The sequence below is a fragment of the Neobacillus sp. YIM B06451 genome, assembly GCF_032667185.1.
GTDB lineage: Bacteria > Bacillota > Bacilli > Bacillales > Cytobacillaceae > Bacillus_D.
The window spans coordinates 1-49,367 of the sequence record NZ_JAVFKJ010000024.1 but is presented as its reverse complement, the minus strand read 5'-3'; the positions used below and the strand labels follow the sequence as shown (position 1 = coordinate 49,367).

The 49,367-nt window shown below is 45.3% G+C and carries 48 protein-coding genes, 2 tRNA genes and 3 riboswitches; of the genes, 9 read left to right on the top strand and 41 right to left on the bottom strand.

Annotation, left to right across the window (positions count from 1 at the left end; translation table 11 throughout):
- Positions 1 to 385 precede the first annotated feature (385 nt).
- From RB160_RS23430 to RB160_RS23410, 5 genes are all read right to left on the bottom strand, one after another.
- The gene (locus RB160_RS23430) at positions 386 to 1,717 is read right to left on the bottom strand and encodes an NCS2 family permease (RefSeq protein ID WP_316572870.1); all 1,332 of its coding nucleotides are present in this window, start codon (positions 1,715 to 1,717) and stop codon (positions 386 to 388) included.
- 130 nt (positions 1,718 to 1,847) lie between these two features.
- Positions 1,848 to 1,949, bottom strand: a riboswitch (purine riboswitch).
- Positions 1,950 to 2,049: 100 nt separating this feature from the next.
- Positions 2,050 to 3,603: a glutamine-hydrolyzing GMP synthase gene (gene guaA, locus RB160_RS23425; RefSeq protein WP_316572869.1), complete on the bottom strand. Its 1,554-nt coding sequence runs from the start codon at positions 3,601 to 3,603 to the stop codon at positions 2,050 to 2,052.
- Positions 3,604 to 3,723: 120 nt separating this feature from the next.
- Positions 3,724 to 3,825, bottom strand: a riboswitch (purine riboswitch).
- A gap of 41 nt (positions 3,826 to 3,866) precedes the next feature.
- Positions 3,867 to 6,086 carry a transglutaminase TgpA family protein gene (locus RB160_RS23420; protein ID WP_316572868.1) on the bottom strand — a complete coding sequence of 740 codons (2,220 nt, stop codon included), beginning with the start codon at positions 6,084 to 6,086 and terminating at the stop codon, positions 3,867 to 3,869.
- Positions 6,083 to 7,303, bottom strand: coding sequence for a DUF58 domain-containing protein (locus RB160_RS23415; protein ID WP_316572867.1), 1,221 nt, complete (start codon positions 7,301 to 7,303; stop codon positions 6,083 to 6,085). Before RB160_RS23415 ends, RB160_RS23420 begins: the two co-directional genes overlap by 4 nt.
- Entirely contained in the window at positions 7,304 to 8,260 is a 957-nt protein-coding gene (locus RB160_RS23410; RefSeq protein WP_316572866.1) for an AAA family ATPase, read from the bottom strand.
- Positions 8,261 to 8,458: 198 nt separating this feature from the next.
- Between RB160_RS23410 and RB160_RS23405 the strand changes: the two genes are divergently transcribed.
- Positions 8,459 to 8,929 carry a GNAT family N-acetyltransferase gene (locus RB160_RS23405; RefSeq protein WP_316572865.1) on the top strand — a complete coding sequence of 157 codons (471 nt, stop codon included), beginning with the start codon at positions 8,459 to 8,461 and terminating at the stop codon, positions 8,927 to 8,929.
- Positions 8,930 to 9,008: 79 nt separating this feature from the next.
- Positions 9,009 to 9,320 carry a hypothetical protein gene (locus tag RB160_RS23400; protein WP_316572864.1) on the top strand — a complete coding sequence of 104 codons (312 nt, stop codon included), beginning with the start codon at positions 9,009 to 9,011 and terminating at the stop codon, positions 9,318 to 9,320.
- A 73-nt stretch (positions 9,321 to 9,393) separates the two neighbouring features.
- Here RB160_RS23400 and RB160_RS23395 read toward each other — a convergent pair whose 3' ends face one another.
- The 18 genes from RB160_RS23395 to RB160_RS23310 all read right to left on the bottom strand — a co-directional run bounded on the left by RB160_RS23395 (position 9,394) and on the right by RB160_RS23310 (position 24,725).
- Positions 9,394 to 10,767, bottom strand: a complete 1,374-nt coding sequence (locus RB160_RS23395) for a vWA domain-containing protein (protein WP_316572863.1) — start codon at positions 10,765 to 10,767, stop codon at positions 9,394 to 9,396.
- A gap of 41 nt (positions 10,768 to 10,808) precedes the next feature.
- Positions 10,809 to 11,393 carry a hypothetical protein gene (locus RB160_RS23390; RefSeq protein WP_316572862.1) on the bottom strand — a complete coding sequence of 195 codons (585 nt, stop codon included), beginning with the start codon at positions 11,391 to 11,393 and terminating at the stop codon, positions 10,809 to 10,811.
- A 42-nt stretch (positions 11,394 to 11,435) separates the two neighbouring features.
- On the bottom strand, positions 11,436 to 11,900 hold the full coding sequence (locus RB160_RS23385) for a DUF4234 domain-containing protein (protein WP_316572861.1): 465 nt from the start codon (positions 11,898 to 11,900) through the stop codon (positions 11,436 to 11,438).
- Entirely contained in the window at positions 11,891 to 12,268 is a 378-nt protein-coding gene (locus tag RB160_RS23380) for a hypothetical protein (protein ID WP_316572860.1), read from the bottom strand. Before RB160_RS23380 ends, RB160_RS23385 begins: the two co-directional genes overlap by 10 nt.
- 44 nt (positions 12,269 to 12,312) lie before the next feature.
- Positions 12,313 to 13,548: an ICP22 family protein gene (locus tag RB160_RS23375; protein ID WP_316572859.1), complete on the bottom strand. Its 1,236-nt coding sequence runs from the start codon at positions 13,546 to 13,548 to the stop codon at positions 12,313 to 12,315.
- 171 nt (positions 13,549 to 13,719) lie between these two features.
- Positions 13,720 to 14,409: a Tad domain-containing protein gene (locus tag RB160_RS23370; RefSeq protein WP_316572858.1), complete on the bottom strand. Its 690-nt coding sequence runs from the start codon at positions 14,407 to 14,409 to the stop codon at positions 13,720 to 13,722.
- Positions 14,406 to 14,855 (bottom strand): TadE/TadG family type IV pilus assembly protein, encoded by a 450-nt coding sequence (locus RB160_RS23365; RefSeq protein WP_316572857.1) that lies wholly within the window; start codon positions 14,853 to 14,855, stop codon positions 14,406 to 14,408. Before RB160_RS23365 ends, RB160_RS23370 begins: the two co-directional genes overlap by 4 nt.
- The gene (locus RB160_RS23360; protein ID WP_316572856.1) at positions 14,836 to 15,534 is read right to left on the bottom strand and encodes a hypothetical protein; all 699 of its coding nucleotides are present in this window, start codon (positions 15,532 to 15,534) and stop codon (positions 14,836 to 14,838) included. The genes RB160_RS23365 and RB160_RS23360 overlap by 20 nt, the downstream gene beginning before the upstream one ends.
- Positions 15,531 to 15,653, bottom strand: coding sequence for a hypothetical protein (locus RB160_RS23355; protein WP_316572855.1), 123 nt, complete (start codon positions 15,651 to 15,653; stop codon positions 15,531 to 15,533). The genes RB160_RS23360 and RB160_RS23355 overlap by 4 nt, the downstream gene beginning before the upstream one ends.
- A gap of 84 nt (positions 15,654 to 15,737) precedes the next feature.
- Positions 15,738 to 16,550, bottom strand: a complete 813-nt coding sequence (locus RB160_RS23350) for a hypothetical protein (protein ID WP_316572854.1) — start codon at positions 16,548 to 16,550, stop codon at positions 15,738 to 15,740.
- Entirely contained in the window at positions 16,469 to 16,927 is a 459-nt protein-coding gene (locus RB160_RS23345; protein ID WP_316572853.1) for a hypothetical protein, read from the bottom strand. The genes RB160_RS23350 and RB160_RS23345 overlap by 82 nt, the downstream gene beginning before the upstream one ends.
- 567 nt (positions 16,928 to 17,494) lie before the next feature.
- Entirely contained in the window at positions 17,495 to 18,880 is a 1,386-nt protein-coding gene (locus RB160_RS23340) for a VWA domain-containing protein (protein ID WP_316572852.1), read from the bottom strand.
- Positions 18,881 to 18,946: 66 nt separating this feature from the next.
- Complete coding sequence (locus tag RB160_RS23335) at positions 18,947 to 19,168, bottom strand: hypothetical protein (protein WP_316572851.1); 222 nt, start codon at positions 19,166 to 19,168, stop codon at positions 18,947 to 18,949.
- Between the two features lie 19 nt (positions 19,169 to 19,187).
- Complete coding sequence (locus RB160_RS23330; RefSeq protein WP_316572850.1) at positions 19,188 to 20,129, bottom strand: type II secretion system F family protein; 942 nt, start codon at positions 20,127 to 20,129, stop codon at positions 19,188 to 19,190.
- A gap of 3 nt (positions 20,130 to 20,132) precedes the next feature.
- The gene (locus RB160_RS23325) at positions 20,133 to 21,062 is read right to left on the bottom strand and encodes a type II secretion system F family protein (RefSeq protein WP_316572849.1); all 930 of its coding nucleotides are present in this window, start codon (positions 21,060 to 21,062) and stop codon (positions 20,133 to 20,135) included.
- The gene (locus RB160_RS23320) at positions 21,034 to 22,410 is read right to left on the bottom strand and encodes a TadA family conjugal transfer-associated ATPase (RefSeq protein ID WP_316572848.1); all 1,377 of its coding nucleotides are present in this window, start codon (positions 22,408 to 22,410) and stop codon (positions 21,034 to 21,036) included. Before RB160_RS23320 ends, RB160_RS23325 begins: the two co-directional genes overlap by 29 nt.
- 300 nt (positions 22,411 to 22,710) lie before the next feature.
- Positions 22,711 to 23,856 (bottom strand): CpaE/TadZ family protein, encoded by a 1,146-nt coding sequence (locus RB160_RS23315; RefSeq protein WP_316572847.1) that lies wholly within the window; start codon positions 23,854 to 23,856, stop codon positions 22,711 to 22,713.
- A 56-nt stretch (positions 23,857 to 23,912) separates the two neighbouring features.
- Entirely contained in the window at positions 23,913 to 24,725 is an 813-nt protein-coding gene (locus RB160_RS23310) for an SAF domain-containing protein (RefSeq protein ID WP_316572846.1), read from the bottom strand.
- Between the two features lie 688 nt (positions 24,726 to 25,413).
- Between RB160_RS23310 and RB160_RS23305 the strand changes: the two genes are divergently transcribed.
- Positions 25,414 to 25,623 carry a hypothetical protein gene (locus tag RB160_RS23305; protein ID WP_316572845.1) on the top strand — a complete coding sequence of 70 codons (210 nt, stop codon included), beginning with the start codon at positions 25,414 to 25,416 and terminating at the stop codon, positions 25,621 to 25,623.
- 116 nt (positions 25,624 to 25,739) lie between these two features.
- Here the strand turns inward: RB160_RS23305 and RB160_RS23300 are convergent, their stop codons facing one another.
- The 7 genes from RB160_RS23300 to RB160_RS23270 all read right to left on the bottom strand — a co-directional run bounded on the left by RB160_RS23300 (position 25,740) and on the right by RB160_RS23270 (position 33,990).
- Positions 25,740 to 26,714: a LacI family DNA-binding transcriptional regulator gene (locus RB160_RS23300; RefSeq protein ID WP_316572844.1), complete on the bottom strand. Its 975-nt coding sequence runs from the start codon at positions 26,712 to 26,714 to the stop codon at positions 25,740 to 25,742.
- A 134-nt stretch (positions 26,715 to 26,848) separates the two neighbouring features.
- On the bottom strand, positions 26,849 to 27,808 hold the full coding sequence (locus RB160_RS23295) for an ABC transporter permease (protein ID WP_316572843.1): 960 nt from the start codon (positions 27,806 to 27,808) through the stop codon (positions 26,849 to 26,851).
- Positions 27,808 to 28,959: an ABC transporter permease gene (locus RB160_RS23290; RefSeq protein ID WP_316572842.1), complete on the bottom strand. Its 1,152-nt coding sequence runs from the start codon at positions 28,957 to 28,959 to the stop codon at positions 27,808 to 27,810. Before RB160_RS23290 ends, RB160_RS23295 begins: the two co-directional genes overlap by 1 nt.
- Positions 28,952 to 30,484: an ABC transporter ATP-binding protein gene (locus RB160_RS23285; RefSeq protein WP_316572841.1), complete on the bottom strand. Its 1,533-nt coding sequence runs from the start codon at positions 30,482 to 30,484 to the stop codon at positions 28,952 to 28,954. The genes RB160_RS23290 and RB160_RS23285 overlap by 8 nt, the downstream gene beginning before the upstream one ends.
- Positions 30,485 to 30,591: 107 nt before the next feature.
- Entirely contained in the window at positions 30,592 to 31,743 is a 1,152-nt protein-coding gene (locus tag RB160_RS23280; protein ID WP_316572840.1) for a BMP family lipoprotein, read from the bottom strand.
- 132 nt (positions 31,744 to 31,875) lie between these two features.
- Positions 31,876 to 31,977, bottom strand: a riboswitch (purine riboswitch).
- Between the two features lie 86 nt (positions 31,978 to 32,063).
- Positions 32,064 to 33,332: a mechanosensitive ion channel family protein gene (locus tag RB160_RS23275; RefSeq protein ID WP_316572839.1), complete on the bottom strand. Its 1,269-nt coding sequence runs from the start codon at positions 33,330 to 33,332 to the stop codon at positions 32,064 to 32,066.
- Between the two features lie 247 nt (positions 33,333 to 33,579).
- Positions 33,580 to 33,990, bottom strand: a complete 411-nt coding sequence (locus RB160_RS23270; protein ID WP_316572838.1) for a YhcN/YlaJ family sporulation lipoprotein — start codon at positions 33,988 to 33,990, stop codon at positions 33,580 to 33,582.
- Positions 33,991 to 34,378: 388 nt separating this feature from the next.
- On the opposite strand from RB160_RS23270, the gene RB160_RS23265 reads away from it, so the two are divergent.
- Genes RB160_RS23265 through RB160_RS23255 form a run of 3 tightly spaced genes read left to right on the top strand, consistent with a single transcriptional unit; the run spans position 34,379 to position 38,447 of the window.
- Positions 34,379 to 36,751: a beta-glucosidase gene (locus RB160_RS23265; protein WP_316572837.1), complete on the top strand. Its 2,373-nt coding sequence runs from the start codon at positions 34,379 to 34,381 to the stop codon at positions 36,749 to 36,751.
- A gap of 36 nt (positions 36,752 to 36,787) precedes the next feature.
- On the top strand, positions 36,788 to 36,925 hold the full coding sequence (locus tag RB160_RS23260; protein WP_316572836.1) for a hypothetical protein: 138 nt from the start codon (positions 36,788 to 36,790) through the stop codon (positions 36,923 to 36,925).
- 16 nt (positions 36,926 to 36,941) lie between these two features.
- Positions 36,942 to 38,447, top strand: coding sequence for a right-handed parallel beta-helix repeat-containing protein (locus tag RB160_RS23255; protein ID WP_316572873.1), 1,506 nt, complete (start codon positions 36,942 to 36,944; stop codon positions 38,445 to 38,447).
- Between the two features lie 399 nt (positions 38,448 to 38,846).
- Here the strand turns inward: RB160_RS23255 and groL are convergent, their stop codons facing one another.
- Positions 38,847 to 40,475 carry a chaperonin GroEL gene (groL, locus tag RB160_RS23250; protein ID WP_316572835.1) on the bottom strand — a complete coding sequence of 543 codons (1,629 nt, stop codon included), beginning with the start codon at positions 40,473 to 40,475 and terminating at the stop codon, positions 38,847 to 38,849.
- 57 nt (positions 40,476 to 40,532) lie between these two features.
- Positions 40,533 to 40,820 carry a co-chaperone GroES gene (groES, locus tag RB160_RS23245; RefSeq protein ID WP_115454113.1) on the bottom strand — a complete coding sequence of 96 codons (288 nt, stop codon included), beginning with the start codon at positions 40,818 to 40,820 and terminating at the stop codon, positions 40,533 to 40,535.
- Between the two features lie 255 nt (positions 40,821 to 41,075).
- Between groES and RB160_RS23240 the strand changes: the two genes are divergently transcribed.
- On the top strand, positions 41,076 to 41,810 hold the full coding sequence (locus RB160_RS23240; protein WP_316572834.1) for a CPBP family intramembrane glutamic endopeptidase: 735 nt from the start codon (positions 41,076 to 41,078) through the stop codon (positions 41,808 to 41,810).
- The gene (locus tag RB160_RS23235) at positions 41,807 to 42,007 is read left to right on the top strand and encodes a YdiK family protein (protein WP_316572833.1); all 201 of its coding nucleotides are present in this window, start codon (positions 41,807 to 41,809) and stop codon (positions 42,005 to 42,007) included. The genes RB160_RS23240 and RB160_RS23235 overlap by 4 nt, the downstream gene beginning before the upstream one ends.
- A 13-nt stretch (positions 42,008 to 42,020) precedes the next feature.
- Here RB160_RS23235 and RB160_RS23230 read toward each other — a convergent pair whose 3' ends face one another.
- The 3 genes from RB160_RS23230 to RB160_RS23220 all read right to left on the bottom strand — a co-directional run bounded on the left by RB160_RS23230 (position 42,021) and on the right by RB160_RS23220 (position 43,559).
- The gene (locus RB160_RS23230; protein WP_316572872.1) at positions 42,021 to 42,695 is read right to left on the bottom strand and encodes a redox-sensing transcriptional repressor Rex; all 675 of its coding nucleotides are present in this window, start codon (positions 42,693 to 42,695) and stop codon (positions 42,021 to 42,023) included.
- A 61-nt stretch (positions 42,696 to 42,756) separates the two neighbouring features.
- Entirely contained in the window at positions 42,757 to 43,251 is a 495-nt protein-coding gene (moaC, locus tag RB160_RS23225; RefSeq protein ID WP_316572832.1) for a cyclic pyranopterin monophosphate synthase MoaC, read from the bottom strand.
- Between the two features lie 110 nt (positions 43,252 to 43,361).
- Positions 43,362 to 43,559: a hypothetical protein gene (locus RB160_RS23220; RefSeq protein WP_316572831.1), complete on the bottom strand. Its 198-nt coding sequence runs from the start codon at positions 43,557 to 43,559 to the stop codon at positions 43,362 to 43,364.
- Between the two features lie 52 nt (positions 43,560 to 43,611).
- On the opposite strand from RB160_RS23220, the gene RB160_RS23215 reads away from it, so the two are divergent.
- Complete coding sequence (locus tag RB160_RS23215) at positions 43,612 to 45,525, top strand: ABC-F family ATP-binding cassette domain-containing protein (RefSeq protein WP_316572830.1); 1,914 nt, start codon at positions 43,612 to 43,614, stop codon at positions 45,523 to 45,525.
- Positions 45,526 to 45,742: 217 nt separating this feature from the next.
- Here RB160_RS23215 and tsaD read toward each other — a convergent pair whose 3' ends face one another.
- The 6 genes from tsaD to RB160_RS23185 all read right to left on the bottom strand — a co-directional run bounded on the left by tsaD (position 45,743) and on the right by RB160_RS23185 (position 49,277).
- Positions 45,743 to 46,765, bottom strand: coding sequence for a tRNA (adenosine(37)-N6)-threonylcarbamoyltransferase complex transferase subunit TsaD (gene tsaD, locus RB160_RS23210; RefSeq protein ID WP_316572829.1), 1,023 nt, complete (start codon positions 46,763 to 46,765; stop codon positions 45,743 to 45,745).
- Positions 46,762 to 47,232, bottom strand: a complete 471-nt coding sequence (rimI, locus tag RB160_RS23205) for a ribosomal protein S18-alanine N-acetyltransferase (protein ID WP_316572828.1) — start codon at positions 47,230 to 47,232, stop codon at positions 46,762 to 46,764. The genes tsaD and rimI overlap by 4 nt, the downstream gene beginning before the upstream one ends.
- Complete coding sequence (tsaB, locus tag RB160_RS23200) at positions 47,225 to 47,926, bottom strand: tRNA (adenosine(37)-N6)-threonylcarbamoyltransferase complex dimerization subunit type 1 TsaB (RefSeq protein ID WP_316572827.1); 702 nt, start codon at positions 47,924 to 47,926, stop codon at positions 47,225 to 47,227. The genes rimI and tsaB overlap by 8 nt, the downstream gene beginning before the upstream one ends.
- Entirely contained in the window at positions 47,907 to 48,383 is a 477-nt protein-coding gene (gene tsaE, locus RB160_RS23195; protein ID WP_396954771.1) for a tRNA (adenosine(37)-N6)-threonylcarbamoyltransferase complex ATPase subunit type 1 TsaE, read from the bottom strand. The genes tsaB and tsaE overlap by 20 nt, the downstream gene beginning before the upstream one ends.
- 740 nt (positions 48,384 to 49,123) lie before the next feature.
- Positions 49,124 to 49,200 (bottom strand) — tRNA-Asp (locus RB160_RS23190).
- A 3-nt stretch (positions 49,201 to 49,203) separates the two neighbouring features.
- A tRNA-Met gene (locus RB160_RS23185) sits at positions 49,204 to 49,277 on the bottom strand.
- Positions 49,278 to 49,367: the final 90 nt, after the last annotated feature.

Below are 49,367 nucleotides of genomic sequence, written 5' to 3'. Positions count from 1 at the left end.
TATTGTTTGTTGACGCTTGTTTGTTTAGTTTTCAAGGAACAATGTCGATTAAAACAACTATTCTAGTATAACATTTTCAAATTGCTTTGTCAACAACTTTTTTTCAAAACCTTATCAGCTTTGAAGTTTGCTGATTAAGCAACTTTCTTAGTATACCTGGCAACCATCCGACTGTCAACCATTTATTTTTTACAAAACAGTAAACAGCGATAGCCGCTTCGGTGTTTTATAATAATATCACCGTACTTTGCATTCGTCAACAAAGTTTATGTTTCCAATTTATTCCTGATAATTTTTCAACAGCACTGTTTCTCCGCTTTCTTCTATTGTATATCAGTGCATTCAAAAAGGATTGGCCGCACGGGCCAATCCTTTTCTAGAGTCCCTATTCTGTAAGGAACATAAAATATAGAAGGAAGATGACGAAAAACACGTACATGACTGGATGTATGTCTTTTCTTTTGCCTGCAACAAGCATTGTAATCGGGTAGAAGATAAATCCTGCCGCGATTCCTGTTGCAATGCTATAGGATAGCGGCATTGTAATGATTGTCAGGAACGAAGGAACAGCGATTTCAAACCGTTTCCAATCAATATTCCCAATGGATGAAACCATCAGGACGCCGACAATGATCAATGCTGGAGCTGTTACCGGCGCTGTTACGATCGATAGCAGTGGATAAAAGAAGAGCGCCAGGATAAAGCACCCCGCAGTAATTAGTGCTGCAAATCCGGACCTGGCACCTGCTGCAACCCCGGCACTCGATTCGATGTAGGACGTTGTGGTTGATGTACCAAAGATAGATCCAACCATTGATGCAATCGAGTCAGCAAACAGAGCGCGGCCAGCGCGGGGAAGCTTGTTCTCTTTCATCAGACCGGCCTGGTTGGCGACAGCCACAAGCGTACCAGCGTTATCAAAGAAATCAACGAAAAGGAAAGTCAGGATTATACCGAGCATTGCGGCTGTATAAAACGAACTATCATTAAAGGAAGTGAACAAAGCGCCGAATGTTGGCGAAATGTCCGGGACCGCATCGACAATTTTCGAAGGAGGGTCGATAAGATTAAATGCAATACCTACAATAACGGTAACGATCATTCCATAAAAGACCGCCCCATTAATACCTCTAATCATCATCACAACAGTAATTAATAGGCCGAAGATTGCCAAAAGCGTCTCAGGATTTCCCAAGTGGCCAAGGCCAACGAGTGTTGCATCATTTTTAACAATGATTTTTGCATTTATTAAACCAACAAAGGTGATGAACAATCCGATACCGGCACCAACCGCGTATTTGAGTTCAACTGGTATGGCATTGATGAGTTTTTCACGCCACCCAGAAATGGTCAGCAATAGGAAAAAAACACTTGAAATGAATACAGCGGCCAGCGCGTGCTGCCACGAAGCTCCGTGCCCGAGGACTACCGAATAGGCAAAAAACGCATTAAGGCCCATCCCCGGCGCGAGAGCTATCGGGTATTTTCCGATCAAACCCATGATAATCGAACCTACAGCAGCTGCAAGGGCAGTTGCAACAAATACTGCTCCATGGTTCATTCGGACTTCATCAGGAAGCCCATCAACATTTTGGAGTGTTAATATCAGTGGGTTGACTACAAGAATGTAAGCCATTGCCAGGAATGTGGTTAATCCGCCGATAATTTCGCGGCGATAATTCGTTCCAAGCTCCTCAAACATAAAATACTTCTTCATATAAATCCCCCTAGATAATTGGTTTGGCTTTTCGCAAGCTCTCTCTAAATCCAGGAACACAAAAGCGCCCCGGCACAAGTTGCCGGAGCGCTGACATGAAGCATGCATGAATAAACGGACGGAAAAAGCCCTTTATTCTTACACACTTCGTAGTCAAGCTATTTACGGCAGCTCGGTAGAAACTTCTGGGCCATATCCCCAGTATTATACGAAGCAAAAGAAAATATACATAATCATTACGTTGTCATTTTAACAGCTGCAAATCCCAACGTCAACACAAAACACGAACATTCGACAAAAATTTTGGCGCTTCGTTCGACCAATTCACCCTTTTATTCCCACTCGATTGTAGCAGGCGGCTTGGATGTAATGTCATACACGACGCGGTTCACATGAGGGACCTCATTTACGATCCTTGTTGAAATGGTCTCAAGTACATCCCATGGTATACGTGCCCAATCCGAAGTCATCCCGTCAATGGAAGTAACGGCCCGAATGCCGATTGTGTAGTCGTATGTCCTTGTATCTCCCATAACCCCGACGCTGCGGATATTCGGAAGGACAGTGAAGTATTGCCAGATTTCGCGCTCGAGTCCGGCATTTCGAATTTCCTCACGCAAAATCGCATCGGATTCACGAACAATTTCCAGCTTGTCCTCTGTAATTTCGCCAAGGACACGGATGCCGAGTCCCGGGCCAGGGAACGGCTGCCTCCAGACAATTTCATCCGGTATGCCAAGCTCGGTGCCCAATGCGCGCACTTCATCCTTAAAGAGGGTACTTAGCGGCTCAATAAGCTTAAACTGCATATCCTCCGGAAGGCCTCCGACATTATGGTGCGATTTGATTGTTTGGGCAGTTGCTGTACCACTTTCGATGATATCCGTATAAAGGGTTCCTTGTGCAAGGAATTCAATGCCTTCAAGTTTATGCGATTCATCATCGAACACATAGATGAATTCATTGCCGATAATTTTTCGCTTTTGCTCGGGATCTGAAACGCCACTGAGCTTCTCCATGAACCGATCACGCGCGTCCACTTTAATAACATTCATATGGAAACCGTCGGCAAAAGTTTTGACAACCTGCTCGGCCTCGCCTTTTCTCAGCAAGCCATGGTCAACAAAAATACAGGTAAGCTGGTCTCCAATCGCTTTATGGATAAGAACTGCGACTACCGAAGAATCAACACCGCCGCTCAGTGCGCAAAGGACTTTTTTGTCGCCTACTGTCTGGCGAATTTTTTCCATTTCGATTTCAATGAAGTTTTCCATCGACCAGTTGCCGCTGCAGCCGCAAACTCCGAGGACAAAGTTCTTTAGCAATTCATTCCCATGGACCGAATGGCGTACTTCCGGATGGAATTGAACACCATATAATTTTCTGCTTTCATCACTCATGGAGGAAATTGGGCATGAAGGACTGTCTGCATCCGCCGTGAAACCAGCCGGAACAGCAGTAACGAGGTCGCCATGGCTCATCCAGACGACCTGGCTTTCAGGCAATCCTTTGAACAAAGCTGTTTCATTTAGGACAGCGATTGCCGCCTTGCCATACTCTCGGTTTTTGGCCTTTTCGACTTTTCCGCCGAAATGGACGGCCATCAGCTGCATGCCATAGCAAATTCCGAGTACAGGAAGGCCGAGTTCAAATATTCTCTCATCACAGCGGAACGAATTTTCATCGTACACACTGTTCGGGCCTCCGGAGAAAATAATCCCCTTCGGATTCATCGCCTTGATTTCTTCCGCTGTAATGGTATGCGGATGCAGTTCACTGTACACGCCAAATTCCCGGATCCTTCTCGTAATCAATTGGTTGTACTGGCTCCCGAAATCGAGAACCACAATCAATTCCTGTTCATGAAGTTCTGTTTTACCAGACAAGTTCTCCACCTCTTTCTCATCTATTAGTATATACATAAAACTTTTTCGCAATAAAAAAAATCGGACTTGCCCCTTTTCCACAAAAAAGAAGGCAGAATTCCGATTTTTAAGCAAAACAACTCCCGAAATTGCTGCCTTCATAGTCGGGCCATTTACGGCGGCCCGGTAGAAACTTTCGATCCATATTATCGAGGATATATGAAGGGTTTGTACAGATTCGTTATTTTATTATCTTTAGATTTTACCTGTACGCAATTTACTGGTCAAGAGATTGTTTTTTTAATTAAATTTTCCCACAATTGTTTTGTTTCTTGCCACGTTCCTTCAGGCATTTCCCTTCTGTAAAGGAAATGTTCGTACTTTGATGTAAGCTTCCCCATTTCCTTTGTCGAGAAGAAGGAATCTACATAGCCCGCGTAATTCCTAAGCGTCTGTCCGTCCTTCCTCGGCAGGCCGTACCGCTGAAGCTGTTTCAAAAGAGTTAGATATGCTTTTCCGAATTGCTCATCTTTGCGGGTGAGCTTGTATCTGTATATTAAATAATACGGAAGCCACCTTCCACGCTTGCTGTATGCGGCCCAAATCAAGGCAACTAAGGCTAAGACGCCAACGGCAAACTTTTTCCATTCATTTTTGAAAAATAGTTTAATTTCCTTCAAAACATTTGTTTCCGTTTTTTGCTGGTTCGGGATTGGGTCAATCTCTTCCAGTTTATTTGGGCGATCCGGCTGGTTCGGGTCATTTTGCTGAGAACCAGGTGTAACCGGATTGTTTGAAGGGTTGTTTGTCGTTTCATAATCGATTTGAATATTATTTGAAAACCCTTTTGTTGGCTCAAACGGAATCCATCCCAAATTCGGGAAGAACACTTCGACCCAGGAATGGGCATTGTTGTTGGTTACTTCATAAAGCTTTTTCTTTGAGTCCCCATCACCGACTGACTTCAGCTCCCCGTGCGTATACCCCTTTACCCACCGGGCCGGAATGTCTAGGCTCCTGAGCATGACGACCATTGAAGTCGAAAAATTATCGCAGTATCCCGTTTTTGTATCGAACAGGAACTGGTCGACATAGTCTTCATTATTGCCCGGTACCGCAACATTTTTCTGGTCGTACGTAAATTCGCTGCGGTCGAAATAATTCTCGATGGCCCTTGCTTTGTCATACCAATTTGTCTTTTCTCCAGCTATCTCATTAGCAAGTTCCTTTACCCGTAACGGCAGCGATTCCGGCAGCTGTGTATAACGCTTAATGAATTCCTCATCGACTCCGCCATAATCCGATCCGTCCGCCCATCTCAATTCATCCAATTTAAATGCGGGCTCATCATAAATAAAACTATAATTTTCAAGGATGGCCGGCTCGTTCCACGGTTCCATCGCCTGGATTTTTTCTGTAGCGGTATTGAGGCGGAAGGTCACCTGTCCTTTCGCCATTATTTTTTTGATTCCTAGAGGATAAACTAAGTGAGGGTATTTTAAATACGTAAAAACTCTCTCAGTATATTCCTCTTTCTTCACACTTTCCGGATACCCCTCGAGGGGAACTGGGTCATCGTATGTAAAGCCGATGCCCCCATTTACGATTTGGGACAGAATCCATCCTTTCCCTGTATAAACGTCCTTCGTTTCCACACGCCAATAATGGCGTCTTTCAGCATCCGCCCGGAAGACAACCGTATTATCCGGCAAAAAAGGGCCTCCGAGTCGGGAATCATTCTCCCCGTACCCGATTCGCGAAACGCCGCCTGTCCCGCTTCCGGCATTTTCATTCAACGATTTTAAGAATGGCACAGGATCAGGCCAGACCGGGGCCGCTTTTGGAGCGGCAAATCCTACCGCTGTGCTGAAAGCGATCATCCCCGCCAGCGCAACCGCCCATTTCCGGGTATGCCTATTTCCTTGTCTGGACTGTTCACTGCCTATAAGCCGGAAAAATGTCAGCATCCCCATAACGGCGAATCCGGCAATCACTGTCCTGACAATTGCCCCATCCCCTTTATATGTCGTGAACGTATCCAGGACTGTGATATAGATAATTGTCATCAAAAAAAACACAAAAATCCGGCGCTTGTTCAACAGCCAATATTGAATAAGGTAAACCATGAGCCACAGAAGGATGAAGAATAAAATGGTCCGGAAGACATTGGTCAGCTGCTGGTAATCCTGGCTAAAAAGAAGTCCAACATTCACCTTTATATCAGCGGCCAAATCCCCCAGCCAACCAACACTGAAAAAACTGCCGTCAAAATAAAACCTATAAATGGCATATAGGATATAAAAGCCTTTAATAAAAAATTGCAGTATTCTCCCAAGCTGGAAGATTGATGATGCAAACGCGATGACCAGGAAAATAATGAAGACTTCCATATTATCCGTATCCGTCAGTTCATCAAGCGGCCTGAGCCATTCCCAAATGAGCAGGAAACCAAATCCGTAGAGGAGCAATGCGCTCAAGTCAAGTTTAGCCCTCTTTTCATTCATCGCAGGCTCACCTCCGAGAATGCCGAATCAAATTGATTCTCATGCACAAGTATGATCCTTACACCGCGGGTGATCCCCATTGCTTTCAACGCCAGTTCCTCATTCGTCGGGGATTCTTTTTCATCTTTAATCAAAAACACCGTGACCATCCCCTTCTTATGGCCAAGCATGCCGGCTTTCTCTATCAGTGCCCTAGTGAGGTGTGAGGTTACAATCATCATCGTCATATTCTGGCCCGAAAAAAATGTTTCCGCCTCGAGAACGGTATCAATCGCAACTGGACAGGCCGGCTGCACTTTTGCCAGATGGTAAAAGATTTGCTGAAGCTGAGTTTCCCCTCCCCTGACCGGGAACGCTATCCTTTCTTTGCTGACCGAAAGCAACCCCGCCTGCGCCCCTTTTTTCAAAATGGCCCTGGAAATGGAAGCTGTAAAGGCAACGATTCCTTCAAAACGGCGGTCCGGGACACAATCCATAACAATAAGCACGTCGTGTGACTGCTTTTGCTCAAATTCCTTTGTCATGATTTCATTCCGTTTTGCCGAAGCTTTCCAATTAATCCATGAAAAGCGGTCGCCCGGCTGATAATCCCTGACTCCGATTGCCATCGTCGTATCCCGTTGGACCCTTTCTCTAGAGGCGGCGGCTCCCTGGTCATAGTGATTTTCAAAAGGGCGGTATACTAACTCCGTGTATGCCGGATAAACAAGTATTTTGTCTTCCGAATCGGAGTTTTGTTCCTTTTCAATCAGGCCAAGCAAGTCCCCGGTTTTGAGCTTTATTGCTTGGAACGCATGCTCGCCGCGGGGCAATTCATCAATTGTATAGTCAAATACGATTTCCTTGGAAAGTCCCGGAAAAAGCAAAGCTTTGGTTTTCTCTTTTGGGACGGCATGCCTCAGCGAACCGCCAATCTGTTCCTCTGCAAGCAGGTAGAAGAGCGGGAATGCCCTTTCCCTTTTTAAAATGGTACGTACTTTCAACGGCTCGCCCGCAACAAATTCCAGCTTTGGCAATCGCCTTTCCGCTTTAATGCCATCCTGGACCGGATAAAAAGCTACAGCTAGCGAATAGGCGGCGAAAGGAAGAAAACTGTAGAAAAGAAACCAGCTGACAAATCCCCCCTGAAACATTGCGTAGCTGAACGCAATGGCGATAAGAAGGATTAGGATAACCAGCTTCCACATATGTTTAATTGCGCGAAATTTTTCCTTCATTTACTTCACAAGCCTTTGAACCGGCACCGGCACCCTTGCGACAATCCGGCTGATGATTTCCTCAGCAGTTATGCCTTCGAATTTCGCTTCAGATTTAAGGATGATCCTATGGGAAAGGACATACGGAGCCAGATATTGGATATCATCCGGAAGGACAAAGTCACGTCCGCATATAAAGGCGTATGCCTGTGCTGCCTTCATGAGGCCGATGGAGCCGCGCGGGCTTGCCCCAAGATAAACGTTTTCGTGGATTCTTGTCCGATTGGCAATATCCACGATATACCGCTTGATTGTATCCTCAACAAACACATTCTTAATTTCGTATTGGAGCGCCCTTAGTTCTTCAAGGCTGACAACTGGCTCCAGTTCTTCGATTGGAGGGGTTTTTTGCGCACGGTTGAGGACTTCCATTTCTTCATGAATTTCCGGATACCCCATTTTCATTTTAAGCAGGAACCGGTCAAGCTGTGCTTCCGGGAGCGGATAGGTTCCTTCATATTCAATCGGATTCTGGGTCGCCATAACGAAAAATGGTTTCTCAAGCCGATGGGTAACACCGTCGATGGTGACGCTGCTTTCCTCCATTCCTTCTAGTAGGGCGGACTGGGTTTTCGGCGATGTCCGGTTAATTTCATCCGCGAGGATAATATTGCCCATAATCGGACCCGGCCGGAATTGGAATTCCAGTTCTTTCGGATTATAGATCGATACGCCCGTCACGTCCGATGGCAGCAAGTCAGGAGTGAATTGAATCCTCCTGAATGTGGCTCCAACCGATTTTGCTAATGCCCGGACCATCATCGTTTTCCCTACCCCCGGCACATCCTCTAGCAGGACATGGCCCTCTGCAAGCAAAGCAACAAGGCTTAATTCGGCGACCTTCCTTTTCCCAGTCATGACTTTCTCAATATTTGCTAATATTCTTTCAATATTAAGGTTCATAATATCACGCGACATTTTCTTCCTCCCGCTTTCATAGATTGAAGTTTCTCAAGACCTATAGTAAGTTTAACATATAAAAACAATTCTATATATTCTGTCAAATACCTGTATTCTAACTAAATATGTTAGAAACCCCGTCATTATTTGACGAAAATGAATGGTAAAAAGTTTCAAATTATTTAAAAAAAGTTAAAGAATTGGGAGATAAATAGCATGGACCTAATAATTAATAAAATGAGTGAGGAGTATGCCTCCCAAATTGCAAGCTGGAAGTATGAACCTCCGTATGATTTTTACAACAGTTCTGCTTCTTCTGAAGGAATAGAGGAGTTAATGGAACTCCCTTATTACGCTGTATTGAACTCGAATGGCGAACTGATTGGATTTTTCTGTATAGGAGAGTCGGCACAGGTGCCAGCGGGGGCAGAAATGGGAGCTTATTCCGACGGCTTCATTGATATTGGACTCGGAATGAAACCTGAGTTGACTGGAAATGGGTTCGGCTTCGCCTTCTTTACACGTATCCTTGGCTATTTACAAGTTAAGCTTCACGGGGTACTCTTCCGACTAACAGTGGCGGCTTTTAATGAAAGGGCTGTCCGCCTTTACCGGAATGTGGGGTTCGAGGAATCGATGCGTTTTTACAGGGGAGCCATTGAATTCATTGTCATGGAAAGAGCTTAAGAAAGTCGGGTATTATGAATCTTTTTAAAGAATTGATTCGTAAAGAATAGTTAAACAAATGGAAAGAGGGGAAACAAAAGTGAGCACTTCAACCATCTTAAAATGGGTCACTGGCGGCCTTGAGGCGCTGTTGGGAATTCCTTTCCTCGGTGGCATTATCATTGTTTCAACGTCCTGGACGCCTTTATTTCTGATGGCCATCCTGCATATTGTCACGATTGTGTTTGCGGTCAGGGAAGATGAAAGCAAGACAGGGAATATTATTGGTTTTATTACTTCGGTGATTGGATGGATTCCGTTTGTCGGCATGGTCATGCATATGATTTCCGCCGTCGTCATTTTGCTTGATGCCTACAGGGCTAGTACGAGAACCAACCATCAGCATTATTAAAATAAACCAGGCTGCCCGGCAATCCCCTGACAGCCTGGTTCGTTTATTTTTTATGTTCTGGGTGCCCATCCCTTTAATTCTGCGAGACATTTTCCCCATAAATACTATCGATTTGCTTTAAAGTCGTATCCAAATCCTGTTTGGTGGACTGAATGAGTGTTTTCTCCAATTCATCTACAAGCTCAATCTCCTTGTTGAAAAATACCTTTGCCCGCTCAAAGATTCGATAACTTTGACTATTTGTAATTTTACCTTGCAAATCCAGTTCTACGAGAGAAAACTGGACTAAATACTGTTCTTGGCGGATTTTTGCTCTCCATTCATTCGTAAGTCCATAAATATCGAGCATTTGATTATTCGATTTGGTCAGCGCATTTAGCGATTCTTTACTCTTCCAATTAATCCAATCCAATGACTCTTGAATTGATTTTTGGAACTCATTCTGAAGCTGGTCCTGGTTTTGAACATTCTTATATACACCGCCAGCTGCTTTTGCAATGCTCTGCAGCTGATGGGCATCTTTTGCATTCACGTCGAACCCGATGATATTCACTACCGGGTCAATTCCAGAAGCCTTCAGGCTTTCCGCGGCTGTAACCGGGTTCCCTCCGCAAGTTTCAATTCCGTCACTGACAACATAAATGATGTTTTTATTCTCTTTGCCTTTGTAGGCTGCAAGGTCATTTTGGGCCGCCTTGATTGCCCCGGCAAGAGGCGTCCACCCAGCTGGCTTGAATTTTCCAAGCGCTGTGTCAAGTTCGGATGCATTGAAGGATTGCGGGCTGTAAACCAGCTCATTGGAATCACAGGAAAGCTGTTTATCTTTTTCGGCCCCTGTTCCTTTATGCCCATACACACGGAGGCTGATATTGGCTTCCTTCGGCAGGGATGCGGCGAACTTACGGATTGCTTCCTTGGCCAGCTCCATCCGGGTTTTTGATCCCATTTTATTTGCCATGCTTCCGCTGGAATCGAGAATAATTTCAACATTATATACCCTTTTTTCACCCGCAGCACCCTGGGAAGCCGGCATCGCACCAACCTGCAGGGCCTTTAACACTTCCCTCGGATCGTTATAATCCCTCTTGTAAAGGGAATACAGATACTTGATGAGCTTATCGTATTGTTCCATATCCGCATTTTCAGGGAGATTCGGAACTGTACTTAATTCAGATTTAATCTCCTGATCCAAGTCCTGGGCTTTTTTGGCAGAAAATTTCCCAGCAGGATACTTGAGGGCTTCTTCAAGATTGGCAGGTAGTTCGGGAACATCTGAACCAAACTCACTATCCTTTACATCTGGCTGCTTGGGGGTTTCTTTTTCCTCCGCTTTTACCGTCTGTTCTTCCTTGGCCGGTTTTTTGGCTTCTTTCTTATCCTGCTGGCAGCCAGTTAATACTATGAAACAAAACATAAAAGCAGCTAACTTAAAGTAGTGTTTATTCATTAAATCTCCCCAACAAACGAATAAACCTTCGAGGGCAGAATCTACCTGTCGAAGGCTTCGTATTTTTTTTCGATGGCCACAAGCTGGAAGCGGGCGTGAATGATGCCCACGACGATGAGCATAACTGCGAATCCGACCGGGCCGGCGATATGCACGCCAATAGTCTGGGTAGAAATATAGCCAATCATTGCCCCTACACCGCTTCCGACAGTTCCAATCAAGATAAGCCCTTTACCAAATTTAGTCTTGGGAGAATGGATTTCATCCAATAATGTTTCGGCAAATTTATGGCTTAATACAATTACGGTCAGCATTAGTAACAGCAATAGTATGCCGGGAAGGAGTTTGCCGTAGGCCCTGGCGATAGTCAACGCAAAGAAGAGCATCATGGAATCGGTGAATAACAGCACCATTCCCAACCGCCAATTGAGATAATATTGGAGTTTCTTCACTTTCGTAACTACAGAGGCGGCAACCATCACCAATCCGGCGATGATGCCGACTATTACAGCAGTATCACTTTTATCCGGATAGAACATAAAGGAAAAAATACTGATGAGAGGAAATATTGCAAATGGGATGACATTGTTCGCAAGCGGGTCCTCCCGGTACGGTCCTAAATTCATTTCGGCACCTCCAGAAATAGTCACGATTGTAATAGTTTATCATCATTCCATCTTGTTGATTTTATGCTGCAAGTACCAAATGGTGAGAAAAAAGGTCAAGATGCCATTAATTGATTCATCCTCCATCTTTTCCATCAGCACTTCTCTTATTCTAAAAGAATACCAGATAATGCACGAAACCCCAAAGACAGTAATTAAGTTATCGATATACTCATAAAGCATGATGGCAATTTCATTAAGGAAAAACGGTCCAATCATAAAAACCAGCGCGGAAACAGAATACAAAATTAATACGAGCCATGGAGCCCATTTATGTATGATTTTTTTTCCCGCAAGCCTATTCACCTCGTCCCCCCTGTTAAGCAGCCAGTAAGGGAAATAAATTCCTATGGTTAAGAAGCTTAAGAGAACAGTCAGCCATACTGGAGTCATGCGGATACGCGGCCTTAAGAAACTCCCTTGATAAAGCTCCTCATCTTCCACCGCTGGATAGGTATTTAATGCCATGCAGTGGCCCCCTCTCGTTTTCTCTTTCTACTTTTAAAAAACAAGGCACCCAGGTTGCAGAACATAATGGCCAATACGAGAGAGAGGCCAAAGATGTCGGGGGTGAAAATCATATCCCCCGCCACGAGAAGGACCATGAAAAAATAATTGAATAAACAGACCACAGCTCCCGTAATCGTGGCTGCCATATAAGGGCCCGAGTCCCAAGCCCAGGCACTGAGCAGCCCGGCGGCCATATAAGTAGCCGCCAGGCAAATCACTACCCCAAAAAGATTATTTAAAATCGGAAGATAAAACGCAACCAAGCCAAAACCGGCTGAAAGGAATATTCCAGTACAAATCGCGACAAACAACCTTGATAAACCCATGATAGACCTCCTGAACTGGATTGGGTGTTGGAGCAGGGCTGCAATTAACCACCAAACCAGCCCTTGACCATTGACCAGCCTTTTTTCGCCAGGGAAACCCCTGCGTCTAATCCTTTTTTCAAATTTGTACGGACAAAGTCTTTGACTTTCCTGCCCACATTGGTTTCAAGCGCAATTCCTATGGCGACACCTGCTACGGCACCAACAATCGTTCCGACAATGGGCACCGCAGATCCTGCCACCGCACCAGCTGCCATAGCTCCGAGGGCGGAACCCGCTGCGGCAGCACCAACGCTGAAGGCAGTTTCCGTAATGGCTGTTGCTGCAAAATCGGTATTCCCAAAGCCATGCTGCTTATAGGCACCATAGATGGCAAAACCACCATTGATGGCCCATCCGCCCGCTTTTGAAAGGGTATGCTTAAAAGCAGCCCCCGGGTTTACATAATGGTTTTTTACCGGAAGCACCCTTAATTCTTTCTTACCCGGCAGCAGATTAAATGTCTTTTTGACAGAGGCATCCTTCACCTTCTTGCCTTTTCGGCCTATATCCATCAGGAAATTCTGTACAGGCACGGTCGCTTTTTTATACCAGGGAGCATTGGCCGGAACCGTCAGTTTGTTCGTTCCGGTTACGAGATAGTTTGTCGTTTGTCCTGTCGCGCCGTCTATAACTCTCAGCAAACGATGGCCATTTTTATAAGCTAAAAAGCTGGTTGCCGATGTGAAACCGATTCCGCCAATTTTACCGGCATAAAATTGCCAGCCCTCTAGTTTGCTCTGTTGGTAGGGGCTGTTGGGGCCAAATTCGGGTATTCCAGGAGCCCCTGGTTCCTGGCCGGGAGCCCAAGGCCCGTTCCCTTCAGGACCATCGCCATTTTGCCCAGACGTCCACGGGCCTGTATTTCCACCCGGAGTCCCGTTAGGATTGTTCGGATCCACTCCACCCGGTCCTGTTCCTCCAGGATTGGCTGAATCTTGGCCATTCGGCCCTGTGCCACCAGGATTTGCAGGGTCTCCATTGTCCCCTGCCCCATTGCCGCCTCCCTTGGGATCGGGAGTTTTCGAGTCTATATCGTCCCAACCGCTTCCTCCAGGATGTTCACCTGGATTACCTTCCCATGTTTCCCCTTCCCACGGGTTCCCTTCCCAGGGGGTACCTTCCCACGGGTTCCCTTTCCAAGGCTTCACTTCAGCAAAAGTAGCCACTGGCATCATTCCAATAGCCAAAATTAAGGAAATGGACAATACAGCAGCAATCCTTCTCAGGCGTTTGTGCACACCACAACCTCCAATCCTTCTCTAAATATTATTTTACTGGGCTAAAATAGTCGGGCTGTCCATATATGCAGGAGAAAGCTTGATACCGGGGAAATCAAGCTTCCTCTCTTCTTCTTGCGTTAAATTTGATTCACGTTATTATTCCGAATTCATCTTGCCTCTCCACACCTTTTAATGAATTGGGGTTTCATAACCGTCGTATCCAGGGAATTTTTCGAGAAATTTCACTTCTGGGCCGGCAGATTCCTGGAAAAGCTTTTCCTTTAAATCACCGAAAAACTTCCCATATGCTGTCCCTTCCACGGTATTGGACGCTTTTACATGAATCTGATTATTTTTTATGAACAGCTTAGCCTCCGATGTATTTCCCCCATTGGCCACTATAGTTTCTCTAACAGCATCTTCCATTTCACTTAAGGCATATGGCAGTTCTGCTTCTATTTTTGGTTTCAAGAAAATTCTTCCTTGTGGCTTTTCCAGTTCCTCTGTTACAACCTGGTCTATCGCTTCAAGACGGATTTCATTTCCGCTGAATTTTGAAAAGCGTGGGTTACTATTCAAATCTAGTATTCTTTTATCCACTTTTTCTTCGATGGATTCTAAAATAACTGGCACAGGCAAAGGCACAGGGGCAGGCACATCCGAATGGTCCTTGATCTTTTCCCAAACCCTGTTGTAGAGAACAGAGGTTGCTGCGAGGCTTGCCTGCTGTGCAGTCGTGTTTGCCTGTTCCTTTACGGCGAACACCTGGGCGAGGTTGAAGACAAAGACGAACATGATCATCAGGATTCCAATCATCCCAATCAGGAAAAGGGCTGTATTGCCGTCCTCCTGCTTGAGCAGTTCTTTTACCCTACTCATTTAATCACCCGGCCTGTGGCTTCAGTTGTATAGGTGACCGAAGGAATCGTGCCGCCAAACAGCTTCTTCGGAAGGAACACGAGCTTGATGTCGACATTCACCTTGGCTGTAAATTTCGGATCATAGTCTCCCGTTCCTTCAATTGGCGCTCCCGAAAGGCTTAAATACCCGCTTGCCGTCGAAACGATGTTTTCGGCGGCTTTGCTCGCTTCCACTGCATCCTCTGTAATGGAATAGACTTTTGCCGCTTCATTGACAGCCGATTGGGCAACTACCACCCCATGAACACCGACAATCATCTGCCACATAACGGATAGGACGATAATGACAATCGGCAAGATCCCGAGGAACTCAATGGTCGACGATCCCCTATCTTCTTTCAGTATGCTGGCTGCCCGGCTTGAATAAATCGAGTCTCTGATGATGCTAGTGAACTTCAGGAGCAAGTTGATGCCCCTCCTTCCAGGACAGATAGTAGTAAGCTATCCAAATGCTGAGGAATGGAAAAAAAACGAGGTTCAACAGCATTTGCACAGTGATCTGGGCGAGCAGCGAGGCCGTGACGGAATAAATCACATACATGCCAATCCATCCAATGATGATTTCCACTAGAGAAATCAACAAAATAATGGAAAGCAGCGAGAAGAATTTCTTCTTCGCAAAAGCGAAAGAGGGCTTTATTGATTTCCAGATTGACTTGCCACTCATAACAGCTTCATAAGGTGCTGTAAAAAAGAAAACCAGCAGGATGAGGCCCGGAATGATAAAGAAAATAGTTCCTACCGTTGCCGCTAAAGAAACCGCGATAGCAAACAAGAAAATGGAAAAGGCGGTAGTGAAGAATACATAATAGATATTCCTATACTTATATTCTCCCTCCTCAGCATAGCTCTTCACCATCTCGATGAACGGAACTTGAGCAATCATCAGGACTGACAAAGTGAGGAAGATGTAATAAAAATCGGCAATCGCAGAGGTAAATTCGTCAAACACAAAAAAGTAAACAATATTATTCAAATACCAAATGCCCAGCAATAGCGGCAAGACGATGGTAAGGGAGAGCAGCAGCACTCCCTCGAACCTTCCTGTATATAACCTGAACGCATCTTTGAATGAAAGAATCATCTTAAATCCTTCTCCTCAACTGCCGCTTTCTTGTCTTTAAACTTCTTGCCATTCAGCTTCTTCTGAAGCCTCCGGTTTTCTTTATAAATTTCTTCTTGTTCGAACGATCGCAGACACATGTATGCATAACCTTTCTAGGAACCTTTTTATTTTTTTCTGCAAAATCAAGTAACATAAATTCTGGCGTTGTTGCTCAATAGAAGTCAGGAAAACCAGGATTTCAATTTCCTCCATCCATTTTTTGCTTTATTCGCCAGATTCCCAGGAGCATTTTTGATTGTATTCCAGTGTTTCACTACATTCCCTCCTGCCCATAGGGCAGCCCCGGCAGAAATTAATGCACCCCCAACGACCTGTCCGCCAGGAAACACGGCAATACCTGTCCCTACAGTCTTCAGAAATTCACCTGAACTCTGGTTCAAACTGGAACCCGCCGTTAGTTTTTCTGCTGAATTTTTCGCTTTTTGTAAATCCCAAATGTTTTTTCCTGTATCGATTCCAGAAAATCCTGCACTTACAGCAGAAGAGACAACATTTAACTTTCCTAAAGGCGCTAGATTCTTAAATTGAGCTGCTCGATTAAAAGCTTGTTGTCCTGCCGTTAGGATTTGACCTCTTATTGCTGCTAGGTTGGTGTCTTTGAATTTATTAATAACATCCTGGGGGTTCGCTAATCCCAGCGCAACTTTGTTAAGCTCAACTCCATAGGCGGTATTTGCATTACTTAAGTTAGTTTTGTAATCCAAGAAAGTCTTTGGCACATCGAGTCCAGCAGGTCCCGCTTCGAGAAAGTCTATATCTTTAGCGGAAAATTTATAAGAGGATTTTAATAGTTCCAGATAAAAATCCTTTGATTGGGGACTTGATTTCTTTAAATTGGAAAAATCGATTTGTTGTTCCTTCATAAGTAAATAAGAGCCAGAGCCGACGTCTTTTATGCCGAATTTGAACCAGTCATACCCACTGTAAGGGCCTTCACCATTCTTGCCTGAAGGATTTGGCAGTGTATATGGCATGAATCCGGCATTATTCCTATCCACAAAAGGAATAGGGGCATTCCCTGTGTTGGCCCCTCCGGGATTGTTAGGAGACACATTCCAGCTGTTTCCGGACCATCCGCCGCCAGTTCCCGGAATATTGCCTTGCCATCCATTTGCGTTCCAACCATTAGATGTCCAACCGTTGGCGGTCCATCCGTTTGCATTCCAGCCATTGGCTGTCCAACTGGCAGCAGTCCATCCATTTGCGTTCCAACCATTAGCTGCCCAGCTGTCAGCAGTCCATCCATTTGCGTTCCAGCCATTAGCCGCCCAGCTGTCAGCAGTCCACCCATTTGCGTTCCAGCCGTTAGCTGTCCAGCTGTCGCTATTCCATCCATTTCCATTCCAACCATTAGCTGTCCAGCCCTCTGCAGACCATGGGTCAAGATACCATGGGGTGCTGGACCAATCTGTACCAGCCCAAGGGTTCCCAGGATCTGTAGGATTTCCTGTCCATGAATTCCCTTTTGTACCTTGCCCCTCCCACGGGTTACCCTCCCATTTCAGTTCGCTTCCACTCCAGGGATTTCCCTTCCATGGGTCCCCTGTCCAAGGATTCCCGCTCCACGGTTTGATGGTGGCCGCTAGGATTGGAACGGAAAACGATTGAAAGATCACGATAGCTATCGCAAAAATGGCAGCCAGTTTACCTATTAGCTTTTTTTGCACTGTCCTCCCCACTTTCACCACATGTGCAGTAAATTACTTAGAAGTCCTCACTTTGTGTTTTTTCTTAAAAAGAACAATCAGTTGATTTCTAACTGCAAACCTCAAAAACATACCCCAACAGGCTTCCTTCCCGATCATTTTCTTAGTAGAACTGTAACTTGAATCGTCCACGGGGGAGGAAGGCAGAAAAGGATTGGAAAGGAACGATGTGGACCACGCCAGTCAATCTGGTATGCTGCCACATCGAAATCCTAATTTTGAGTGCTAGAATTATATTTTTCATTAATCTGCTTCTTCAGCTCTTCTATACTCTTAAGGTTAAGCTCCTTGAGAGTCTCATTGATTTCATCCTGAGCATTTTGAACGAGTTCATCGTGCTTAAAACTAATTCCTCTCAGTTTTTCCATCTGGTTGTGAGTAATTTTCTTTTCATCCTTAAGAATATAAAGCAAATGGTTCACGTTCAGCCTTTGGGTATCCTGTTTGTAGCCCCAATCGTTGGAAAAGCCTAAAATATCGAAATTGTTGTCTACCCTTTGAGCATCTGCATCCCTTATTGAATCGTTTTTCCATTCCTCCCATTTTTCGAGGACTTCCTGTGCACGTTCAAACTCTTGCTCCAGTTGCTCCTGGCTATTGACCGTCGTATATATGCCATTGGCGCTTTTCGCTACATCTTTCAGCTGCTGTTGAGCTTTTTGATCAGCTTCAAATCCGATGACGTTGATGATGGGGGAGATATTGGAATCCGCGAAGGATTTGGCAACTGCCACAGGGTCGCCATCACACGTTTCAATGCCGTCTGAAACCAAATAAATCAAATTTGTGTTTATTTTGCCATCGAATTTTCCAAAGGCTTTCTTAGATGATTCCAGGGACTCTGCTACGGGTGTCCAGCCGCTAGGCTTGAATTTGTCCAACGCAGCCGTAAAACTTCCTGCATCGTACTTTGAAAACCCATAGACCTGTTCTATCGCTCCGCAAGAAGCCGCTTTATCCGAATCTTTTCCCGTGCCTTTATGCCCGTATACCCTCAGTGAAACATTGGCTTCCTCAGGCAGGCTTGAAAGGAAATTTGTGATCGCTTCCTTAGCGAGTTCCATCCGGGTCTTCCCGCCAATCTTTTGTGCCATACTGCCACTTGAATCCAAGATTACTTCTACATTGTAGTTTTCTTTAAATTGATACTTGGAATTCGGCATATCTGGATTCCCGGATGCCGAAAATTCCCATTTGCTGATTAAATCCTGTGGATTGTCAAAGTCTTCAGCTACCAAGGAATAAACATACTGAAAATATTTTTGATAATCTTCCTCCGTTGCTTCTTCTTTAAGAGGAGGAAGATCTTTAATTTCTTTAATTACCTCAGCTTCAACCTCATCCGACAGGACTTCCTTCGTGGCAAATTTGCCTGCTGGCTGATGAATCAGCTCGGCAGTCGTTTCTGGAACCTTGGGCAAGTCCGCAAAAAATGAGTCTGCTTCCTTCCCTACTGCTTCATCTTTATCCTGTTTGCTGGCCGACTTTGCCTTTTGCTCGGCAGGCTTTTCATTTTTTGTTACGTTATCTTCTTTATCAACACATCCAGTTAATGATATAGATGCGGCGAAGAGAATTAGCATCAACAACTTTTTCACTATTTAGAACTCCTTTTGGGAACTGATCAAGGTTAATTGTAGGTGAATGACTCTTTCCCCAGTGGCTTATTTTCCGCCGCCAATTTGGTCAATCATGCCTGTGAATTTCTTGAGTACAGATTTTCCGAATTCTTTATCTTCTCCAAATGCCGTTGAAATAAGCCCGACTACGATTACGACAACTGCTGCAATTCCAATCCATTCCAATGTCTGGGAACCACGCTCATTACGCACCATGCTTTCAAGCTTCGTTGATGCCGCTACGTACCATTGTGTAAGTTTTTTCATTTTCATTACCTCCATATAATTAAAAATTAAATAATTTAAAAATACTGTTTTCTCCATAAATCAAGTTCAAAAGCATTAGGCCAGCAATCATTAAGATGGAGACAGGGGCTACAACAAATGTGGTAACCAAGGTTACTTTCGGGGATGCTTTGGCAGCAAGCTCCTTCACTTGCTCTTCTCGCAGCTGCCTCATGTCCTCCGCTTGAACCTTAAAGGTCGTCGCAATAGGCACTCCTAGTTTCAGGCCCTGTAAAAGCGACTTAATCAGTCCCTGAAATTCTTGATTATCGTTTCTTTGAAGCAGATTGCGGTAGGCGGTTTCCCTTGGAACACCAAGATCGATTTCATAGTTGAACCGCGAAAACTCTTCCCTTAACGGTCCGTCGAAGAAGCGGATCACCTCCCTTAATGCTTGATCCAGGCTGACGCCCGCCTGAAGGCTGGTACTAATGGTATCCAGGAAATCCGGCAAATCCCTCCGGAGCGCTTCCTGCCTCTTTTTAGCCTGCTGGCGAATGATAAGGATCGGCAAGAAATACCCAATAAGCGGATTGAAAATAACTGCATACTGCGAAAACGGAAGTCCGATAATTAAGGAAATCATGCCGGCAAAAAAACCAACAACGAGCAGGAATAACTTCAAGCCTTGAAAGCGTTCGACTGTAAGCTGATACGGATTGCCTGACTTACGGATCCACTCCGCCACATCGGCATTCTCGCTGAAAAAGTTGATTCGCTGACCGAGGTCCGAAAATTCATCGGCGTATTTCGTCATCTTCTGAAACCAGACTGCCCGCCTGCTTTTCTTCTTCGCCTTCTTTTCGAAGGCATCTGTGTAGGTGACGTTCGAAATGTGTTCGATCAGCACTCTTTTCTCCCGGATGTACAATGAGTAGTGGCGGAGAGAGAGCCCAAACATGAGCCAAAACAGAATGACAGCTAATATGATGTATGCATCCATAATTTACACCTTAATGTTCGTGATTTTTCTGATCAGGACAAAGGAGATCAGAAGCCCTGCAAGAAAGAGGACCAAAATGATCAATCCCGGCCCGGTCCAAAGGGGATCCGTGAAGCCTTCAATGATGTTATTCATCATGAGCAGGATAAAAATGGGCATCGCCGGGATAATGAGCGAGATGTAGCGCTGCTCCGAGGTCATTGTTTTGATGGTCTGTGCCAGTACTTTCCGATCTTCAAGCGTGTGTCCCATTGATTCAAGTGTCGCTGCCAGATTTCCGCCTGTCTTTTTCTGAATCAGGATGGTGGCGATGAAAAGCTGGAATTCCCTTGACTTATTCCGCTTTTGGACACTCCTTAATGCGGTTTCAATCGGAACGCCCAGTTTAAGCTCGTTCACAATCCTACTAAATTCCGGTCCGGCAGGCGCCGGTACTTCCCTGGCGACTATTTCGAGCCCCTGGTTGATAGTGAGGCCTGACCTCGCTGCATTGCCGAGCAAACGGCATATTTCCGCAAGCTGCTCGTTGAAGCGCTCTTCATATTTATTTTTCCGAATGAAAAACAGCAAGTAATGAGCAATGTATAAAATCAACAGCGAAACAAGCATACTGACAAACGGCGGGACACGAAAAATGTTGAAAAGCAAAACAAACAGGGCAAGGAAACCTAAGATGTGAATACCGACATACTCTGATGGGAGCAGGGCCACATTGGCGTTCTGCAGTTTATGTGCAAGCGGCTCTGCCGATTTGGATTGGTCGAACTTGTCGCCGAGAACACTGATTTTACTTTTCCTTCTTTCTTCAGGAAACCACTGATTAACCCGGTGTTTCCACTCCCTTTGCTGAGAGCGGTAGCCTAGAAAGAAGTAGCCCCCCCATAATCCAAGCAGGACGGCAAGACTATAAAGTATAGCTATGCTTGTGGTCAATGCCTGCACCTCCTTTCGGATCGAACATGCTGTCATCAAGATTGATTCCATATACACGCAGCTTATCGAGGCATCTTGGGCGAATCCCGGTAGCTGTATGGATTCCGAGCACTTTGCCCCCTTCCCCAATTCCTGTTCTCCTAAATTCAAAAATTGGGCTGACCTCGATTTTTCCCGCCTCATTTACAAAGACTTCCGCGATATTCGTAATTCTCCGGGAACCATCGCTCAAGCGTTCTGCTTGGATGATGAAATCAAGCGCACCGACGATGTATTCACGAATGATATGTATTGGCAGATCCATCCCGGCCATGACGACCATCCCCTCGACACGGTTGATGGCATCCTGTGGCGAGTTGGCATGGACAGTAGTCAGGGAACCTTCATGTCCAGTGTTCATTGCCTGAAGCATGTCAAAGGCTTCTGCGCCGCGGACCTCCCCGACGATGATACGATCCGGTCTCATCCGCAAAGCATTTTTGACCAGTTGGCGAATCGTCACTTCACCGGTGCCCTCTACGTTCGGAGGGCGGGCCTCCATCCCTACCACGCTTGCGCGATTAAGCCGAAGCTCCGCGGAATCTTCAATCGTGATCACACGTTCATGAACAGGAATGGCTTTTGCCACTGCATTGAGCAGGGTGGTTTTCCCGCTGCCTGTTCCTCCTGAAATCAAAATGCTCATTTTCGCTTCCACAATGGCCTGCATGAAAATAGACATTTCTTCAGTAAATGATCCGAAATCCATTAAATCCTTCATTTCAAAAGGCGTTTTTCGAAATTTCCGGATAGATATGAGCGTACCGTTCAGGCTGATGGGAGGGATGACCGCATTGACACGGCTTCCATCTGGCAGCCGTGCGTCAACCATCGGAGAGCTTTCATCGACACGGCGTCCAAGCGGAGCAACCACCCGATCAATAATATGCCGAACATGAGATTCATCACGAAAGGATACATCCGACATCTCGAGCCGCCCATTCCTCTCAATGAAAACTTCCTTAGGGCCATTCACCAGAATTTCAGTAATGCTGTCGTCATTCAAAAGAGCTTCAAGCGGGCCAAAGCCGACGCTTTCATCAATCAGGCGCGACAGCAGTGTATCCTTTTCATGGCGGGGGATGACGACCTTTTCCTCAGCCATGAACTGGTTAATCAGCCGTTCAATCTGAAGGCGTTTTTCCCCTTCGGTCAAGCTTGTTAAATGTTCGAGGTTTGTTTCAGTCAAAAGCCTCGTCTTGTAATGCTCTACCAATTCGTCGATATAAGGATTCACATAGGATTCTACGACTTCCGGTACTGCCTCAAGCCTTGGCTTGGCTGTAGATTTTCTTTGGAAAAGCGACATCATCTCACCTCCTTAANTGTTTCAGTCAAAAGCCTCGTCTTGTAATGCTCTACCAATTCGTCGATATAAGGATTCACATAGGATTCTACGACTTCCGGTACTGCCTCAAGCCTTGGCTTGGCTGTAGATTTTCTTTGGAAAAGCGACATCATCTCACCTCCTTAACAAAATGCGGAAGCGCCTTGGGCAGCCCCGACCAGCATAAGACGGGGCCCGCAGGACGGGCCTGCCCTCCGGAGGGAACCGGCTTATGACCTCGAGGGGCTAGGCGCTGTAGCTGGATTAAAAAGTCATATTCCTTTATTTCAACATGGAAACGACCCATTTTTGTACATCCTTTGCTGCTGGTATCAGCTTCTTCTCTTTTGGTTCCTTCCGGACAGGTCTCCCTTGATTCACGGCAGCTTGCACACCCTTATGATCGCGTCGGACCTCTGCCCGAACGGGATATTTCACAAACCTTTCGATGTCTTTCTTGGATAGCTCGTTTTCCTTCCCTGTTTCATTAAGGATAATTTCCAGCCGATCCTCGGTGATGATGCCGAGACGCTGGAACAATTCCTCGACGTGCTTAAGCACCTTGATGGAAGGGGTATTCAAATTCATGACATAAAAGATTTTATCCGCTTCTGTCAACACGGCATAGCTTCGTTCATCCATAGCCGACGGGATGTCGACAATAATAAAGTCGTAACTTCTACGGCAGGCCCTAAGCAGGCGGATAATATATTCTTCATCTACGGACTCTGCCAGTTCTGCATCTTTAGGGCTAATCAAAATTTCCAACTTAGAGAAGCCTTCTTTCTCCGAGACATTCCGGATATGGTGTTCGTTGATCTCGTGAATGACCGGCTTCAGGTCAATGAGTGAGCGATTGCTGTCGATTCCCAAAAAGGTCTCTGCCCCGCCGTATTGCAAGTTCAAATCAATATAAATGACTTGGGCGGTTGATTCAAATTTCAATGTCTGAGCAAACGCGGTGCTGAGGAAGGTTTTGCCGCTTCCCCCTTTTCCGCTGTAAAAGGCCAGCACCTGTCCTCTCCCCCGTTTAAAGCTTCCCGCAGAAGCAGCAGCTTCTGTCTTCGTCCTTGTCTGGGCTGCAAGGCCCCGAACCCGGTCTGTCAGGACATTGATTTCGTCTGGAATAACAAGGTAATCCATGGCGCCTGCCCTTGTGACATCACGCAGCAATTGAAAATCCTGCAAGTCATGTATGAATAAAATGGACACCGCCGGAAATTCCTTTATTAAGGAGTGAATTAAGTCCACTGGCGACTCAAAGCTATTTTTTAACACAATCGCTATGTGCGGTTCATGCCTTTTCAGCTCCGCCAGGTAATTCTGCGCTTCGATAAAGACAACTTCAAATTCCGTCAACGCTTCTTTCACCGTACTGTATAAGCCATTCTCTTCACCGATAATGAACAGCTTTGTCTCTTTACTCATACCGTCTCCTCCGTCACATGCTTATCTATGAATATAGAACCCTATCTTAATTCCCCTTAAGTTCCGGGAGGCTTCTCGCCAGTTGCGGGTTTTTCCTGGGAAGGAGGCTGATTCGCGGCAGGCTGGGCTGGATTGGCTGCAGGCTTCTCCTGCTGAGCGGGAGGCTTCTGCTGTACCGCCGGCGGTTTAGCCGGCACCTGAATCGTATCTTTGCCATCCGTCGGTTTTTCCCCTTGTGTTCCACCTTGGTTCATTTCTTCCTTGCCTACGTTCGCTTTGATGATTCGTACGCTATCCGAATAATTCTGCATATGTATCAGCTCAGGTGCTTTTTCAAGTGGCACTTCGACCTGTACCCCTTGGAACTCATTCTTCCGCTTCGCTACACGAGCGACTTTGACATCCTTCATGAAAATTTCCGTCTTCTCCTCACTATCAAACGTATGAGAAACAACGATGTCTACCCGATCCAAAGCCTCAAGAGGCTCATCAAAAAAGACCCTATCCGAACTCATGAGAGTTATTAATCTATTATTCTCTTCCACAACTGCCGAGGATTGCTTCAGGACGTTTTTCGTAATGATGTCTCCTTTGGACAAGGGCACCACAGAAACTTTATTTTGTAATTCCTTAACATCTACAACATGATAGCTTCGAAGGTACTTCTGTGGGATTTCTTCCTTCTTAATGTTGTTTGGCGTAATGAGCGTTCTTGAGCTAATATCTTCTCTCGCCACGAATACCTCGGCCATGGTTCCAAGGTCCGAATTGAGCGCCTGGACCTTCTTCAAAACAAGGAATCCAGCAATCAAGGCCAATAATAAGGCTAAAACAAAAAATATAATGGCTCTTCTCTTAGACTCTAACATTCTGCATCTTCTCTCCTACCCCAGGTTCTTTTTTCTTATATTAATTAAAATTGGATATATTTACCTCTCTCATTTACCGCTATTTCATTGCAGGCAAACATAATTTCAACTGTTTTTTTAATTTCCACTACTAATTTAGTATCATCTGTTCACAAAGCTGTCAATTTTATCCCCTTTCCGTTAAATAACGCCTATGATTATTTGACTATATAAAAAAACATCCCCTACGGAAAAACAGGAAAATAGCCCTAAATCTGAAAGTTTTTTTATCTGGATTAGGACAAGCGAAATTCACAAAATTCACTCCTTTAGTCCCGTTTAACGTAAAAATTGTAAAGTTTTTTAGAACTTTGTAATTATTTTTCTAATAATTGTTAACTGGAAAATTCAGCGGATTTTGTTTAATAATTTTGTATTACGGGTATTAATTCATTCATTTCAAAGGACGATATCTCCGATTCTCTATATCTTAAATAGATTGCAAAATTGGGCACTGATTTTCATAATGGAAATTTACAATGATGCCGATGGGTTGTGCGCTCCACCGGAATATCATCATTAGTCTGGCAGTAAAGATGCGAAAGTTGAGCCATTTATAAAATTTGGGTTGTTAGTCCTAATGGGAACGCCTTGTCCACCCGGCCAATTTCCGCATACTCTATAGGAAATTGAAGAAAGGGGGAAGAACATGTCCAGGTTTACTTGTAGAGATTTCCGCAGGGAACACCGTTTCTTCTGCAACGAGTTTGCTCCGATTTTGGCCGAGGCTGAAACAGAAAACAAGCGTGAACACGGCAACCCTATTAAGAATCGGGAATTCTCCAAATGCTGCCGCCAAAGCAATGAACGCGGCATTCGCGAACATCACCGCCGACACCATCACCACCACTGCAGCTGAGGCTCGAGCTGACTAGAGCCAATCCACCTGCCACACCTCACTTTCACCGTATATAAAAATAAAAGCCGGCTTCTTTTCCAATTAGGAAGAGAATACCGGCTTCTTTTTAACTCGCTCTATGTTGATTGCCTTTCAATCAGCTGGACAGGCAATTTATAAAAGTGCTCCATGTCAGGCTGCTGTTCGATTATTTTTACAAGAGTGGCCGCCGCCAACTCACCAAGCTCATAAATCGGCTGGGCGACCGTTGTCAGTTCAGGTGTCGTTGACTCTGAGAGCATAATACCGTCAAACCCCACAACCGCAATATCTTCAGGAACCTTTTTGCCAAGTTTGTGGATTGCCTTAATCGCTCCTATCGCGCTCAGGTCATTCCCCGCAAAGATTGCATCAATTTCCGGGTGCATCATTAGGAGCCGGAGCGTCGATTCGATGGACGTTTTCATATCATAATTGCCCTCTGCGATATAGCTCTCCTCAAACCACGGCTCATGCCCCACCTCTTCAAGATACCCGGCGCAGCGTTCAACTGCATTGGGAATATGCATCGGCCCGCGCAAATGGGCAACCCGCTTCCGCCCTTTTTTCTTCAAAAAGCTGACAGCCATGTTGGCGCCTTCCTTATTTTCGACCATAATGCTCGGCAGTTCTTTGCTGATTTCCCGGTCAATGCTAACCAGCGGGATATTGTACTTTTTCACCTGGGTGGCGCTAAGCGTATTGGATACGACAATCATCCCATCAATGTATTTTTGCATCATCATTTCAAGGTAGCTCTGCTCTTTCTCCTTCCTTTCATCCGTATTGCACAAGATCACCGTGTAGCCGAGCCGGGACAGTGTATCCTCAACCGCCCGCGCGAGTTCCGGGAAGAAGGGGTTCACAATATCCGGGACAAGGAGGCCAATTGTTTTGGACGTTTTTTTAAAAAGGCTCCGCGCTACCGCATTCGGCCGGTAATCCAGCTCGTCAATCGCCTTTTGCACCCTTTTCCGGGCATCCTCGCTCACATATCCTTTATCATTCAGCACCCGGGACACAGTCGCAACCGACACTCCCGCATGTTTCGCAACTTCTTTAATAGACGCCATTTTATCACTTCCATTTTTGTGTAACCGATTACACAAAGTTTACATTTACTTAGAAATGAAGTCAATTCAATACTATCAGGACAAAAAGGCCTCCGCCACTCTGAATGAATGGAGGCAGGCCTTTTACGTTTTATCTATCTCTTTCCTTTGTCATAAATTTCACCTAATGCTCTCGGAGCGCGATTTGATTTTGAGAAAAAGATTAATAACAATAACGTTAATACATACGGTAAAATCATGAACAAATCGGTATAACTGCTTGGCAATGCCATTGACTGGGCAATAAAGGATCCCCCGGATTTTGCAAAACCAAATAAAAGGCAAGCGGCTAATGTAGGGAGAATCCTCCAATTGCCGAAAATTAAAGCAGCAATCGCCAAGAATCCATAACCCATATAAATATTGGATGAAAAATTGGCCGAAATTGAATAAGCGAAACACATACCGCCCAGCCCTGATAATAGACCGGATATTAGAACCGCGGAAAACCTGATTCTCGCTACATCAACACCCGCCGCATCTACCGCATGAGGATTTTCCCCGCTCGCTCTTAGGCGCATGCCGAATTTTGTTTTATATAAAAGATACCATGCAAAAAAGGCGATTACGATGATAATCACTTGGAACGGATACACATTCGTAAAGAAAGCGCCAATCACTGGTATATCGGCTAAACCTTCAATCGTAAACCGCTCGGATACACCTAATCGAAACTTATCTGAAGCAGATCCGAATACAAGGGCATTTATTTGTGTCGTTAAGAAAGTCGTTAGTGCCAACGCCAAAATATTAATCACAACGCCACTAATTACTTGATTTGCCTTAAATTTAATACTTAGTACAGCATGAATAACGGAAAACATCATCCCGCCTATCATCGAAAACACAAGTGCGACGTAAACGAGGCCTTCAATATTTGTGCCAGATGCATTCGCGATTAAAACAGCTGACAGCGCTCCGATGAATGCCCCGAAACCCTGAAAACCTTCAAGCGCCAGATTGGTAACACCGCTCTTTTCACTATATATTCCGCCTATTGCAATGATAAAAAGAGGCAGAGCAAAGGATAATCCATCAATAATTATTGTATTCATTAGGATTCAATCTCCTTTCGTTCTACTTCTTTTTCCTTTAGGCGCCTTACTTTCTGCTTCAAGTATTCGCCACAAGCACTTACCAATAGGATTAATCCGATGATAACAGAAGCAATTTCTTGTCTAATTCCAGACTGTGAACTCATATATGTGCTTCCCTGATCAATAACGGATACTAAAAAGGATGAAAAAATAACACCAATTGGATGGGAGTTTCCTAATAGTGATACCGCGATGGAATCAAAACCGATACTTGATAAAACTTTTGGCTGTATGGAAGAAAAATAACCTAAATAATACGTCACACCCGCAAGGCCAGCCAAACCTCCCGACATACCCATCGCTAGGACTGTATTTCTTCCAACATTCATGCCTGCATATTTTGCTGCATTACGGTTGGATCCTACCGCTTTAATTTCAAACCCAACTACTGTTTTGTCCATGACAAATTTTAATAAAATAGCTGTAATGATTGCTAAAATAAATCCTAATGGAATATCCATTTTCAAGTTGGCCAGCTCGACATTTACTAACGTTAACCTTGCTGCCTCCCCAATATATTTTGATTGCCTTGAAACAGGATCAATATAATACATGTGAATAAAAAAGCTTATGACATATTGGGCAATATAATTTAACATAATCGTCGATACGACTTCATGAATGTTGAATCTATATTTTAGCCACCCTACTAATCCTCCCATTAGTCCACCGGCGATAAATCCGATTAGCAAAACAAGCGGCTTTGCAATTATTGCATCCAAACCACTGTAACCAACTAGAATTGTCGCCAAAAAACCAGAGACGAGCATTTGCCCGGAAACCCCAATATTAAATAAACCCGCTTTTAAAGCAACCGCAACTGCAAGGCTAGCAAAGACTAGTGGTGTCATCGCATTTAGCAAGCTTAAAAAATCAGTTGCGATGCCCTTATAGCCAGCGTAGGAAGGTTTCGGTAATATGCCGGATCCTTGGAGTAAGTTGTAAAAAGCCTGCATGGGATTTTTGCCCATTAAAAGGATAACAAGTGCCGCAGCAATAAAACTTATTAGGATGGAGACAACTGGAATCGAGATAGGCTGCCATTTCTCATTACTTAATGGCCGAATAAGACTATATCGTAAGTTTTTTCTATTACTATCTTTACTCATGCTTCGCCCCCATCATATATTCACCAATTTCATTCGCCGTTACTGATCCACTGCCGGCAATTTTTTGAAGTTGGCCATTATATATAACTCCAATCGTATCCGCTACATTCATAATTTCATCTAACTCCAATGACACAAGTAAGATCGCTTTTCCCCGATCTCGTTCCTGAATCATCATTTTATGAATATTTTCAATCGCACCAATATCTACTCCGCGTGTTGGCTGAACAAAAATCATCAGCGGCGATTGCAATTCGATTTCGCGTGCTATAATTGCTTTTTGCTGATTTCCGCCACTCATCGAACGGACTTGCGTTTTTGTACCTTGTCCACTTCTAATATCATATTTATCAATCAGCTTACCGCCGAATTGCTCAATTTCATCTTCATCCAAAATCCCCTTACGAGAAAAGGGCTTTCTATAGTACTGCTTTAATGCCAAGTTAGTAGATAAATCAAAATCCAATACGAGCCCAAAGCTTTGTCGATCCTCAGGAATATAAGATATTCCGGTTTCGGTTCTGTTTCGAATGCTTTCATTCGTAATATCCTTACCTTGGAGGAATACTTTTCCGCCACTAACACTAGTTAATCCAGCAATGGCATCCGCTATTTCAACCTGGCCGTTATCAGCGACTCCAGCTATAGCAAATATTTCGCCGCTATGGATGGTAAAGGACACGTCTTTTACTACTTCAAATCCATCTTCATTTTTAACAGTTAAATTTTCTACCTTCAATACTTCCTCTTTAAATACAGCAGGAGTTTTATCAGATTCAAAATTCACTTCCCGTCCGACCATGAGCCGGGCCATATGCCTGGTAGATGTTTCTTTCACATCCAATACATCCACTAATTTACCTTTGTTCATTACAGCACAGCGGTCGGCAACTTTCTTTATTTCCTCAAGCTTATGTGTAATTAAGATGATTGTTTTTCCAGCATCTCGTAAACCTTCAATAATATTGAGCAAGAAGTCAATTTCTTGTGGCGTTAAGACCGCAGTTGGTTCATCAAAAATAAGGATTTCAGCCTCACGATACAGCACTTTTAAAATTTCTACACGCTGCTGCATGGAAACAGTAAGATCAGCTATTTTTTTCGTGGGATCGACTTCTAAACCAAAGTTTTTAGACAGTTGTTCAATTTTTCGATTCGTATTGCGAATATCCACGTATGGAAAAAGACCCGCAAATTTATTGGTCGGCTCGACTCCTAAAATAATATTTTCTGTAACCGTATAATCAGAGACTAATTTAAAATGCTGATGGACCATTCCTATATTAAGTTTTGCGGCATGATTGGGTGAACTAATGTGTACCTTCTCACCGCGGATATAAATTTCTCCTTCATCCGGTTCGTACATGCCACTTAGAATACTCATTAGAGTTGATTTACCTGCGCCATTTTCTCCAAGCAGGGCAAATATTTCCCCTTTTTTAATGCCAATCGATACATTATCATTTGCCACTATTCCCGGAAAACGTTTGGTTATATGTTTCATTTCTACAATATAATCAGACATCTTTCGTCTCCTTTTTTAGGAAAAATAAGAAGTTCATCATTCCCTGGCTGTTCTTTCACCAGGAAATGATAAACTTCTACTATTTCAGAATGTGTTTCTATTGAACGTTATAACCCTGGAAACTTTTCTGGAGTATGGCCATTAAAATTAGATGCAGGTACGATTGTACCGTCTTGTACTAACTTGTAAGCTTCATTCAGTTTAGCAAGTGTATCCTCTGATAATTGGTGGCGGCCTTCTTCACTAATAAACCCAGTTGAATCTGTATCTGCATGAAGAACAACATTTCCACCTTTAAAGCTTCCATCAACAACAGAATTTAATGTCTTTTCAATATTCATAGCCATGAATTTTACCGCAGATGTTAAAATGATATTTTCAGAGCCATTTTTACCGTCATCAAATTGGTCAACATCGACACCAATTACTTTCACGTCACCTTTGGCTTCCTTAACTGCTGTGAAAACACCATTGCCAGTACCACCAGCGGCTACAAAGATGATATCTACCCCTTGTTTGATTAGCGCATTTCCAATCACTTTTCCAGTTGCTTCATCGGCAAAAGATCCTGCATAGTTACCGCCAACATCCTTACCTTCTACATCAGTCCCTGCATAACCGGATAATTCAACAAGTTCAACATTTTTTCCATAAACCTTATTAGCGTAGTGTACACCCGATTCAAAGCCAAATTGATAGTTTACATTTGAAGGATAAGCGACACCATTTACAACCGCCACTTTGTTTGTCTTTGTTTCAAGTGCTGCAGCCAATCCCGCAAAGAAACCACTTTCTTGTTCAGCGAAATTCATCGCATAGATATTATCAAATTCGGTTTGCCCATCTACAGGAGCTGGCTGAGTGTCATTTAAAATAAAGATTTTATCCGGGTTTTCTACAGCTAGGCTAGAAACCCCAGCAAATTGGAACCCAGGCGTTACAATTACATCATAATCTGCCACAATATCAGCAACAGCCTGTACAGCAGCGGCAGGATCACCTGTTTCTTCTTTAATCGCCTTCACTGTTGCATCTGGATGCTTGTCAATAAAACTCAAAATACCGTTATAGTTATCTTCATTAAAGCTGCCATCATCAACGCCTGAAGGGCTTGTTACAATGGCAATTTTCAACCCGTCTTTATCTGTTCCAGCCTTAGCTTCCTTTTTGTCGGCTGCGTTATTTCCGCACGCTGCCATTACAACAGTTAGTAAAGCAATGAATAATACCACTGCTAGTTTCTTTGTGCCTTTTGTCATTAAAATGACCCTCCCTGTTTTTCTTGGTGAATGATTGTTTGTGTAAAAATTAAAAAAAGCACCGAGTGAAATACCGGTGCTTGACATCAGGAAGGTAGATAAAGGAAATAAAAACAGACAGATTTATCTCCGTTATTCTATACACAACCTCGTAGTCAAGCTATTTACGGCAGCTTGGTAGAAACTTTCGGGCCATATCCCCAATATTATACGAGAATAATATTTAATTTTTACTCACTCATAGTATCATCAGACATTCCAACTGTCAATATGGAATTGTATTTTTTATACAGTAGGAGTTGTTTCCATATAATTATATTTCAATAGCTTCTTTTACCATTTAAGGCTTTATTGCTAAATTCCTCTGCCATATTTCTTACATCAGCCCCAGATGGATTCTGGAATACTCTAAGGCCAAACTCTGGTGCAACCGCAAATAAATGGTCAAAGATATCAGCTTGTACAGTTTCATATACTGCCCACTGTACGGAATTCGTAAAAGCATAAATTTCGAGAGGCAGTCCGTATTCACTAGGTGCGAGCTGTCTAACCATTAACGTCATATTCTGATTGATTCCAGGGTGGTTCTTCAGATAATTGCTGATATATGCCCTAAAAACACCGATATTGGTCAGGGCCCTCCCATTCACAGGATTGTTCCGGTCAATTTGATTCTTGACATTGTACTCCGTAATTTCCCTTTCCTTTTGGACAATATAGTTTGATAGGTAATGAACCTTCATAAACTTCTTGATCATTTGTTCGTTGCAAAACGTAATACTACTAGTATCAATATACAAGGAGCGCTTGATACGTCGGCCGCCCGAACTTTGCATCCCTCTCCAGTTGATAAATGAATCGGAAATAAGGGCATAGCTTGGTATCATCGTAATCGTTTTATCAAAGTTTTGAACCTGCACGGTATTTAAGGAAATATCAATAACATCACCGTCTGCTCCATACTTCGGCATTTCAATCCAGTCACCAACCCGAACCATATCATTGGCCGTTAACTGAATTCCTGCCACCAGCCCTAATAACGAATCTTTAAATACTAACATCAGCACTGCCGAGAGAGCACCAATACCACTTAATAGAATAAGAGGACTCTTCCCAATTAGGTTCGCGATCACTGATATGATCCCTATAGTCATGATAATAATATTAACCACCTGAAGATATCCCTTAATCGGCTTAACCTTGGATATTTCAAAGGTTTGATAAATATCATTAAGTGCATTAATTAAGCTTTGAATGACCGCTAACCCTACAATAATGATATAGGTAATCGCCAATTTTTCGATCGTTGGCTCATAGGTCGGAAAGGTTGAAGCAAACGAATAAATGATGATTGCAGGAACAATGTGGGATAACTTTCGAAAAACCTGTCTCTCCAAAATGATCTTACCCCACTTGACCTTGGAGTTTGTAACGATACGAGTAATGATTGTGATCACAATTTTCTTTGAAAAAAAATTGGCCGCGATACAGATAACCCCGATTATCAGAATCTTGATTATAATCGCAAGAGGTTTTACTAATTTAGGATCCAGTTCCATATTCAAAAGTAGATTATTAACGAATTGCATGTGTTTTCCTCCGTGTAAAAAATGAAAAAAAAAGAAGCTTCCCATAAGTTGGCTCAACTTATGAGAAGCCTCTATTATAATCCTCTTTGTTAACAAAATGTTAGCAAAACACTCTTTCATTACTTTATTTAGTCACTAAAAACACCCCAAAAGAGCAGATTTAACTCTAAGATTTGGGGTGCAGTACACTTTTAGGTGTGTCGGTAATACGCGATGTGTATCATTTCCAAATTCTTCAAATGACCCTTCAATTAGATGTCCACTGGCTGTCATTCGATAAATCATTCATTCGATCATTGGGGTTAACTGAGGCATCGGGGTTAACTGAGATATATACATTTTCAATATCAGGGTCAATTGATTTTGCTAAATCCGCTATTTTCTGTGCAACGTCCTTGGAAAGATTCTTATTGTTATTTTTGAGCTGTGCAGTTACATAAGCATTATTATTTTTTATAGTAACATTCGACTGGTCAACTTCATTCATTGAAACAATTTTATCCTCAATTTGGTCTGCAACCTTCATCCCTTGTGTATCATTGTTAACATTATTTATATTAGTACGTCCATTGTTATCATTCGAGCCACCATTATTAACACCACAGGCTGAAAGGACCAAAGCTGTTAATGCAACTGAAACTAAAGCTATTCGTTTCATAAAAACCCTCCTTTGTTTTACACTTTTTTATATTGCCATAATGTATTCGTCAATATACATGTGATTTTCCTATACAAAAGGGAAGAAATATTAAGGAAAAACAGGGGAATTCTGTGAAGGAAGTTCCTACTTTTTTATTTGGAAAGAAATATAAATTCAATGATCACTTTTCACCCATAAACGCTGATATATCAATGTTTATGGGTGTTTTTTGTTTTCCGAAAATACGTTAGAAAACGAAATGAATGGATTTTGTTTTCCATTTCATTTTTTAATTTTAGAAATGGAGATGTTTAACGAATTATTTCAAAACTAAAAGACATTATAGATAGAAAGGGAAAAATTTCAAAACTAACGCACTACATACAACAGTAAGGGAGATAGTAAGATGATAAAACGAACGATTACAATTTTTTTGACAGCAATACTCTTCATGTCTACGGTCGTAATTCCTACTTTTGCGGAGAAAGGTGGAACACAAGGGAACAAGCCCTGGATGAACACCAAGCTCTCTGCTGAGAAGCGCACCGAGCTGCTTCTCGATGCGATGACGATCGAACAGAAGATGCAGCAAATCGTCATCTCGCGCTTCAATGAGAACAACACCGGTGAGACGATCGTCATCAACAGGCGAGGTACCAGCAAGTATATGAACGGAGTATTCGAACCCCAGGGCACTTTGCCCGGATGTGAGTGGCAGGACACCGGCCGGCAAATCCGTGGAATCGATGAACTTGGTATCCCCACAATCCGCATGACCAACGGTGGTACGGGTGTGAAGGGCGGATCGTGTCACAATGACCCATTGGCGACGGGCCTGCCGTCCACTCTGGCCATGGCTGCGACTTTCAACCGTAAGCTAAACAATGAGGCCGGTCGGATCCTTGGAAAGGAGACCCGGGCCTTTGCACATCACGTGATGCTCGGGCCGGGCATGAACCTCGTGCGTCATCCGTACAATGGCCGGAACTATGAGTACTTCAGTGAGGACCCATACCTCACTGGTACACTAGCGACCCAGCAGGTCAAGGGAATTGAGTCCCAGGGGGTGCAGGCCCAGCTTAAGCATCTAGCAGGCAACGAGCAGGAAACTGAGCGATGGACGATGGGGGTACAGGTTCCCTCACGTGCCATGAACGAACTGTATATGCTGCCCTTCGAGATGGTCGTTAAGGATGCGAATCCAGCCTCTGTGATGTGCTCGTTCCCAGATGTTAATGGCACCTTTGCCTGTGACAGCCCTGAACTGCTTCAAGATGCTTTACGAAGAAACTGGGGCTTCAACGGTTATGTCATGAGTGACCGTCGCGCAATTCATAACACGGTCTCCGCTATTAAGGCGGGAATGAATGTCGAGCTCGACTGGGCACCGCAGTACTACACCCAGGAGAAAATCAAGAAGGCCCTTGATTCGGGTCAGGTCACCGAGAACGACATCGACAATCTGCTTCGTCCACGGTACATCAAGATGATTGAATTCGGCCATATGGATAAGCCTTTCAACAAGTTCATGCCGGAGATCGTCGATGCGAAGGCCAATGGTGCGAGCGCTAGGAGGATGGCCGAGGAAGGGGCCGTGCTGTTGAAGAACGATAACGGCTTCCTGCCACTGGATGGTAAACCGAAGTCGATCGCGCTGATCGGCGCCGAGTGGTTCGCCGGTATAGCCAAGATGTCCCCGCGCTCTATTCGGGCCGACAATGAGAACGTCAAAACCCCTTACACGGTCACCCCACGGCAGGGGTTGGAAAACGTTATTAAGGAGCTGGGGTACAACACCAAAGTGACGTACAACGATGGCCGTGACCCGCAGGCTGCTGCCAAACTTGCCTCACAGTCTGACATCGTGCTGCTCATGGTCGGTGACAACCCGCATGAAACTGCGGACCGCGATACTCTTGGCTTCCCGACTATCATTCAGGTGAAGCAGGAGCCGCTGATCGATGCGGTCCTGAAGGCAAACGCGAAGAACACTGCTGTGATCCTGAAGACCTCTGGCACGGTGCTCATGCCGTGGCTGGATCAGGTTCCTGCCGTACTCGAGGCGTGGTTCCCGGGCATGGAAGATGGCAATGCTGTCGCCAATCTGCTCTACGGGAAGGTCAATCCTTCCGGAAAGCTGCCTATGACGTTTGGTGCTAAAGCTCGAGAGGCCGCTTTCGCAACCGAGAAGCAGTACCCGGGAACTCGTCAAGACACCGGCAAGATTGGTGGCCCAGGCCCGTACGGCAACGGATCCAAACAGTTGATTGCCCAGTACACCGAAGGCCTGCAGATGGGTTACCGCTGGTACGAGGCCAACAATGTAAAGCCCGTCTTTCCTTTCGGATACGGTCTATCGTACACGACCTTCAAGTATGACGCCCTCAAGGTGAAGAGGGTTCGCGGCAACAAGGGCTCGTTGGCCGGTCTTGACGTGACTTTTACCATCACGAACACTGGTAAGGTTGCTGGTAAAGAAGCAGCCCAGGTCTACTTAACCCTTCCGAATGAGACGGGTGAGCCGGCCAAACGGCTTGTCAACTTTGAGAAGGTCGACCTTAAGCCAGGTGAGAGCAAGAGTGTGACACTAAGGATCAACCAAGCAGACTCCAACCACCCGTTCTCCTATTTCATTCCGAAAGAACCAGACAACTTGGCGAACTGGGCTGATGGCGAGTGGGCAACGGTTGACGGAAAGTACCGCGTACATGTCGGTGGTTCATCGGCTGACACTCCGCTTGAAAAGGACATTCCGTTGAACTTCAAACTCAACAAGTAACGGAAATGGCAACAATAAGGGCAAGGGGAAATCTAAGTGATAGGCCTCTGGTCATGGGATGATGCGGTCGTCCTACAGAGGTCGACGAAACATCCCAAAGGCGGTGAGCGAGGAGGCTCACCGCTTTTCTCCTTGTCTCCATGGGCGACGAGAGGGCTGAAAAATTTCCAGTAAGGATGTGAGATGTTTGATGAAGAAATCAGTTCGGAACAGCCGGAGAGGTTTGGCGAATTCGTGGGGGGTGGCTCTTGGCCTGGTGGTCCTCTTGACCTCATGCATCGTGGAGGAACCTGACAAGCAAGTCGAGAGCAATGAAACTGGGAAACCAGCCCAGTCCGAGCGCGGCGACTGGCAGGTCCCTGGCTTGGTGGACCGGTCTGGCAAGCCAATCAAGGTGCCGACGCCTGGTCGAACCACAGGCAGGACTCTGGATGTCACGCACTTCGGGGCAGATCCGGATCCGGACTCAAAAGATGACGCAGCAGCCATTAGAAAGGCCCTGGACGCGGCCGAACCGGGTGACGAGGTCTTGTTGCCGGCCGGGATGTATGACCTGCGCACCACCGATCCGGCCGACGAGTCGGCGAACATCGTGCTACGCAGCGGCGTGGACCTGCGGGGAGAGGGGCGGGAGAGAACCGTGCTGCTGACCTCCTTCGACGGTGAGGATGACAGCCGGGTGATCCGCGGCTCCGGTGTCCACGACGTCATCATCGCTGATTTCACCATTACCTCCCGTTATAAGGGACCACTCGGCGATGACCCCGAGAACGGCGATGCAGGTGGAGGTCCTATGTTTGGGATCTACCTGGGAGCCAACGAAGGGAAGGCCAGCTCCCGGATCCTTGTGGAGAACCTGGGCATTCGCAGGTTCAAGCGACACGGAATCTCCGTCAAGGCCAGCCGTGAAGTGACCCTTAGGGGAAACTCTGTAAGCGAAGCAACTGCCGTTGGCCCCGGGGGACAGGGATATGGAATCGCTATCGAGGGCTCAGCCGATCAGCACGACCCAAATGCCGCCAACGATTCCAGGCATAACATCGTCATCGGCAATACCTTCGATGGCAGGCATTTGCGGCATGCCATTCTGCTGCAGTTCCCTACGCACAACAATCTCGTGGCGGAGAACACCATCACCGGCAGCATCCTCGATGCCATCGACCTGCATGGCGAGGGTGAATACCTGAACGAGGTCCGAGATAATACGGTCGTTGGCGGGCAGAAGGCGGGCATCGCGCTCGGGAATTCCGGCGGGGCTAAGAACAAGCATGATGCCTCAGGTCCTGGAAACTGGGTGCACTCCAACGAATTGATTGGAAACCGTCAGGGAATCCTCGTCATTCTGGGAACTCCTGATACCCTTATAGAGGACAACAGGATCACCGCTGGAGATGATTCGCGGGTCGGTATCGAGGTCCGAAATGCGCCAGGCACAAAGATACACGGTAACTACATCACTGGAGGGACTGACAAGTTCTCGGCCATCCGCCTCATCAAGGACCGCGGTGCTGACGGACGGGGCAAAGGAATCCCGTCAGGCATCAGGATCAAGGGCAACGTCATTCGACAGGCGGCCAATGGCATCAGGATTGATGCCGGGAAGAATCTTTGTATAAGGGAAAACGTTTTCGACGGCATTGAGGGAGACGAGTTGAGGGTGGCCGGCGGGATAGAGGTGAGCAAGTCTTGTCCCTAATCGACAAAAAGTTTAACAGTTGTGGCATCTCCCAGTGGCATCAATGGGGTCATGAAATTAAAAATAAGATGTTCATTACTAAGTATTAATTGAGTTAAAAACTTCCCACAAAGGTTACTCTATAATCTGGCCCTTAAATGGAAAAAGAGCGCTGATCCTTATTCAAGGATTGCGCCCTTTTCATGAATTCTAGATTTCGAAACAATATTATTAACGAACCTTCTTATAATATGGAAGAAAAGGCCTCCCAACAGTTTAGCAAACTGATGAAAGACCTTCTCCTATAGTTAGCTTTTTGTCGTAGGTTTCCATGTTTTTTATAAAACGAGGACAAATCCGAGGACAAGAAAAGCATATTATCATTTTAGACGTTGATATAACAAGGTTCCAAAACCCTAATTACATCATGCCGCCCATTCCGCCCATGCCCATGTCAGGCATGCCGCCACCTTTGTTTTCCTCAGGCTTGTCGGCAACAACTGCTTCAGTTGTCAGGAACATAGCCGCAACGGATGCAGCGTTTTGAAGCGCGGAACGTGTAACCTTTGTTGGGTCAACGATACCAGCATCAATCATGTTCACCCATTCGCCAGTAGCAGCGTTGAAACCAGTGCCGATTTCTTCACGCTTCAGGCGGTCAACGATGACAGAGCCTTCGAGGCCTGCGTTTTGCGCAATTGTGCGAACAGGCTCTTCCATAGCGCGAAGTACGATGTTCACACCTGTTTGCTCGTCGCCTTCAACCTGGATTTCAGCCACTTTGTTGTAAACGTTCAAGAGGGCGACGCCACCGCCGGAAACGATTCCTTCTTCAACAGCAGCACGTGTTGAGTTCAGGGCGTCTTCGATACGAAGCTTGCGCTCTTTCAATTCTGTTTCAGTTGCAGCGCCGACCTTGATGACAGCTACGCCGCCAGCCAATTTCGCAAGGCGCTCCTGCAGCTTTTCACGGTCGAACTCGGAAGTTGTTTCTTCAAGCTGAACGCGGATTTGGTTTACTCGCCCAGCGATTGCAGCTGAGTCTCCAGCGCCTTCAACAATTGTTGTGTTCTCTTTGGAAACAACAACCTTGGAAGCACGGCCAAGAGATTGGATTGTTGCGGATTTAAGGTCACGGCCAAGCTCTTCTGTGATAACTTCGGCGCCAGTAAGGGCAGCGATGTCTTCAAGCATAGCTTTGCGGCGGTCACCGAAGCCAGGAGCCTTAACAGCAACAGCGTTGAATGTACCACGAAGCTTATTAACTACCAATGTAGCAAGTGCTTCACCTTCAACATCTTCAGCAATCAGCAATAGCGGTTTGCCTTGCTGGACAACCTGCTCAAGGACAGGAAGGATTTCCTGAATGCTGGAAATTTTCTTGTCAGTAATCAGGATATACGGATTATCAAGTACAGCTTCCATCTTATCGGAATCTGTAACCATGTATGGAGATGCATATCCGCGGTCGAATTGCATACCTTCTACTACATCAAGTTCGGTAGCGAAACCTTTTGATTCTTCAATCGTAATAACACCATCGTTGCCAACGCGCTCCATTGCTTCAGCGATCAATTGGCCGACTTCTGGGTTGTCAGCGGAAATCGCCGCAACCTGGGCGATGGATTCTTTTCCTTCGATTGGCTTGGAAATTGCCTTCAATTCTTCAACGGCAACCTTTGTCGCTTTTTCAATGCCCCTGCGGAGGACCATTGGGTTGGCGCCTGCGGTTACGTTTTTAAGGCCTTCACGGATCATTGCTTGCGCAAGGACAGTCGCAGTTGTTGTACCGTCACCGGCAACATCGTTTGTTTTGCTTGCCACTTCGGCAACAAGCTTGGCACCCATGTTTTCGAATGCGTCTTCAAGCTCGATTTCTTTCGCGATTGTAACACCGTCATTTGTGATAAGCGGTGAACCGAATTTTTTCTCAAGAACAACGTTGCGCCCTTTTGGCCCAAGCGTAACTTTAACAGCATTTGCAAGAGCATCTACACCGCGAAGCATTGAGCGGCGCGCGTCTTCACTGAACTTAATGTCTTTTGCCATAGTTCAAAAACCTCCTCAAGTCAGATAAAATTAGGTATGTGCCCTGAGTTCAGGCAATTATTCGCCGATGACGGCGTGAATATCGCTTTCACGAAGGATTAGGTATTCAGTTCCCTGGTACTTCACTTCTGTGCCGGCATATTTTGAGAAGATGATACGGTCGCCGACAGATACTTCCGGAGCTACACGCTCGCCGCTATCGAGAACACGGCCGGAACCTACTGCTACAACTTTGCCCTCCTGCGGCTTTTCCTTTGCAGTGTCAGGCAAAACAATGCCGCTTGCAGTCTTTTCTTCAGACTCGACAAGCTCAATGATAATGCGATCGCCAAGTGGTCTTAACAATTCAAACAACCTCCTCAAAGGGTTTTATGTAGTCGCTTATTAGCACTCTGTTCAGGTGAGTGCTAACACAATTATTATAATAATGAAAACCGGTTTTTTTTGCAAGCACGAACCATCATTTTTTTTAAAAAAAATCAACCTTATGAGTATGTCCGCTTTGGCTAAGGCTATACAGGAAGGTTTCCTGATTGAAATAAGTTTGCCTTTGTGAGTAGAATGAAAAGTGATGCAAAAAGTATAAAGGAGCTTGCCATTTTGAAACGTGAATACGGTTGGATTCTTATTGTATATATCGTCATGCAGCTATCGAGCCTGGTAGGGGTCCCCCTTTTGGCAATCGTCCTTGCCGGTGCGGGGAACAGTCCCCAGGAAACGCAGATGTATGCCTTAAATTACTGGCTGATAATCAGCTTTGTGTCGGCATTCCTCATTACGTTGTTTCTCCTACGAAAAGAAATGGCCAGCTCGCTTCAAAACAGGAACGCGGCCAATTTGCCACAGTCCATCTCATGGGCCGTCGGCGGAATTTTCCTCGCCCTTTTCGCGCAATGGGCCGCTGCCATAGTGGAGCAAATGCTTGGGATTAAAATGGGTTCGGATAACACCCGTTCAATCATGCGGATGATTGACAATTTTCCCGCGGTTATTCTCATCAGTTCGGTCATCGGCCCCATCCTTGAGGAAATCGTGTTCCGAAAAATCATTTTTGGCAGCCTTCACAAGCGGTTTAATTTCTTTGTTTCCGCATTGATCAGTTCCGTTATCTTCGCAGCCGCGCACATGGAATTTGAACATATCCTGATTTACTCGGCAATTGGATTCACATTTGCTTTCCTTTATGTCCGGACAAACCGGATCATTGTTCCGATCATTGCGCACGTCACAATGAATACACTCGTTGTTTTGATGCAGAGTATTTACCGTGAGGAAATTGAGAAATTCCTGCGTGAAGCAGAACAGATGCAAAACTTTATCGGAGGGTTTTTATGAGGCAATCACCATTGTTTTCCGGCATCGTGTACCTCTTGCTCGGAATTTTGTTTACGTATTTCGCAGTTGGGAGCGTAAGGGACGAAGGCTGGGGATTCTTTTCCTATCTCCTCGTTATTTTGGCCACCTTTGATTTCGGGGCGGGCATAAGGATGATAAGTCTACATTACAAGCTAAAACGAATCCAAAAAAAGTGAGCCCCTTTTAGGCTCACTTTTTTGCTTCTTCTGCTTCTTCGGAAAAGTCCACTCCCGGGTAATTTTTCAGGAAGTAAATCAAGGACTGCAATTCCACCGCCAGGTCGATATGATGGACCCGGATGGAGCGCGGGACATTCAGCCTCGCAGGCGTGAAGTTTAAAATCCCTTTCACATTTGTTTTAACAAGCCTGTCTGTAATCGGCTGGGCAACGGAAGCAGGTATGGTCAAAATCGCTACCGTAACATTGTCATTGTTCAGGTACGCTTCAAGATCATCCAGGCTGTGGATTGGGACGTTGCCAATTTTCGTCCCCACTTTATCGGGATCAACGTCAAAGGCTACTTCTATTTTTGTATTATTGTTTTTCAGGAAATTGTAGTTCAAAAAGGCAGTCCCGAGGTTTCCGACCCCGATAAGAGCAACCTTTGTAAGTTCATCCTGGTCAAGCGTCTTCCGAAAGAACCCAAGCAGGTAGTTTACGTTATAGCCATAGCCCTTTTTGCCAAGGGCTCCAAAATAGGAAAAATCCCTTCGGATTGTCGCCGAATCGACTTTAACCGCTTCGCTAAGTTCCGCTGATGAAACCCTCTGCTTTCCGGAGGAATGCAAATTCTTTAAAAACCTGTAATATAACGGCAGCCTTTTGGCGGTTGCCTGCGGTATTTTCATTGTTTCACTCACCATTGATCCCCTGCCCCGGTTTAATTTTTCTCGCAGGCCCCTGGCCATTCGCGGGAAATCTTGTTTACTGGACCTCTTGTTCTCGTTTAAAATCGCCATGCTTGCCGCCTGTCTTTTCAACAAGATAGGTTGGCCCGATTACCATTCCTTTGTCAACGGCTTTGCACATATCGTATATGGTCAATGCACAGACGGAAGCTGCAGTTAGCGCTTCCATTTCCACGCCAGTATTTCCTTTCGTCTTAACTGAAGCTGAAATCATCAGCTTATGGCCTGCTTCTTCCTCTTCCCACCTGAAAGCGATGTCTACCCCTGTCAGCGGGATGGGGTGGCACATTGGGATTATTTCCCATGTTTTCTTTGCTGCCATGACAGCGGCTACCTGGGCCACCGCCAGCACATCACCCTTTTTCATCTTATTATTCGTTATTCTTTCATAAATGTCTCGATTTACCGTTATGCTTGAACGGGCGATCGCCGTCCTGGCTGTTTCCGGCTTATCGCTGACATCAACCATTTTTGCTCTGCCTTCTTCATTGAAATGCGTAAATTCAGCCATCCTAAAAACTCCTTTCCCAAAAACGGAACATCCTGGCGGATCGACCCCGTTTTCCCGAATGGGAACCTGGCCGTTTTTTTAACCTTTTCCCTATAGTTCAGTTCATTGAGTTATAAAAATAATACACTATTTTCAGGTAATTGTGTATGCTCTTTGTTCCATGTTTCACATATGTTCCATTGTTTTTTAGCTTTTAATGAGATTAAGCCCCATTTTTTTAAAAAAATTGTCATATTTAACTCCTTTTCCCCTAGCATATGTGCTTTAACCCTCAGCAGAAAACCATTCCTCGAGGATGGCTCACTCATTGCCGAGCAACCCCTTATGGGTTACACTCTAAATAGTAATGGGGTGAAAAGAATGATTTTGCTTCAAGTGAACAACCTTGAAAAATATTACGGCGCTGAATTAATTTTATCGAACATAAAGCTCGAACTCCAAAACAGGGACCGCGTTGCCCTAGTCGGCAGGAATGGCGCTGGGAAATCGACGCTCCTCAAAATAATCGCCGGCCATATCGGACATGATGGCGGCGAAATCATTAAACCGAAAGATGTTACCATCGGTTATCTCGCGCAAAATACGGGCCTCGAATCATCCTTGTCGATTTGGGATGAAATGTTGAAGGTTTTCGAGCCAGTCCGTAAGCTTGAGGCTTCGTTAAGGGAACTGGAAGGACAAATGGCGGACCCGTCTATTATCGGCGATTCCAGTAAATATGAAAGAGTTTTAAAGGACTATGACGAACTGCAGGTCCGATTCAAGGAGATGGGAGGGTACCAGTATGAGGCGGATATCCGGTCCGTGCTCCATGGACTCAACTTCCAAACCTTTGATTATTCAACTAGTATATCAAGCCTGAGCGGCGGCCAGAAAACACGCCTGGCGCTCGGGAAACTGCTGCTAGGGAAACCCGACATCCTTATATTGGACGAGCCTACGAACCACCTTGATATTGAAACACTTTCATGGCTTGAATTGTACTTGCAAAATTATCATGGCGCAATTCTCATTGTTTCCCATGACCGATACTTCCTCGATAAGGTCGTCAATCAGGTATACGAACTGTCCCGCAGGCAAATCCACCGGTTTGTTGGCAACTACAGTTCCTACCTTGTTCAAAAGGCTGAAAACTATGAACGTGATATGAAGCAGTTCGAAAAGCAGCAGGATGAGGTGGCTAAACTCCAGGACTTCATCCAGCGGAATCTTGCCAGGGCCTCAACGACAAAACGCGCCCAAAGCAGGAGGAAAAAGCTTGAGAAGATGGAGCTGATGGACCGGCCCTCGGGAGATGAAAAATCCGCAACCTTTTCTTTTGAAATCGAGCGGCAAAGCGGCAATGACGTTTTGCGCGTTGATGCGCTTGCCATCGGATATGAGGATCCAGTCGCCGAGGACCTTTCCTTTTCCATCACCAAGGGAGACAGCATCGCGCTTGTCGGACCTAACGGAATTGGGAAATCAACCTTGCTCAAAACGATTATAAAAAGCCTTCCGGCACATGCGGGCTCAATCCATTACGGGACAAACGTCATGATAGGCTATTACGACCAGGAACAAGCCAACCTACGTTCGAATAAGAGGGTTTTGAATGAACTTTGGGACGATTACCCTCTGAAAACCGAAAAAGAAATCCGAACAGTTCTCGGAAACTTCCTTTTTTCCGGAGACGATGTCCTCAAGCCCGTTTCCACTTTAAGCGGCGGTGAAAAGGCGCGCCTCGCCCTGGCCAAGCTGATGCTGCAAAAGGCGAATTTCCTTATCCTCGACGAACCGACCAACCACCTTGACCTTGATAGTAAGGAGGTTCTCGAAAATGCGCTTATCGATTACCCCGGTACCATCTTGTTCGTCTCACATGACCGTTATTTTATCAACAGGATCGCAACAAAGGTTCTGGAACTGAATACGGATGGCTGTGTGGAATATCTGGGCGATTATGATTATTTTCTCGAAAAGAAACAGGAAATGGCTGAGCTTTTAGCGATGGAAAAGGCATCTGCATCGGTTGCTGAAACTCCCGCCGCCAAAAATACGTTCCAGCAGGATAAGGAATCCAAGAAACTTGAGCGGCAGCGAAAACGGAAGCTGGAAGAGATTGAAGCCAGAATTGAAGAACTCGAAGCGCTTATTGAAGAAAATGAATCGCTTCTTTGTAATCCAGAGGTTTATCAGGACCACGAAAGGGTACTTGTTATTAACACTGAAAATGATAAAGCCCGCCAGGAACTAGACCAGTTAATGGAACAATGGGCGGAACTTGCTGAATAAAGCGCAGGGCTTCCCTGCGCTTTTCCACATTTTTATACACAATAAAATTGCTGTTATATCAGTTATCAACGGACTTATCCACTTTATCCACAGAAGCCGTCATTTTTATCCACATTATCAACAGGAACACCCGTGCTTATCCACAAACCGGTGAGTGGGAGAAAATTTTTTATCCACAACAAAAAGGGCTGCGAAATATTCTCGCTGCCCAACACCGTCAATTGTATTTTTCAATATCAAGGCCCGGGTTTGCATTTAAAGCCAGGCTTCCCCGAATGCCTTTTTCAAACATAACGCTCCCCGCGGCCGCAATCATGGCTGCATTGTCCGTGCAAAGCGACAATGGTGGAATGACAAGCTCTATCCCTTCACTTTTGCCAAACGCATCCTCAAGAGCCTTCCTCAGCCCCTTATTGGCCGCCACGCCTCCGGCAAGCAGTACCTGCCCAACACCATATTCCTTCGCAGCCCGGATTGTTTTTTCAACAAGAACCTCAATGACACTTTCCTGGAAGCTGGCTGCCAGGTCTTCAGGTGCGATTGACTCTCCACGCTGTTCTGCATTATGAACAGTATTGATAACGGCCGATTTTAAACCGCTGAAGCTAAAATCATACGAACCTTCTTCAAGCCATGCACGCGGCAACGGAATGACAGCTGTGCCTTCATGGGCCAGCCGGTCAATATGAGGCCCTCCAGGATAAGGCATATTCAGGACTCTGGCCACTTTGTCGTAAGCCTCGCCTGCTGCGTCATCCCTCGTCTCTCCGATTACTTCAAAATGCCCATGGTCTTTCATATAAACAAGCTCGGTATGCCCGCCGGATACAACCAGGGCCAAAAGCGGGAATGTCATTTCCGTCAACAGCCTGTTCGCGTAAATGTGGCCCGCAATATGATGGACAGGAACAAGCGGCTTTTGGTGGGCAAAAGCGAGTGCCTTGGCCGCATTTACACCAATCAGCAGAGCGCCGACAAGTCCAGGGCCTTCTGTAACAGCGATGGCATTGATGTCTTCCATCTTCACTTCTGCCTGTTTAAGAGCCTCTTCAAGGACGATTGTTATTTCTTCTACATGGTGGCGAGAAGCAATTTCAGGCACGACCCCACCGAAACGCTTATGGCTCTCAATTTGAGAAGCTACAACATTCGCGGCGATTTCCCGGCCATTCCTTACGATTGCTATCGCTGTCTCGTCACAGCTTGTCTCAATTCCCAAGATCAATTGATCTTTACTCATAATTTCACCCACATAACGATTCCGTCTTCCTGGTTGTCGGTATAGTATTTTTTCCTTATACCGCCTTCCTGAAAACCCATTTTCTTGTATAATGATCTGGCTGGCGTGTTGGATACTCGAACTTCAAGGGTTGCAGTCTCCGCGCCACTCTCCCTTGCCACATCAAGCACCTTTTTCAAGAGAGCTTCGCCTAGCTTCCTGCCCCGGTATTGAGGTAAGACTGCTATATTGGTGATATGCGCCTCATCCAGCACAACCCAAGCCCCGCCATAGCCAATGATTTTGCCCTCATCTTCAAGGACAATATACACAGCGTATTGATTGTGGTGCAATTCATTGTAAAATGCCTCCCTGCTCCAGGGCAGAGTAAATGATTCCTGTTCGACAATCATGATTTGGTCGATATCTTCTTCCCGCATAAACCGGAACGTAAATAATCCATTGCTGTCGGCCGTGTGGTTACTCATGCGATCCGCCCCTTGATTCAAGCCATTTTGCTTCCGCTTCCGCCAGTCGAATATAATTAGGGACAAACGAATGGACGTCGGCATAAGGTTTACTTTTACCAAGAAGCGCTAGTTCGGACGGACGCGGATTTCTTTCGGTTGGGGCTGAAATAACTGCCTTTTCACCCATTTTACTAGTGATTGCTTCTAAATGCATGGAAACATCGTTACCGACAAACAAGGTTTTCTCCCGTAACCCAGCGAGGTTGTCCGCCCATTCACTCATCAAAACAAGGCGGTCGGATTCGACTACTCCCAATTGGCCGTTTTCAAATTTATATAGCCCTGTATATACCTGGCCTCTGCGGGCATCAAAAACAGGGGCAATATAGCCATTGAAATACCGCCCAGCCATCGCAAGCACCTCAAGGCTGGACACCCCGGAAAGCGGGATACCGAGTGTCCACGCCAATGTTTTGGCGATCGTCACGCCTATCCTCACCCCTGTATAGGAACCTGGCCCCTCGGCAACGACAATTTTATTTAAATCGGCTGGCCTCAATTCAGCTTCCTTCATAGCGGAATCGATGGCAGGCATGATCCTGACCGAATGGTTCCGCTTCACATTTGTGATGTATTCCGCGACGACTTTATCCCCGTCGACAACAGCAACGCCAAGCGGATAATTGGACGTATCAATTGCCAAGATCTTCATAAAAAAACTCCTCACATAATCTCTCGTATCTGAAACCCTTTGGCTTAAAAAGGATTCTCCTTCCGCCATTCGGTTCATGATTTAGCTGAATCTCCAGCCGGTTTTCGGGCAGCTGATCCCTTATTAAGTGTGCCCATTCTACAACTGTAACCCCCTCGCCTTCGAAATACTCATCAAAACCGAGGTCCTCGCTCTCATTCGTAACCCTGTAAACATCCATATGATACAATGGCAGCCTGCCATGATATTCCTTAATGATTGTAAACGTCGGGCTGTTGACCATCCTCTTTATTCCAAGCCCTTGGGCAAGACCCTTGGTGAATGTCGTTTTTCCCGCACCAAGATCGCCTTCCAATGTTATAACATCGCCCGGCTCCAGCATGCCCCCCAGCCTTTTGGCCAAACTAACTGTCTCCTCCATGGAGGAAGATTTATATTCAAATACAAGTGGTTCCATTCGATCACCTTTTAAAGGAATGTGTTTTGTAAATCTGTATATGCAACTACGTAGTTAATTCTGGTGGAAACACAGGATTCTTTTCGAAGAATTTTTTTGGGAAATCCCAGAGTTGTTTCCAATACTCTGCTTTCATCGGACGTTTCAGGTAAAACCCGGAATCTGTCCAATATCTTAGAAAAACCCTTAGGAAGGCTCCTAAGGATTTTGTCTACATTATGTAGTTTACATGATTTTTGGAGAATGGGCAAAAGTGCCTTGGAATGGAGAGTTATCCATAGGATACTTTCATTCAGGTATTTTCCTGCACTTGGCAAGGTTTATAGTAATTCCTATTATTCATTTCGCTAACCTGAGTGTCTTCACGGATTAGTGACAACCGAACCGAATTATACCCCTTCGTTGTCACGCAAATGGGGGTTGAGTGACATCCTAACCCGGTTTTGCCTCTTCAATGTCACGCAAATAGAGGTTGAGTGACATCCTAACCGAGTTTTGCCCTTTCAATGTCACGTAAGTGGGGATTGAGTGACATCCTAACCCGGTTTTCACATTTAATTGTCACTAACAGATATGATAATGAAATAAAAATTATCCAAAATGCTTACTTGGGTTATTCTCTCCAAAAAAAAGAAATGACCACAGCCAATGACCGTGGTCTACACAAATTTTATACTTTTACATATAAAAAAAGACGAAACCTGGTTTCGTTTTTTTCATAAAAAACTATGAAACTAAAATGGCGGTCCGGACGGGACTCGAACCCGCGACCTCCTGCGTGACAGGCAGGCATTCTAACCAACTGAACTACCGGACCATATTGCGGGGGCAGGATTTGAACCTGCGACCTTCGGGTTATGAGCCCGACGAGCTACCGGACTGCTCCACCCCGCGACGATAAAAAAGTATTGTGTTTCTATATACCAAAAAATATAAGGTATAGCCCGGCAGCGTCCTACTCTCACAGGGGCAAGGCCCCAACTA

Bases quoted from the DNA above. Each gene is read 5' to 3' on its own strand.
- RB160_RS23235 (WP_316572833.1), top strand. From the start codon at position 41,807: ATGAGGCAATCACCATTGTTTTCCGGCATCGTGTACCTCTTGCTCGGA.
- RB160_RS23315 (WP_316572847.1), bottom strand. From the start codon at position 23,856: ATGAGTAAAGAGACAAAGCTGTTCATTATCGGTGAAGAGAATGGCTTA.
- RB160_RS23255 (WP_316572873.1), top strand. From the start codon at position 36,942: ATGAAGAAATCAGTTCGGAACAGCCGGAGAGGTTTGGCGAATTCGTGG.
- RB160_RS23230 (WP_316572872.1), bottom strand. From the start codon at position 42,695: ATGGTGAGTGAAACAATGAAAATACCGCAGGCAACCGCCAAAAGGCTG.
- RB160_RS23320 (WP_316572848.1), bottom strand. From the start codon at position 22,410: ATGTCGCTTTTCCAAAGAAAATCTACAGCCAAGCCAAGGCTTGAGGCA.
- RB160_RS23370 (WP_316572858.1), bottom strand. From the start codon at position 14,409: ATGAGTAGGGTAAAAGAACTGCTCAAGCAGGAGGACGGCAATACAGCC.
- RB160_RS23360 (WP_316572856.1), bottom strand. From the start codon at position 15,534: ATGATTCTTTCATTCAAAGATGCGTTCAGGTTATATACAGGAAGGTTC.
- RB160_RS23265 (WP_316572837.1), top strand. From the start codon at position 34,379: ATGATAAAACGAACGATTACAATTTTTTTGACAGCAATACTCTTCATG.
- RB160_RS23285 (WP_316572841.1), bottom strand. From the start codon at position 30,484: ATGTCTGATTATATTGTAGAAATGAAACATATAACCAAACGTTTTCCG.
- RB160_RS23310 (WP_316572846.1), bottom strand. From the start codon at position 24,725: ATGTTAGAGTCTAAGAGAAGAGCCATTATATTTTTTGTTTTAGCCTTA.
- moaC (WP_316572832.1), bottom strand. From the start codon at position 43,251: ATGGCTGAATTTACGCATTTCAATGAAGAAGGCAGAGCAAAAATGGTT.
- RB160_RS23345 (WP_316572853.1), bottom strand. From the start codon at position 16,927: ATGGTTGGAATGGAAATGGATGGAATAGCGACAGCTGGACAGCTAACG.
- RB160_RS23330 (WP_316572850.1), bottom strand. From the start codon at position 20,129: ATGGATGCATACATCATATTAGCTGTCATTCTGTTTTGGCTCATGTTT.
- tsaD (WP_316572829.1), bottom strand. From the start codon at position 46,765: ATGAGTAAAGATCAATTGATCTTGGGAATTGAGACAAGCTGTGACGAG.
- RB160_RS23300 (WP_316572844.1), bottom strand. From the start codon at position 26,714: ATGGCGTCTATTAAAGAAGTTGCGAAACATGCGGGAGTGTCGGTTGCG.
- RB160_RS23430 (WP_316572870.1), bottom strand. From the start codon at position 1,717: ATGAAGAAGTATTTTATGTTTGAGGAGCTTGGAACGAATTATCGCCGC.
- RB160_RS23420 (WP_316572868.1), bottom strand. From the start codon at position 6,086: ATGAATGAAAAGAGGGCTAAACTTGACTTGAGCGCATTGCTCCTCTAC.
- RB160_RS23215 (WP_316572830.1), top strand. From the start codon at position 43,612: ATGATTTTGCTTCAAGTGAACAACCTTGAAAAATATTACGGCGCTGAA.
- RB160_RS23395 (WP_316572863.1), bottom strand. From the start codon at position 10,767: ATGAATAAACACTACTTTAAGTTAGCTGCTTTTATGTTTTGTTTCATA.
- groL (WP_316572835.1), bottom strand. From the start codon at position 40,475: ATGGCAAAAGACATTAAGTTCAGTGAAGACGCGCGCCGCTCAATGCTT.
- RB160_RS23270 (WP_316572838.1), bottom strand. From the start codon at position 33,990: ATGAAACGAATAGCTTTAGTTTCAGTTGCATTAACAGCTTTGGTCCTT.
- RB160_RS23385 (WP_316572861.1), bottom strand. From the start codon at position 11,900: ATGGCATTAAATACCTATCCAGCGGTGGAAGATGAGGAGCTTTATCAA.
- rimI (WP_316572828.1), bottom strand. From the start codon at position 47,232: ATGAGTAACCACACGGCCGACAGCAATGGATTATTTACGTTCCGGTTT.
- RB160_RS23305 (WP_316572845.1), top strand. From the start codon at position 25,414: ATGTCCAGGTTTACTTGTAGAGATTTCCGCAGGGAACACCGTTTCTTC.
- tsaB (WP_316572827.1), bottom strand. From the start codon at position 47,926: ATGAAGATCTTGGCAATTGATACGTCCAATTATCCGCTTGGCGTTGCT.
- RB160_RS23380 (WP_316572860.1), bottom strand. From the start codon at position 12,268: ATGGGTTTATCAAGGTTGTTTGTCGCGATTTGTACTGGAATATTCCTT.
- RB160_RS23355 (WP_316572855.1), bottom strand. From the start codon at position 15,653: ATGTGTCTGCGATCGTTCGAACAAGAAGAAATTTATAAAGAAAACCGG.
- RB160_RS23405 (WP_316572865.1), top strand. From the start codon at position 8,459: ATGGACCTAATAATTAATAAAATGAGTGAGGAGTATGCCTCCCAAATT.
- RB160_RS23410 (WP_316572866.1), bottom strand. From the start codon at position 8,260: ATGTCGCGTGATATTATGAACCTTAATATTGAAAGAATATTAGCAAAT.
- tsaE (WP_396954771.1), bottom strand. From the start codon at position 48,383: ATGGAACCACTTGTATTTGAATATAAATCTTCCTCCATGGAGGAGACA.
- RB160_RS23280 (WP_316572840.1), bottom strand. From the start codon at position 31,743: ATGACAAAAGGCACAAAGAAACTAGCAGTGGTATTATTCATTGCTTTA.
- RB160_RS23295 (WP_316572843.1), bottom strand. From the start codon at position 27,808: ATGAATACAATAATTATTGATGGATTATCCTTTGCTCTGCCTCTTTTT.
- RB160_RS23220 (WP_316572831.1), bottom strand. From the start codon at position 43,559: ATGAGTGAGCCATCCTCGAGGAATGGTTTTCTGCTGAGGGTTAAAGCA.
- RB160_RS23290 (WP_316572842.1), bottom strand. From the start codon at position 28,959: ATGAGTAAAGATAGTAATAGAAAAAACTTACGATATAGTCTTATTCGG.
- RB160_RS23390 (WP_316572862.1), bottom strand. From the start codon at position 11,393: ATGAATTTAGGACCGTACCGGGAGGACCCGCTTGCGAACAATGTCATC.
- RB160_RS23415 (WP_316572867.1), bottom strand. From the start codon at position 7,303: ATGAAGGAAAAATTTCGCGCAATTAAACATATGTGGAAGCTGGTTATC.
- RB160_RS23275 (WP_316572839.1), bottom strand. From the start codon at position 33,332: ATGCAATTCGTTAATAATCTACTTTTGAATATGGAACTGGATCCTAAA.
- RB160_RS23350 (WP_316572854.1), bottom strand. From the start codon at position 16,550: ATGCCATATACACTGCCAAATCCTTCAGGCAAGAATGGTGAAGGCCCT.
- RB160_RS23335 (WP_316572851.1), bottom strand. From the start codon at position 19,168: ATGAAAAAACTTACACAATGGTACGTAGCGGCATCAACGAAGCTTGAA.